This window comes from Vulcaniibacterium gelatinicum (genome assembly GCF_008033445.1).
Classification (GTDB): Bacteria; Pseudomonadota; Gammaproteobacteria; order Xanthomonadales; family Xanthomonadaceae; genus Vulcaniibacterium_B; species Vulcaniibacterium_B gelatinicum.
In genome coordinates this window covers 55895-112776 of record NZ_VNKO01000008.1, presented here as the reverse complement: position 1 = coordinate 112776, position 56882 = coordinate 55895, and the positions used below count along the sequence as shown (strand labels likewise).

Genomic DNA, 56882 nt, shown 5'->3' with positions numbered 1-56882 from the left:
TCAAATCAACGCCATGTTGCGGTGCGTGAACGGATGCGACCGATGCGCGAAGGGCGAGCCGCGGGAACGATGATCTTCCCCAAACGCGCTGTTGCGCTTTCAGCCGCCTAACACACTGAGTTAAGCCGTGCCGCGAAGCGGCATCGGCTTGAACGAATAGTTAGGCGGCGGAACCTGCACCCTCCACCCAACTCCCCGGAGGAGGATAAGCACCCCACCCTGGCCGCGCCAGCACTTGTCCGGGCCAGGCTGGCGGGCGAGGAACCCACTGCCCGAGGCCCCGCCCCCGGCCGACCAGCAAAACGGTCACTTGTCCAAGCCCAGCGGGCCGACCAGCAAAACGGTCACTTGTCCAAGCCCAGCGGGCCGACCAGCGACCCCCTACACGGTGCTGTGATTTGCTCTTGCCCCGAGCCTCGATGCCGAGGCCGGTGCACGTTGCTGCGGTGCAGCGCTTATGACCTGGTACGGCGTAAGTGCATGGAGCGCTCAAACAGCGTGCTGCCAAAGCACACGAGCCGCTGTCTCAAGAAACAAGCCGCCTAACACCTGAGTTAAGCCGTGCCGCGTAGTGGAGGCGAGGCAGTGGCAAGCTTTCTCTGCCACTGCCTTGCCGGAACGAAGCGGCATCGGCTTGAACGAATAGTTAGGCGGCGGAACCTGCACCCTCCGCCCAACTCCCCGGAGGAGGATAAGCACCCCTGGCCTAGCCACGCCAGCACTTGTCCAAGCCAAGCTGGCAGGCGAGGAACCCACTGCCCGAGGCCCCGCCCCCGGCCGGCCAGCAAAACGGTCACTTGTCCGAGCCCAGCGGGCCGACCAGTGACCCCCTACACGGCGCTGTGATTCGCTTTTGCCCAGGGCTCGGTGCCGGGGCCGGTGCACGTTGCTGCGGTGCAGCGTTCTGCTACGGGTGAGGCAAGCGGACAACACAAGCGACCTGTTGCCAGAACGCACGAGCCGCTCCCTCAAGAAGCAAGCCGCCTAACACACTGAGTTAAGCCGCGCCGCGAAGCGGCGTCGGCTTGGACGAATAGTTAGGCGGCGGAACCTGCACCCTCCACCCAACTCCCCGGAGGAGGATAAGCACCTCTAGCCCGGCTGTGCCAGCACTTGTCCAAGCCAGGCTGGCAGGCGAGGAACCCACTGCCCGAGGCCCCGCCCCCGGCCGACCAGCAAAACGGCCACTTGTCCGAGCCCAGCGGGCCGACCAGCGACCCCCTACACGGTGCTGTGATTTGCTCTTGCCCCGAGCCTCGATGCCGAGGTCGGTACACGTTGCTGCGGTGCAGCGCTTATGACCTGGTATGGCGTAAGTGCAAGGAGCGCTCAAACGAGGTGCCGCCAAAGCGCACGAGCCACTGTCTCAAGAAACAAGCCGCCTAACACCTGAGTTAAGCCGCGCTGCGTAGTGGAGGCAAAAGGGTGGCACGCTCTTCAGTGCCGCCCTTTTGCCGGAACGAAGCGGCGTCGGCTTGAACGAACAGTTAGGCGGCTCTGATCTCTCATCACCGCCTTTCCCCGGCCGAGCATAAACAGACCCGGCCCGAGGATGCCAGCACTTGTCCAGGCCAAGCTGCCAGGCCGGCGACCCCAGCCCCCGACCTACCAATTGCCCCTGCCCAAAGCCCCGTCCCCGGCCTTTGCCCCTGCCCAAGGCGCAAAAACCCATGACCAGATCAACGCCATGTTGCGGTGCGAAAACGAATGCAGCCGATGCGCAAGGGGCGAGCCGCGAGAGCGATGGTCCGCGCTCAAGGGCGCTGTTGCACTTTCAGCCGCCTAACACCTAATCGACCCCACGGATGGGGTGTCGTGGGGAGTATGCAGCGGGGGGATGGGGGTGGGCAATGGTAGAAATCTGACTGTCGATCAATGCTTTATCTGACGGCATGAGGCCGGGGTGGGGAGCATCGTGTCCGTGTTATCCCGCAAGGATGGGGTGTCATGGATGTATGCAAGGGCAAGCGTGGGGTTTCGCACAATCCACCGCGGGTGCCGGAGCTGCTGGAGAAGGTACGGGCGCGGTGTCGGGTGCGGCATTACAGCCTGCGGACGGAGCGGGCGTATGTGGCATGGGTCTGGCGTTTTGTCCGTGCCTGCGGAGGGCGGCATCCGCGAGGGCTGGGCAAGACGGAGGTGGAGGGGTTCCTGACCCGGTTGGCGACCGAGGGCAAGGTGGCGCCGGCGACCCAGAACCAGGCGCTGGCGGCGTTGCTGTTCCTGTACAAGGAGGTGCTGGGGGTCGAGTTGCCATGGATGGAAAACCTCGTGCGGGCGAAGCGGCCGCGACGGGTGCCGGTGGTGCTGTCACGAGAGGAAGTGGCGCGGTTGCTGGCGATGCTGGAGGGGCAGGCCTGGTTGATGGCAGCCTTGCTGTACGGCACCGGGATGCGCCTGATGGAGTGTCTGCGGTTGCGGATCAAGGATGTGGATTTCGAGCGCCACGAGATCGTGGTTCGCGCGGGCAAGGGCGGCAAGGATCGGCACGTGCCCCTGCCGCAACGGTTGCAGGAGCCGCTGCGCCGCGCGGTGGAGCGGGCGCGGATCGTGCACGCGCAGGACTGTGCTGCGGGCATGGCAGGGGTGTGGCTGCCGCACGCGCTGGAGCGCAAGTATCCGAACGCGGGGCGCGAGCTGGGCTGGCAGTACCTGTTCCCGGCGGCGGCGCCGTCGGTGGATCCGCGCAGCGGGATCGTGCGGCGGCACCATGTGGACGAGGCGGTGCTGCAGCGGGCGATCAAGACGGCGCGGGTGAAGGCGGGGATCGCCAAGCCGGCGACCTGCCACACGCTGCGGCATTCGTTCGCCACCCACCTGCTCGAGGCCGGGCACGACATCCGCACGGTGCAGGAGCTGCTCGGGCACAAGGACCTGTCCACCACCCAGATCTACACGCACGTGCTCGGGCGCGGGGCGGGGGCGGTGCTCAGTCCGCTCGATCGCGAGTTCTGAGGCCGGCGCGCGCCGAGCGAGGCGTGGCGTTCATTTCTCCTTGCGCCAGTTGAGGGTGGCGCGGTTGCCGAGCGTGCTCGATTCGATCTCGACGTCGAAGCCGCGGCCGAGCAGGTAGCGCAGGGTCAGCACCTGGCCGGTGCCGAGCAGGGACACGCCGTAGCCGACGTACAGGCGCGGGGACAGGTACTTGCCGATGCCGAGCACGCTGCCGCCGAGGGTGCGGCTTTCGCTCACGCCGGCATCGTCCAGGCCCAGGCGCGCGCCGAGTTCGGAGGCGAGCAGGTTGCCGCCGGCAGTGAGCGCGGCGTGGGCGGCACCGATGCGCTGCGCTTCCTCGCGGCTGGCGCTGGCGAGCGGGCGGCCGAGGGCGAGGTAGGCCAGCGCTTCGGAGGTCGGGCGCGCGGGATCGGACCAGACCGTGGCGCGCGGGGCGCTGGCGCGGCCGCGCACGTCGAGGCCGGCGGTGACCTCGCCGACGCGGCGCTGCGCGCGCAGGTCCAGGCGCGGATCGGCGAACGGCGCGTCGTCCCAGGCCAGGCGGCCACGGGTGATCTGGAGCTTCTGGCCGTAGGCGATGTAGTGGCCGGCCACGTCGAGCTGGCCGGTGGCGAGCGGCGCGCGGCCGGGCGTCTGCCGCACGCGCAGGCGGCCGCGCAGGGTGCCGTCGAGGCCGAAGCCGCGCAGGGACACGTCGTCGCCGACGCGCAGCACCAGGTCGAGCGCGAGCGGCGGCGGCGCGCGCGCGGGGTCGGCCGGATCGAGCACGACCACGTCGGGCGAGGCCGGCACGCCGCTGTCCAGGCGCTCCAGATCGAGCCGGGCCGAGGTCACGGCGACCTCGCCGCTGACCTCGACCGGCAGGCCGACGGCGTAGCGCAGCTGCACGTCGGGCGCGGCCACGGCGCGCAGGGCGCGGGTGTCGGCGAGCAGCACGCGCTCGCCGCGCAGGGAAAGGCGCAGCGGCGTGGCGGCGTCCTGCCAGCCGAGCGTGCCCTCGATCCGCAGCACGCCTTCGCCCGAGCGCAGCTGGCCGTTCAGGCGTGCGCTGCCGTCGGGTTGCGCGTCCAGGCGCAGCTGGCCGTCGCGCGGGGCGATGCCGAGCGCGGGCAGTTCGGTGGCGAAATCGTCGAGCGTGGCGTGCCCGCCCAGCCGCGGGCGCGCACGGGTGCCGGACACGGCCAGGCGCGCATCGAGCCGGCCCCGCGGAGCGACGATGTCGGGCGAGAACAGTTCGAGCCAGGCGACGTCGTCGGTGCGCAGGGTCAGTTCGCCGGCGAGCGGCGCGGCCGCGTCCCAGCCGGTGCGCAGGCGCGCGGCGAGATCGCCGCTGTCGTTCACGCGCGCCTGCAGGCGCGCGTCGAGTGCGGCGGCGTCGAAGCGGGCGTGCAGCGCGAGCGCGGCGTAGCGCAGCGGTTCGCGGCGGTCGCGGGGGTCGAACTTCAGGCCGCCGCTCGCCGAGTCCACGCGCACCTCGCCGCGCCAGCCGCGGCCGGCCGGACGCACGTCGCCGGCGAACGCGATCTCGCCGCGCAGCCCCCACGGGCGTCCGTCGACGCGCGGCGGCAGCCAGGGTGCGAGCAGCGACAGCGGCAGGGCGTGGCCGTCGAAGGCGAGTTCGCGTTGCGGCCAGTCGGCGCGGACGCACACACGGCCGCCGTCGCGCGTGCCCAGGCAGGCGGGCGAGAGCCGGAAGCGGCGCGCCTCCCAGGTGGACGTCGCCGGCGCGTCGAGCCGCCACGCACTGCCGCGTGCGGGTGTGAGCGCGAGCGCATCGAGGCGGCCGCGCCAGGCGCGGCCGTGCCGGCCGATGTCGCCGGCGAAGGTGAGGCGGTGGCCGGCGTTGTGCGCCTGCGCGTCCACGTGCAGCGCCTGCCAGGTGCCGTGCGCGTCGAGGCGCAAGGCGTCGAGCGGCAGGCCGAGTTCGAGCGCGCGCCCCTCGATGCGCAGCGTGCCCGGCACGGCGCCGGCGGCCGGCAGCGTGCCATGGGCGCGCAGCCGGCCCGCGCGCAGCCCGAAGGCGCGCAGGCCGTCGCCGTCGAGGTCGGCGCGGATCGCCGGTGTGCGCGGATCGCCGCGCAGCGCGAGCGTGCCGCGCACCGTGCCGGTCGCGTCGGGCAGCACGTCGGCGAGCTGCAGCGGGGCGAAGCGGGCATCGAGGGTGAGCGTGCGCGCATGGGTGCCGCGCGCCTCGAGCCGGCTGGCGCCGAGGCCGAGCGTGAGTTCGCCGCGCCAGGTGTCGCCCGCGACGGCGAGCGCGCCGTGCCCGCGCAGCGTCCGGCCGCGCAGCTGGCCGCCGAGCGCGGTGGCGGCGAGGCGTGCGTGCAGGCCGTCCCGGGCGCGGTGGCCGGTGCCGTGCAGCCGCGCGTGCACCGCGCCGCGCCAGCCCGGCACGAAGTAGCCGGGGTCGAAGCCGGCGAGTTGCGCGCTCAGGTCCCAGGCCGGCGCCGGCGCCCAGGCGATGCGGCCGCGTGCGTCGAGACGGCCCTGCGGCATGCGCACCTGCAGCGCGCGCAGCTGCACCGCGCTGCGGTCGCCGGTGCCGTCGAGCCGCCATTGCGCGCGCTGCGTGCCGCGCGTCAGCCGGCCGTCGCCGCGCGCGGTCCAGCGGGCGGGCGTGCCGTGCACGCGCAGGTCGGCGTCGGCGTGCACCGCGTCCGCACCCGCGCCCCAGCGCAGCGACCGCGCGCGCAGGTCGAAGCGGAACGGTTCGCGCGCGCCGGCCGCGAAGTCGCCGCGGCCGCGCAGCACGAGTTCGCCGTCGAGCACCCGCAGCGCGAGCGGACGCGCCAGCAGCACCTGATCCTCGAGCGCGAGCGTCGAAGGCAGCACGGTCACGACGACCGTGCCCGCGCGCAGGGCGCCGGAGAGCCGTGCGACGCCGCCCACGCCGTCGGCCTGCAGCCGCAGCACCAGCGGCGTGGCGCCCGGTGCGTCGCGCAGCAGGCCCGGATCGAAACCGTCGGCGTGCACGCGCAGGCGCCAGTGCGGACGCGTGTCGCCGCGCAGGCGCAGGGTCGCGCGCAGCGGGCGCGGCGCGCGGCCGGCCAGGCCGAGGGCGAGCTGGGTGCGGGTGCCGCGCGCGACGAACCCGAGGCGCGCGGGCGTGGCGGGGCCGTCGCCGGGCAGGACCGCGGTGGCGACGAGCTCGGTGCGGTAGTCCTCGGCCGGCACGTAGTCGCCGTGCAGCGCGTAACGCCCGCGGTCGCTGTGGACCACGAGCCGTGCGACGTGCAGGCGCCCGGACTCGGCGCGCACGCCGCCGCGCGCGCGGTGCACGTGCAGCCAGGCCTGGCCGTCGCGGGTGATGCGCAGGTCGTCCACGGCCAGCGCGTCGGCCTGCAGCGCGAGCGGCAGCACGATGTCCGGCAGCGCCTCCGGCCAGCGCGGCAATTCGAACGGCGCATCCGGCGTCGGCCATTCGAGCGTGGCGTCCTGCACCTGCAGCGCATCCAGGCGCAGGCGCCGGCCGAGCAGCGGCCACAGCGCCGGATCCAGGTGCAGGCGCCGCGCGCCGAACACGAGCGGACGGCGCACGCAGCGCGGGCGCGTGTCCGGGCACGGTGGCTGCCATTGCAGGCGCACGCCGTGCAGGGTCAGCGGCCCGCGCGCCGGGCCTTCGGCGCGCGCCCAGGTCAGGGTGGCGTCGTCGGGCAGGCGTGCCACCAGCTCGGCCAGCAGCGCGTCGCGGCCGGCGACGGTCTGCACCAGCCACCACAGGCCCACGCCCGCGGCCAGCGTCAGCACGCCGGCGAGCAGCACCGCGCGCAGCGCCAGCCAGCGCAGGCGCGCGCGACGCCGGGCGCGCAGTTCGGCGATGCGCGCCTCGCGTGCCTGCGGCGCCGGCGTCGCGCTCACAGGTCGGCTCCGATGTTCAGGTGCAGCTGGAACGCGGCGTCGGGCGCGTCGAGCCCATGGGCGACGTCCACCCGCACCGGGCCCACCGGCGAGCGCCAGCGCAGGCCGATGCCGACGCCGGTGTGCCAGTCGGGACGATCGTCGAACGCGCTGCCGCGGTCCACGAACACCGCCGCGCCCCAGCGGTCGTCGAAGTAACGCTCGTACTCGAGCGACGCGGTGATCACGTTGCGCGCGCCGAGCGCGAGGTCGAACAGGCGCGGCCCGACCTCGCGCCAGGCGTAGCCGCGGATGCTGCGGTCGCCGCCGGCGAAGAAGCGCAGGCTCGGCGGCATGTCCACCAGTTCCCCGGTCCAGGTCAGGCCGACCTCGCCGCGCGCGATCAGGCGGCTGCGCGGATCCAGGCCGCGGAACCAGCTGCCGGTCGCGTGCAGTTGCAGGAAGTTCGCGTCCGAGCCCGCGGCCTGCAGGCCGCCGCGCAGCAGCGCGCTGGCGCCGAAGCCGGCGCGCGGCGCGAGCCGGTCGTCCACCGCGATGTACTCGGCGCGCAGCGAGGGATACACGAAACTCGCGTAGCGGTCGGGGTCGAGCGGGAGCGTCGTGCGCTGCCGGGCCAGCCGCCAGCGTTCGCGCAGCAGGTGCAGCGAGACCGCCGCGCTCAAACGCCGGTTGATCTGCCCGCTGCGGCTGGCGACGAGCTCGAGCCGGCGCGCGTCGGTGAACTCGGTCTGCTCGTCGGCGTACTGCAGGCTGCCGCTGTACCAGCCGTCCACCCAGGCGAACGCGGGCACGCGGTATTGCAGGATCAGCGCCTGGCGGCGTTCGGCGTAGTCGAGCTGGGCCAGCGCCTTGTGCCCGCGGTCGTTGACGTAACGGCGTTCCAGCCCGAGCCGCACGCCGGTGCCGAGGTCGGTGCCGTAGCTCAGGCCGGCGCTGTAGATGCTGCGCGGCGCGGGGACCAGGGCGACCTCCACCGGCAGCACGTGCCCGGACGAGGCCTGTGCCGGCTGCGGCGCGATCTCGATCGCGGAAAAGTAGTCGAGCCGTTGCAGCGACTCGCGCAGCGCGTCCACGCGTGCCTCGTCGTAGGGCGTGCCCGGGGTCCAGCGCACCAGCCGTTCGAGCAGGTCGTCGCGCAGGATCCTCGGCTGCTGCACGAAGCGCACCGCGCCCAGCGCATGACGCGGGCCGCTGTCCCAGGCCAGGAAGATGTCGGCGGCGTGCGCGGCGCGGGTGACCTCGACCCGGCGCTGGACGAAGTCGGCGTCGAAATAGCCGCGCCGGGCGAAGGTGCGCAGCACCGCGGCCTTGCTCGCCTCGTAGCGCGCGTGCTCGAACGGCTCGCCCGGGCGCGGGCGGAACGCGGCCAGCGCCGCTTCCAGTTCCGGATCGCGCGCGCCCTCGCCGGCGATCGTGATCCGCGCCTGGCGCACCACCACCGGACGCCCCGGCGTCACCGCGATCGTGACCGTCACCGGATCGCCGGCGCTGTGCTCGATGCGGATCTCCGGCGTGTAGTAGCCGAACGGTTCCAGCGCGGTGCGCGTCTCGGCCTCGGCCTCGCGCAGCAGGTACTCCAGGCGCTGCGGCGGCAGCGTGCGGCCGAGCGCGTCGTCGAGCGACAACGCCTCGCGCACGTTGCGGGCCATCGCCTCGTCGAGGCCGACGATCTCCACCCGCGCCAGCGTCTGCGCCGCGGCCGGCGCGGCCGCAGCCAGCGCGAGCGCGAAGGCGGAGAGGAGACGGGGCAGCGACGGCATCGCGCGAGCATAGCCGGCGCGCGCGCCGCGCAGGCGCACGCGGCGTTCACGCACCGGAACGGCTCAGACCGAGAGGTGTTCGATCGCGGCCACGCTGCCGAGCCGGTCGGCCAGGCGCGCGAGCAGGGCCAGGCGGTTGCCGCGCACGCGCGCGGCCTCGACGTTGACCATCACCTGGTCGAAGAACGCGTCCACCTGCGGCCGCAGCTGCGCCAGGCGCGCCAGCGCGGCGACGTAGTCGCGCGCGGCGAGCAGCGGGTCGGTCTCGGCGATCGCGGCGTCCACCGCCGCGGCCAGGGCGCGTTCGGCCGGTTCGCTGAGCAGCGCCGGATCCACCTGCGCCGGGATCGTGTCCTCGGACTTGCGCAGGATGTTGCGGATGCGCTTGTTGGCCGCGGCCAGCGCCTCGGCCTCGGGCAGGCGCGCGAACTCGCCGATCGCCTGCAGGCGCCGGTCGAAGTCGAGCAGCGACGCGGGCCGCAGCGCGGCCACCGCCTCGAACCGCTGCGGCGGCACGCCCTGCTCGGCGTAGTAGCCGCGCAGGCGGTCGAGGATGAAGTCGTACAGCTCGTCCGCCGACGCGCGCGTCTCCGGCGCGTAGTCGGCCTGGCGCAGCTCGTGGCGCAGCGCCTCGCGGCTGGCGGGCGTGGCGGCGGTGGCGGCCTTGATGTCGGCGTGCACCAGGTGCGCGGCCTGCAGCAGCGCCTCGCCCGTGTCCAGTTCGAGGCTGCCCTCGAGCAGCGTGCGCGCCAGCCCGAGCGCGTTGCGGCGCAGCGCGAACGGGTCCTTGTTGCCGGTCGGCTTCAGCCCCGCCGCGAACCCGCCGGCGAGCGTGTCCAGGCGCTCGGCGATGGCGAGCACGCGGCCCAGCGGCGAAGGCGCGATCGCATCGCCCGCGTAGCGCGGCATGTAGGCCTCGTCGAGCGCGGCCGCGACCGCGGCGCGCGGTTCGTGCGCCAGGTCGGCGAGGCTGGCGTCGGCCATCGCGTAGTACCGCCCGGCGACGCCCTGCAGTTCGGGGAACTCGCCCACCAGGCGCGACTGCAGGTCGGCCTTGGACAGCCCGGCGGCGCGGCGCGCCAGCACCGGATCGGCGCCCACCGCGCGTGCGATGGTTTCGGCGAGCAGCGCCACGCGCGCGACCTTGTCGGCGACGGTGCCGAGCCGGGCCTGGTAGGTGACGCCGGCCAGGCCCGCGTTCATCGCCGCCAGGCCCTGCTTGAGGTCCTCGACGAAGAAGAACTTGGCGTCGGCGAAACGCGGCCGGATCACCCGCTCGTAGCCCTTGCGCACCTCGGCGACTTCGCGCGACTCGAGGTTGGCGATGCCGACGAAGTGCGCGGTCAGGCGGCCCTGCGCGTCCAGCACCGGGAAGAACTTCTGGTTCGCCTCCATGGTGGCGATCAACGCTTCCTGCGGCACCGCCAGGAACTCCGGCTCGAACGCGCAGCGCACCGCGCTCGGCCACTCGGTCAGGCAGTTGACCTGCTCCAGCGTGTCGGGGGCGATCCGCGCGCGGCCGCCGGCGTCGCGGGCCGCGGCCTCGACCTCGGCGACGATGCGCGCGCGGCGCTCGTCCGGGTCGGCCAGCACCCTGGCCGCACGCAGCGCCTCGACGTAGTCGTCCGGGGCGCCGATCCACACCGGCTTGTCGTGCAGGAAGCGGTGGCCACGGCTCATGCGGTCGCTGCGCCGGCCGAGCACCTCGCCCTCGACCACGGCATCGCCGAGCAGCATCACCAGCCAGTGCACCGGGCGGGCGAAGGCGTGTTCGTGCGCGCCCCAGCGCATCGGCTTGGGGATCGGCATGGCCGCGATCGCCTCGCGCAGGATCTCCGGCAGCAGCGTCGCGGTCGGCGCGCCGGGGCGCAGCGCGCGGTGCACGAAGCGCTCGCCCTTGTGGTCGGTGGTGCGCGCCAGCGCGGTCCATTCCACCCCCGCCTTCTGCGCGAAGCCGAGCAGGGCGCGGGTCGGCTGGCCGTCGGCGTCGAGCGCGACGTTGAGATAGGGGCCGGGCACCTCGCTGCGCTGCTCGGGCTGCTCGGTGGCCACGCCGGGCAGCCGCACCGCGAGCCGGCGCGGGGTGTACAGCGGTTTGGCGTCGCCGCGTTCGACCGCGATGCCGCGGCGGGCCAGGCCGTCGAGCACGCCGTCGAACAGCGCCTGGGCCAGGCCCGGCAGGGCCTTGACCGGCAGCTCGTCGGTGCCCAGTTCGATCAGCAGCGGTTGCATCGTCGCGCCCATCACGCCGCCTCCGTGCCGCGCTTGAGGCCGGGGAAGCCGAGCTTCTCGCGCTGTGCGTAATAGCTCTCGGCCACCGCCTGCGCCAGCCGGCGCACGCGCAGGATGTAGCGCTGGCGCTCGGTGACCGAGATCGCGCGGCGCGCGTCGAGCAGGTTGAAGCTGTGGCTGGCCTTGCACACCTGGTCGTAGGCCGGCAGCGGCAGGCCGAGCCCGACCAGCTTCAGCGCCTCGGCCTCGCAGGCGTCGAAGCGGTGGAACAGCTCGGCCACGTCGGCATGCTCGAAGTTGTACGCGCTCTGCTCGACCTCGTTCTGGTGGTACACGTCGCGGTAGGTCACCGGGCTGCCGTCGGGGCCGTGGGTCCAGACGATGTCGAACACGTTGTCCACGTTCTGCAGGTACATCGCCAGGCGCTCGAGGCCGTAGGTGATCTCGCCCAGCACCGGCCGGCACTCCAGGCCGCCGGCCTGCTGGAACCAGGTGAACTGGGTGATCTCCATGCCGTTGAGCCAGACCTCCCAGCCCAGGCCCCAGGCGCCGAGGGTGGGCGACTCCCAGTTGTCCTCGACCAGGCGCAGGTCGTGCACCAGCGGATCGATGCCGAGCGCGGTGAGCGAGCCGAAGTAGCGCTCGACGATGTCGTCGGGGCTCGGCTTCATCACCACCTGGTACTGGTAGTAGCGCTGCAGGCGGTTGGGGTTCTCGCCGTAGCGGCCGTCGGTGGGGCGGCGGCAGGGCTGCACGTAGGCCGCGTTCCACGGCTCGGGGCCGAGCGCACGCAGGAAGGTGGCGGGGTGGAAGGTGCCGGCGCCGACCTCCAGGTCGAGCGGCTGGATCAGCACGCAGCCCTGTCCGGCCCAGTAGCCGTTGAGCCTGGCGATGAGGTCCTGGAAGGTGGGGCCGGGCATCGTGATCGGGATCCGGAAGGGCGCGGAAAAGCGGGCTAGTATAGCGGCGGCCCCCGCGCCGGCCGGCGCGCGCGTCCGTCTTCCGAAGCCTTTCCGCGAGCCGATGCACCCCCCGTTCCTGATCCTCGAAACCGGCCGCCCGGTCGAACCGATGCGCCGCCACGGCGACTTCGCCCACTGGATCCGGGTCGCCGCCGGGCTGGCCCGCGACGAGGCGGCGGTGGTGCGGGTCGAGCGCGGCGACCCGCTGCCGCGCCGCGCGGGCTACGCCGGGGTGCTGGTCACCGGCTCGGCGGCAATGGTCACCGACCGCCACGACTGGAGCGAGCGCACCGCCGACTGGCTGCGCGAGGCGGTGCACGCCGGCCTGCCGGTGTTCGGCATCTGCTACGGCCACCAGCTGCTGGCGCACGCGCTCGGCGGCGAGGTCGGATACAACCCGACCGGGCGCGAGATGGGCACGGTGCAGATCGAGCTGCATCCGCACGCGCACGCCGATCCCCTGTTCGCCGGGCTGCCGCCCCGCTTCCCCGCCCAGGCCACCCACCTGCAGAGCGTGCTGCGCGCGCCGGAGGGCGCCACCGTGCTGGCGCGCTCGGCGCAGGACGACTGTCACGCGTTCCGCTGGCGCGACCATGCCTGGGGCGTGCAGTTCCACCCTGAGTTCAGCGGCACCCACATGCGCGGCTACCTGCACGCGCGCCACGACGCGCTCGCGCGCGAGGGCCGCTGCGCCAAGCAGCTGGCGCGCGCGGTCAGCGCCGCCCCGTACGCGCGCAAGGTCCTGCGGCGTTTCGTGCGCCACGCGCGCGGGCTGCGGCCGCGCTGAAAACGCCCCCGTTCTGGCTTACGATGCGGCCGGCATGCCGCCGCAGCCGCGGCGCGAGGTGGGGAGAACGTTCATGACGACACGGACACTCGGGCCGGCGGCCGGCATCGGCTGGCTGAAGCAGGCCTTGAACCTGGGCCGGCACAATCCGGCCGCGATCTTCGGCGGCGCCGCGCTGCTGCTGGCCACGCTGCTGGCGGCGGTGCTCGCGCTCGGCCTGCTGACGGGCGGAGTGCAGTTGGCGCTCAAGCCCGGCCCCGGCCTGGCGCTGGCGATGATGCTGGTGACGGTGCTGGCCCTGCTGCTGGTGCTGGCGGCGCTGATGGTCGGCTACATGCGCCTGCTGGACGCGGTCGAGAGCGGACGCGCGGCGCGCGCCACCGACGTGTTCGGCGGGTTCCGCGACGCCGGCGCCAGCGCGCGCGCGATCGGCTTCGTGCTCCTGCTCGCGCTGGTGCAGAACCTGCTGATCGCGGGCCTGGTGGGCTGGCTGGCGCCGGACTTCCTGGCCTGGTACGCGGAGAACCTGCGCGCCTCGATGCAGGGCGTCAGCCAGCCGCCGCCGACGAGCCTGCCTGCGGGCTTCGGCCTGGCGTTCGCGGTGGTGCTGGTGATCGGCCTGTTCGGCTTCGCGGTGCAGGCGGTCGGGCTGGGCCAGATCGCGCTGCGCGGACGCGGCCTGGGCGGCGCGCTCGCCGACGGCGTGGCCGGCGCGGCCAAGAACCTGCTGCCGCTGCTGGTGTTCCTGGTGGTGATGGTGGCGGCGTTGCTGGTGCTGTCGGTGGCGCTGGTGCTGGTGATGCTGGTGATCGGCTTGCTGGCCAAGGCGGCCGGCGCCTGGCTCGGGATCGTGCTCGGCCTGCCGCTGTACCTGGCCGCCATGCTGGTGGCCTACGTGGTGATGTTCGGGGTGATGTACTTCCTCTGGCGCGACGTCTGCGGCCAGGCCGCGCCGCCGTCGGGCGGGAACGACGCGGTCGCGGTCTGAAGCGCCGGCTCAGAGCGGCGCGCGCAGCAGCGCCGCCTCGAGCGCCGCCGACAGCCGCTCCGCGGCCCAGCCCAGCGCGAGCAGGCCGAGCAGCGCCTGCAGCGCGAGCCAGGCCCAGGCCCAGCGCGGCAGCGGCGTCTCCGGGCCGAGCACCTGGGTGCCGGCGAGCCGGTCGTGCAGGGCGCGGTGCGCGGGCGGCAGCGCCGCGAGCAGGTGGCCGAGGTTGAGACTCAGCCACGACAGCGCCCCGGCCAGATTGCGCAGCAGGCTGCGCGCCGGGCCCGGCGCGCGGCCGTCGGCGCCGGCCACCGTGAGCCCGAGCGCGCGCTTGCCGGGCGTGGCGTGCCAGCGGCTGCATTCGCCGAGCACGTGCCAGGCGCAGGTCAGCGCCGCGAACCACAGCAGGGTCGGCGTCAGTCCGGCGAGCAGGGCATGGGTGAGCGCGCGGGCGGAGGCGAGCAGCGCAGGGTCGCGCCACAGCCCCATCAGTGCGAGCAGGCCCGTGGCGCCTGGCTCGAGCGCGCGCAGCAGCGCCTGGGCCAGCGTGTCGGCCAGCGCCTGGCTGGCGTGGGCCAGCGCCACCGGCAGGGCGCGCAGCGAGGGCAGGCTCAGCAGCACGGCCAGGGCGAACGTCGGCACGGCATCGAGCGTCCATGCCGCGGCGCGCACCCAGAACCCCGCCGGCTTCATCGTGCGGACGTGTCCGTCTCGGTCGCCGGCTTCGGCGCCAGCAGGCGCGCGGCGACGATGCCCAGCTCGTACAGCAGGCACATCGGGATCGCCAGCAGCAGCTGCGAGACCACGTCGGGCGGGGTGACGATCGCCGCGATCACGAAGATGCCGACGATCGCGTAGCCGCGCGCCTCGCGCAGCTGCGCCGGCGTCACCCAGCCGAGCAGGCTCAGGATCACCAGCGCCACCGGCAGCTCGAAGCTCAGGCCGAAGGCGAGGAAGATCACCAGCACGAAATCGAGGTAGGCGTGGATGTCGGTCATCATCGCCACGCCTTCCGGGGTGACCGCGGTGAGGAAGCCGAACACCGCCGGCAGCACCAGGAAGTAGGCGAACGCGCAGCCGGCGTAGAACAGCGTCAGTGCCGACGCCAGCAGCGGCAGCGCCAGCCGCTTCTCGCGCGCGTACAGGCCGGGGGCGACGAAGGCCCAGGCCTGGTACAGCAGCCACGGCATCGCCAGCACCAGGGCGACGAAGAAGGCGAGCTTGAGCGGGGCGAAGAACGGCGAGGCGACCTCGACCGCGATCAGCTGGCCGCCGGCCGGCAGCTTGGCCAGCAGCGGCCGCGCCAGCCAGGCGTAGAGCGTGTTGGCGAACGGCAGCAGGGCCACGAACGCGAGCAGCAGCCCGGCCACCGCGCGCATCAGGCGCGCGCGCAGTTCCAGCAGATGGTCCACCAGGCGGGTGGGCGGGGCGGGGTCAGCGGCGGACATCGTCGTCGGCGGGCGGTGGCGCGGGCGGGACCGCGTCCTGCGCGGCGGCGTCGAGCTCGCGGCGCGCGGCGGCGCCGGCCTCGCGCAGCTCGCCTTCGGTGCGGCGCAGCGCGTCCTGGGTCTCGCGCAGGCTGCGCTGCAGTTCCTCGGCGGCGAGGTCGCGTTCGAGCTCGGCCTTGACCGCATACCAGTGGGCGCGCGCGCGCCGCACCCACAGCCCGGCGAAGCGCGCGGCCTTGGGCAGGCGCTCGGGGCCGAGCACGAGCAGCGCGACCACCGCGATCACCAGCAGTTCGAAGAAGCCGATGTCGAACATCGCGGCGGGGCGTCAGGCCGCGGCGGGGTCAGCGGGCGGCGTCGTCGCGCTCGCGTTCGCGCTCGCCGTCCTTGCGCGCGGACTCGTCGTGACCCAGGCGCGCGGGCGGCGTGTCCTCGTCCTGCATGCCTTTCTTGAAGCCCTTGATGGCCTCGCCGAGATCCTGGCCGACGTTCTTCAGGCGCTTGGTGCCGAAGAGCAGCAGCACGATCAGCAGCACGATCAGCCAGTGCCAGATGCTGAATGAGCCCATGGACGTCGCCTAGCGGGAGGGGAGAAGGCAAGAATACCGCAGCGGCTCCGGCACCGCCCCGGCGATTGGTCACGGCGTCTCGGGCAGGGGCTCGACCTTGGCCGGGGTGTCCCGGACCGGCTCGAAGCCCGCGCCGACCGGCCCGGTGCTGGCCGGCGCGGGCGCGGTGGTTGCGGCCGGGGTCGCGGCCCGGGCCGGCGCGGCGGTGCCGCGGTTGGCGCGGGCGGCGGCACTGGCTTCCTCCAGCTGGTCGCGGAAGGCGACCACCGCCGGCGACGGCGGCTGCGGCGCGCGGCCCTCGAAGATCATGCGCGGGGTGGTGTCGCGGCCGTACACGGCCTGGTTGGCCGCATCGTCGATCGCCAGCACCGCGCCGTCGAGGGCGACCCCGGCGAACAGGCCGCGGGCGCGCGACCAGGACCAGATCTCGGCCTGCATCTCGCCGTCGGTGGCGGCGCTGGCGTTGCGCCCGACCGGACCGGCGGCGATGCCGGCATCCGCGCCGAGGGTGAACTTGCCGTTGACCAGCGACTCCACCCCGCGCTGGCTGCGGAACACCAGCACCACGTCGGCCGACTGCACTCCGGCCTGGAAGCCGATGCTGGCGCCGGTGAGCTTGACGAAGCTCGGATTCGACCAGGTGCCGTCGGGCGTCTTCACCGCCATCAGGCCGTGACCGCGGCGGCCGCCGAGCACCAGGCCGGCCTTGATCGTGTCCGGCACGACCACGATCGCGTGCGCCTCGTCGAGCAGCTTGTCCGGGATCGCGTTCTCGGGGATGGCCTGGATCTCGGTCAGCACCCGCACCGCGTTGCGCGCGCGCTCGTCCTCGCGCGGGCCGGCGACGGCGGCGCTGGCGGCGGTGGCGACGATCAGGGCGACGGACAGCACGACGGAACGCAGCGTGGCAGGCATGGTCTTCGCTCCCGGACGAGGTGTGCAGCGGGCAGGCTAGTGAGGCGGGGATGAACCGGCAAGGAACCGCGGACGGTGCCGCGCCGCGTGTCATCCTATGCCGATGCGCCCCGATGCCGACATTCCCGCCGACACCGCGCTGGTCCTGGTCAACCTCGGCACGCCGGATGCACCGACCGCGCCGGCGGTGCGGCGCTACCTGGCCGAGTTCCTGTCCGATCCGCGCGTGGTGCAACTCCCGCGCTGGCTGTGGCAGCCGCTGCTGCGCGGGCTGATCCTGCCGCTGCGCGCGCCGAAGGTGGCGGAGAAATACGCGCAGATCTGGCTCGACGGCGGCTCGCCGCTGACGGTGTACACGCGCGGCCTGGCCGACGCGGTGCAGGCCGTGCTGCCGGCGCTGCGGGTGGTGCCCGCGATGCGCTACGGCATGCCGGCGCTGGCGGGCACCCTGGCGCGGCTGCGCGGCGAAGGCGTGCGCCGCGCGCTGCTGCTGCCGCTGTATCCGCAGTACTCGACCACCACCACGGCTTCGGTGGAGGACGTGGCGCGGGCGCAGGCCGGGGCCGGGTTCGCGGTGCGCGTGGTCGGCGACTACCACCTCGCGCCGGAATGGATCGCCGCGCTCGCCGCCAGTGTGCGCGCGCACTGGGCCGCGCACGGGCGCGGCGAGCATCTGCTGCTGTCGTTCCACGGCATCCCGCAGCGGCTGGTGGACGCGGGCGATCCGTACGCGGCGCAGTGCGCAGCCGGCGCGCGTGCGCTGGCGGCGGCGCTGGGCCTGGCGCCGGAGGCGTACACGGTCGCGTTCCAGTCGCGGTTCGGCCGCGAACGCTGGCTGCAGCCGTACACCGTCGAGGTGCTGCAGGCGCTGCCCGCGCGCGGGGTGCGCCGGCTCGACGTACTGTGTCCGGGCTTCGCGGTGGATTGCCTGGAGACGCTGGAGGAGATCGCGCTGGGCGGGGCGGAGACGTTCCGCGCCGCCGGCGGCGAGGCGCTGCGCTACATCCCGTGCCTGAATGCGTCGCCGGCGCACGCGCAGGCGCTGGCGGCGGTGGCGCGGCGGGCGCTGGAGGCGTGGCCGTGAGCGTGCTCAGCGAGACCGTGGTGCCGACGCCGTTCGGGCCGCTGGCGGCCTTGCGCGGCGGCGAGGGCGGCGTGCCGGTGCTGGCGCTGCACGGCTGGCTGGACAATGCGGCCAGCTTCGTGCCGCTGGCGCCGTATCTGCGCGGCGTGGAGTTGGTGGCGCTGGATCTGCCGGGGCACGGGCGCAGCCCGCATCTGCCGGCGGCGGCGGAGTATTCGCTGCCGGGCACGGTGCACACGCTGCTGGATGCGGCCGACGCGCTGGGCTGGGCGCGGTTCGCGGTGCTCGGGCATTCGATGGGAGCGGCGATCGGCAGCATCCTGTGCGCGGCGGCGCCGGAGCGGGTGACGCGGTTCGTGGCGATCGAGGCGCTGGGGGCGCTCTCGGACACGGCCGAGCACACCACGGCGCGGTTGCGCGAGGCGGTGGCGGCGCGGCGGGCGTTGCGGGACAAGGCGTTGCGGGTGTTCCCGGACGTGGCGACGGCGGTGCGGGCGCGGATGCAGGCCAACGGGTTGTCGGAGCCGGTGGCGCGGTTGCTGGTCGAGCGCGGGGTGCGGCCGGTGGAGGACGGGTGGGTGTGGAGCACGGACCAGCGCCTGACGATCACCACGGCGGTGCGCATGCTCGAGGCGCAGGTGCGGGATCTGCTGGCGAACATCGTCTGTCCGGTGCGGGTGATCTATGCCGATCCGCCGCAGCCGTATTTCCCGGAGCCGTTGCGGCGGGAGCGGGCGGGGTTGCTGGCGCGCGGGGAGACGGTGGTGCTGGCGGGCGGGCACCATCTGCACATGGAGCAGCCGGACGCGGTGGCGGCGGCGATCGGGGAGTTTTTCCTGGGCGGGTGAGTGCTCGCGTGCGCCTGTGCGGTTGTGGGGCTGCCATGCATTGCTGGGGGCATCCCATGTATCCGGTGTCCGCGCGGGACACGCCGTGAATCCATCCATGGAGGCTCGTCGGCGGCATCCATGCCGCCGACGGTCCCGCGCGGACACCGGGCACACGGGACGCCCGCGTTGTCACGCAGCCGGCGTCAGCCGCCGAGCAGGGCGTGCAGGGTGGCCTTCAGACGCCGGCCTTCGGCGTGCAGGTAGTCGCGTTCGTCGCGCCAGGCGGGGAAGCGGTGTTCGACCTCGCGCCAGAAGGCGCGCGAGTGGTCGGCGCGGATCAGGTGGCAGAGTTCGTGCACCAGCACGTACTCGAACGCCGTCGGGCGGGCGAGGGCGAGGGCGAGGTCGAGGGCGACGGTGCCGTCGGGGGCGAGCGAGCCCCATTGCGAGCGCATCGGCTTGAACAGCACGCGGCGCGGCGGGCGCGGCAGGGTCGGAAGGTACTTCGGCAGCCAGCGGCCGAGGTCGGCGCGGGCCTCGCCTTCGTAGAAGTCGCGCAGGGCGCGGCGCAGGGTGGCGTCGCCGGCGCGCGCGGACAGATCGAAGTGCAGTGCCCCTTCCCCGCTGCGCAGGCGCACGCAGCGCGCCTGCTGCCAGTGCAGCGGCAGGTCGGCGCCGCGCAGCGGCAGGCGGGCGGTGGCCCAGCGCTGCAGCGCCGGCAGCGGCGCCTGGGCGAAACGGTCGAGCTGGCGCAGCAGCCAGTCGCGGTGGTCGTGCACGAAGCGCTCGCCGGCGCTCAGGCTGACCCGCGGCGGCAGGGTCAGGCGTGCGCCGCGGTCGTCCACCGACAGTTTCAGCCGGCGCGCGCGCGGGTGGCGCACGCGCGTGATCTCGACCTCGCGGCCGTCCGGGAGGCGCAGCGCGAAGGCGTCACGTTCGATGACGCGCGCCGGCGGCGCGAGCAGGCGACGGAGCGGATGGGGCATGCGCGCAGTGTAGGGCGCCGGGGCGCTCAGGCCTCGGCCTTCGACAGCTTCAGCGCGGCCTCGAGCACCGCGAACAGGCGCTCGAACTCGCCGGCCATCAGCGCGAAGCGGGCGTCGAGCTCGGCGCGCAGGTCCTCACGCTCGCTCGATTCGAGCTGGTCCACCGCGCCGTCGAGCAGCTTGAACTTGCGCACCACCAGGTCCTCGCCGAGCACGAACGAGACGTGGTCGTCGAGGGTCAGGGCCAGGCGCGCGACCTGCTTGCCGGCCTCGAGGTGGCGCGCGATCTCGTCCGACTGCAGCTCCATGCGCTGCACCTTGACCACCGCGCCCTGGTCGGCCGGGTCGCGCAGTTCGCACTCGTCGCCGAGGGCGAGCCCGGCCGGCAGCGGATCGCCGGCGAGCCAGCCGGTGAGCACGCCGCGCGGCGCGACCTCGGCGTTGAGCGGCAGCGCCGGGAAGCTGCCGAGCGCGCGCCGGATCTCGGACACCACCGCCTCGCCGGTCTTGCGCGAGGCGGTGTCCACCACGCACACGCCGTGGCCGAGGTCGAGCAGGGCGTCGGTGCGGGTGGGGCGCACGAACGCGCGCGGCAGCAGCTCCTGCACCAGCTCCTCCTTCAGGCGCTTGCGCGCGCGGCCGCCGGGCTTGCGGCCTTCCCGCTCTTCGAGCGCGGCCAGCTTCTTCGCCAGCTGGTCGTTGACCACCGCCGCCGGCAGCAGGCGGTCCTCGCCGCCGACGCTGAGCCAGACCGCGTTGCCGACCCGGTGCGCGTAGGCCTCGGCGTCGCGGCCGAACGGCGGAACGAAGCCGCGCGAGGACGGCTCCAGCGGCCCGACCGGCTTGAGCGCGCAGTCGGCGAGGCGGGATTCGAGGTCGGCGAGGTCGAGCGAGGCGGGGAAGCGGAAGCAGGTCAGGTTGCGGAAGAACATCGAAGGTCCGGCAAAGGGAAAAGAGCCCCCGCGCACGGGGGAAGGAGACGGGTCAGTCGTCGGTCTCGTCCGTCGCCGCGTGCGGCTCTCCGGCCAGCCACGCGTGCGCGTCCGGCAGCGCGCCGCCGCGCGCGCCGAGGGCGAGGAAGTCGAACAGCTTCGGGTCGGCGAGCTGGGACGGGCGCACGTCGCCGAGCGCGCGGGCGATGGTCTCGATCCGCCCGGGGTGTTCCTGCTCCCACGCCTCGAGCATGCGCTTGACCTGCTTGCGCTGCAGGTTCTCCTGCGAGCCGCACAGGTTGCAGGGGATGATCGGGAACCGGCGCAGCTCGGCGTAGCGCGCGATGTCGTCCTCGCGCACGTAGGCCAGCGGCCGGATCACCACGTGCCGGCCGTCGTCGGACAGCAGCTTCGGCGGCATGCCCGAGAGCTTGGCGTGGAAGAACAGGTTGAGGAAGAACGTGGCCACCATGTCGTCGCGGTGGTGGCCGAGCGCGATCTTGGTGTAGCCGTGCTCGGCCGCGAACGAGTACAGCGCGCCGCGGCGCAGGCGCGAACACAGCGAGCACAGGGTCTTGCCTTCCGGCACCACGCGCTTGACCACCGAGTAGGTGTCCTGCTCGAGGATGTGGAAGTCCACCCCCAGCGTGCGCAGGTAGTCCGGCAGCACGTGTCCGGGGAAGCCCGGCTGCTTCTGGTCGAGGTTGACCGCGGTGATCGAGAACCGCACCGGGGCCTTGCGCTGCAACTGCAGCAGGATGTCGAGCAGGGTGTAGCTGTCCTTGCCGCCCGACAGGCAGACCATCACCCGGTCGCCGTCCTCGATCATGCCGAAGTCGGCGATCGCGCGCCCGACCTGGTGGCGCAGGCGCTTGGCGAGGCGGTTGGCCTCGTGCGCGGCGCGGCGCGCGCGCGGCGCGGGTTCGGCGAGGGGCAGCGGGATGCTCATGCGGCGGGCGTTGCAGCGGGCCGTCCATTCTACCCGCGGCCCGCCGGCGCGACCGGGCGCGCAGGTGTCATGACGGCGTCCCGGGCGCGGGGTAAGCTCGCCGCGTGAACCAGCCCACCGATCCCGCGGAGCTCTCGCGCCTGGCGCGGCGCCTGGTCGAGCTCCGGCTCGAGCACCGCGACCTCGACGCCGCGATCGAGCGCCTGCAGCGCGACCGCAACGCCGACGAGCTCACGGTCAAGCGGCTGAAGAAGCGCCGGCTGCAGCTCCGGGACTGCATCGCCCGGCTGGAGTCCATGCTGATCCCGGACGAGCCGGCGTAGGCATTCGCCCATGCATTGCCCGAAGAGGCGGAAAAGCTTGACAGGCGCCACAGCCTGCATTTAGCCTGCGCCGCGCTGTAGGGGACGACACAAGGACGATGTCGGGCGATTTGTTTCGCAGGGAAGTGTTCGAGGCCAGGCGCAACACCTGGCTGGGTGCGATCTCCCTTGCACAACCGCTGTCGTTGTGGACGCTGGCCGGCTTCGCCGTGCTGGCTGCGCTTGCGGTCGCCCTGTTCCTGATCTTCGGGACCTATACCCGGCGGACGCGCGTGATCGGGCAGCTGGTGCCGGTGCAGGGCCTGGCCACCGTGGTCGCCCCTGCGGCCGGCGTGCTGAGCCGGCTCGCAGTCGAGGAGGGGCGGGCCGTGCGCGCCGGGGAGCTGCTGGCCGTGGTCACGGTGCCGCGCGCCACGCTGGCGGCCGGCGACACGGCCTCCGCACTGGAGGCGCGTCTGGACCGGCGCCGGCAAGTCCTGTTGCAGGCGCAGTCGGCACAGTCGGCGCTGCTGTCCGCCCAGGAGCTCGGATTGTCCCGGCAGCTGGAGGCCGCCCGGCGCCAGCGCGCGCAGATCGTGGCGGAAATCGCCACCCGCCAGAACCAGGTCCGGATCGCGCAAGACACCCTGGAGCGCCTGCGGCAGCTGCATGCGCAGCGCTACGCCAGCGAACTGCAGCTGCGGCAGCAGGAGAACCTGGTCCTCGAGCAGACCTCCGCGGTGCAGGCGCTGCAACGCCAGGCGGTGGATGTCCGGCGCCAGATCGCGCAGCTGCAACAGGCGATCGGCGAGCTGCCCGCCCAACGCCAACTCGCCATCGCCGCGCATCAGCGCGAGCTGGCGCTGCTGGAGCAGGAGCAGGTGGAGACGCGCGCGCGCGGCGAACTGGCCGTCACCGCGCCGATCGCCGGCGTGGTGGCCACGCAGGTGCTCAAGCCGGGCCAGGCGGTGCAGGCCGGACAGCCGGTGCTCACGCTGATTCCCGGCGACGGCCGGCTCGAGGCGGAACTGCTCGTGCCCAGCCGCGCGATCGGTTTCATCGAACCCGGCGACCGCGTGCTGCTGCGCTACCAGGCCTACCCGCACCAGAAGTTCGGCCACCACGCCGGGCGCGTGGCGCGCATCAGCCGCAGCGCACTGAGCCCGGGCGAACTGGGCGCATTGATCGGCAACGCCCAGGCCGGCGAACCGTTCTACCGCGTCACCGTCGCGCTCGCGCGCCAGGCCGTCACCGCCTACGGCAAGCCCGAGCCGCTCAAGCCGGGAATGCTGCTGGAGGCCGACATCCTCGGCGAGCGCCGCCGCCTGTTCGAGTGGGTGTTCGAGCCGCTGTATTCGCTCACGGGGAGGCTGGCGGAATGAACGTCATCCAGCCGGGGCAAGGAATTGCCGGGTGTGTTCCCGGCCCCATGGCGCAGGGGGACTGCGCCATTACTCAAGGAGAAGTAGAAATGCGTGAATTGACATTGAGTGAGCTTGAGGCAGTTGACGGCGGGATTAATGTCGGCGTTTTGTTGGCTGCCATCGGCGCAGCCGCTTTAATCTACGATTTCACTAAAGGCTTCGTTGATGGCTATCAGCAGGCCACCTGAGGTTCAAATCATGCGCGAACTGAATATTACAGAAATTGAAGTTGTTGACGGCGGTATGGTTTACGACATGGGTCGCGCTGCAGGCTTTGCTTTCGGCAGTGCAGTGTCTGCGATTGGTAGCGCCATAGGCAGCGCGCTCGCGGATGCTACGAATTACTGCAAACAGCAAGCGTATGCTAACGCCACGCTTGCAATTTAAGTAAGTGAGCAATTTCAGCGGGCCATGGCCCACCTGGCATGGCCCGCTGATTGAATATCAGTAGGTTTTCTGAGGCTCTATGATGTGTGAGTTGAATATTACGGAAAATCGATGCTGTTAGAGCCGTACACGCTTCGCGTTGGCGCGCGTCCTTACCAGCACTTTCTACAGGGTGCATACTCATGACTGTCCCGGCACGGTGGATTCAGCGAGCTGTTTTGATACTTGGCGTATATTACGTCGCTGACTTTTTTTATACTTATTTCCGCTATGGAAGGTGGTCTTGGTTCGCGATAGTCTTAGGAGTTAGTCTCTTGCTCAGCTGGGGCTATGAGCAGATTAACTCGCGCAAGACGAGATCCAAGGCAACCCCCTTCAAGTAATGGCACGGGGTAGAGCGGTCATCCAATCCGAAGCCACCGAATGCGGCCTCGCCTGTCTGGCGATGGTGGCGGAGGCACACGATCTGCGCATCGGGCTGCCGGAGCTGCGGCAGCGGTTCCCGCTCTCGCTCAAGGGCGCCCGGCTCAACCAGTTGATCCACATCGCCCAGCAGCTGGGGTTTGCGACGCGGCCGTTGCGGCTCGAGCTCGAAGATCTGCCCAAGCTGAAGGTGCCGTGCATCCTGCATTGGGACCTGAACCATTTCGTGGTGCTGGCCAAGGCCGGTGCGTCGAAGGTCACGATCCTGGATCCTGCGTTCGGCGAGCGCAGGCTCGGGTATGACGAGGTGTCGAAGCATTTCACCGGCGTTGCGCTGGAGCTGACGCCGGGTGCGGATTTCCGGCCGCGCCGGGCGGCGCCGGCGGTCACGGTGCGGCAATTGACCGGGCCGGTGTCGGGGCTGTGGCGGTCGCTGGCGCTGATCGGGCTGCTGTCGGTGGCGCTGCAGGCCTTCGTGCTGCTGGCGCCGTTCTACGTGCAGTGGGTGGTGGACCAGGTGCTGGTCTCGGCCGACCGCGACCTGCTGGTGGTGCTGGGGCTGGGGTTCGGGCTCGCGCTGCTGCTGCAGGTCGGGATTGGCCTGCTGCGCGGCTGGTCGGTGGTGTACCTGTCCTCGCGGCTGGGATTGCAGTGGATGGGCAATGTCTTCGCCCACCTCCTGAAGCTGCCGCTGGACTTTTTCGAGAAGCGGCACCTGGGCGACATCACCTCGCGGATGGCGTCGGTGCAGGCGATCCAGAAGACCCTGACCACGAGCTTCGTCGAGGCGCTCATTGACGGGCTGATGGCGGTGGTGACGCTGGTGATGATGCTGATCTACAGCTGGAAGCTGGCGCTGGTCACGCTGGGGGCGGTGGCGCTGTACCTGGGGCTGCGTGCGCTGGCCTACCGGCCGGTGCGCGACCGCACCGAACAGCAACTGGTCGCCTCCGCCAGGCAGCAAAGCCATCTGCTCGAGACCCTGCGTGGCATGCAGAGCCTGAAGGTGGCAGGCGGCGAGCCCCTGCGCCAGGCCGGCTACGCGAACCTGATGGCCGACACGGTCAACCAGGAGGTGCGGCTGGCGCGGATGGGCCTCGGCTTCAACACGGCGAGCCAGCTGGTGTTCGGCGTCGAGCGCATCGCGGTGATCTGGATCGGCGCGGTGCTGGCACTGTCCAACGTGTTCTCGGTGGGCATGCTGATCGCGTACCTGGCCTACAAGGACCAGTTCGCGCAGCGGGTCGGGGCGTTGATCGACAAGTGGATCGAGTTCCGGATGCTGCGCCTGCATGGCGAGCGGCTGGCCGACATCGTCCTGACCCCGCCCGAGCCGACGCTGGCGCTGCCCGACCTGCCGCCGCCGGCCGACACCCGGATCGAGGTGAGCGGCCTGTCGTTCCGTTACGGCGAGGGCGAGCCATGGGTGCTGAAGGAGTGCAGCTTCACCGTCGAGCCGGGCGAGTCGGTGGCGATCGTGGGCGCCTCCGGTTGCGGCAAGACCACGCTGGTGAAGCTGATGTTGGGCCTGATGGAGCCCACCGAGGGGCGCATCACCGTGGGCGGGCAGGATCTGCGCAGGGTCGGCCCGCGCAACATCCGCCGGATCGTCGGCGCGGTGATGCAGGACGACCAGTTGTTCGCCGGCAGCATCGCCGACAACATCAGTTTCTTCGACCCCGAGGCGGATCAGGCACGGATCGAGCGCGCGGCGCGATTGGCGGCGGTGCACGAGGAGATCGCGGCGATGCCGATGGGCTACCACAGCCTGATCGGCGACATGGGCAGTTCGCTGTCGGGCGGGCAGAAGCAGCGGGTGATCCTGGCCCGGGCGTTGTACCGCGAGCCGAGGATCCTGTTCCTGGACGAGGCCACCAGCCACCTGGACGTGATGCGGGAGCGGCTGGTCAACGAGGCGGTGCGCAACCTCGCCCTGACCAAGGTGATCGTGGCGCATCGGCCGGAAACGATCGCCAGCGCGGACCGGGCGCTGATCCTGGAAGGCGGGCGGATCGTGCAGGAGCTGCGGCCGCAGAGGCCGGCGGCCACGTCCCGCGAGGCGTGCGAGACGGCACCGGCGTGAGGCTGTGCCAGACGCTTCCTGCTGGCACCTGCCTATGCGTTACCTGCCCGCCGGCCGCGCCGCTTCCGGGCTCACCTTCTCGATCGTGTGCCGCAGTTCGCGGCCGAGGATCACGCGCGCGTCCCGGGCCCAGCCGTTGAGGCGTTCGTCGAAGGCCAGGCGGCCGGTCTGATCCGGCCACACCAGCTTCAGCTCGCGCAGCTTCTGGATGAAGCCGCGGAACAGGGTGCGGTCGAAGAACTCGGGTGCGGCCGGGGCGTACAGCAGCGACAGGCGCTGCGCAGCGAGCTGGCACAGGGTCTCGAGCTCGCCGGTGGTGAGGGTGCCGGGGCCGTTCTTCACCAGCACCGAGATCGCGATGTAGTAGCGCTCGAACGCCTGCTGCAGCGAGTGGCCGATGGCGCGCAGGCGGAACACCTCGTCGCTCTGGCCGGCGTTGCGCTGCAGGATGCCGCCTTCCTCGTCGCCGACCTGCTGCAGCAGGCCCTCGCGGACGAACACCTCGATGGTGCGCTCGATGCGCGCGGCGAAGCCGTCCTCGTCCCAGGGCAGGAACAGCTCGGCCTGCAGGAACGGGTACAGGGCGCGGCCCAGGCGCAGCAGTTGCTCGCGGCCCATGCGCCGGTTGTGCTGGAAGCACTGCGCGATCCAGGCCGCGGCCACGAACAGGTGCAGGACGTTGTTGCGGTAGTACGACAGCAGCACCGCGGTGTCGCCGCCCACGCTGAGCACGTCGCCGAGCGGGTGCGGGGTGCGGGTGAGCATGCCGATCTCCTCGCCGTGCGCCACGATCTGCTCGGGCGTGTGCGGGGTGACCGTGACGTGCTCGGAATAGGGCAGCTCGGTGAGCAGCTTCTGCGACAGCGCGATCTGCGCCAGCAGGTCGGCCTCGCCCATCGCGTGCTTGGGCGTGGACAGCAGCGCCAGCGCCAGCAGGTTGACCGGGTTGACGTCGGCGGCGCGGTTGACGTTGACCTGGATGCGCTGGGCGAGCGTGTCCACGGTGCGCGCCAGCCATTCGGGCCGGTCCTCGTCGCGCAGCGGCTGGCCGTCCCAGTCGGGCGCACATTCGGCCAGCACCGTGTCGAGCCGGATCGGCTCGCCGAAGTTCACCACCACCTGGCCGTAGTTGCTGCGCAGGATCCTGGGGATGTTGGCCAGCAGCGCCCACACCGATTCCTTCTCCTTGGGCTTGCCGGACAGCTCCTCCAGGTAGCTGCGCCCCTCCATCAGCTTCTCGTAGCCGATGTACACCGGCTGGAACAGCACCGGCCGGGTGGGCTGGCGCAGGTAGGCGCGCACGGTCATCGCGATCATGCCGCCCTTGGGCGGGAGCAGGCGGCCGGTGCGCGAGCGGCCGCCCTCGATGAAGTACTCGATCGAGTAGCCGCCGGCGACCAGTTGCGCCACGTATTCGGTGAACACCGCCGAGTACAGCGCGTTGCCGCGGAAACTGCGGCGGATGAAGAACGCGCCGCCGCGGCGCAGGATCGGGCCGATCACCGGCAGGTTGAGGTTGATGCCGGCGGCGATGTGCGGCGGCACGATGCCGCGCGTGTACAGCAGGTAGCTCAGCAGCAGGTAGTCCATGTGGCTGCGGTGGCAGGGCACATAGACGATCTCGTGGCCGGGCGCGTTCTGCTTGAGCTGGTCGAGGTGGTGCACCAGCACGCCGCGGTAGATCCGGTTCCAGACCGGGGTGAGCAGGAAGCTGAGCGAGCGCACCACCGGGTGCGAGTAGTCGGCGGCGATCTCCCAGGCGTAGGCGTGGGCCTTCTTCCAGGCCTCGGCCGGCTTGCTGCCGTCGCGCCGGGCCTGGTCGGCGATCGCCTCCTTGACGGTGGGCGCGTCCAGCACCTTGTCCACCAGCAGCCGGCGCGTGGACAGGTCCGGCCCGATCACCGTGGCGCGGATCAGGCGGAAGTGGGTGCGCAGCACGCGCGAGAGCTTGCGCACGGTGCGCTCGGGGTCGAGCCCCTCGGCGATCACCTCGCGCACCGACACCGGCGCGGCGAACTGCACCTGGGTGTCGCGGCCGTTGAGCAGGATCGCCATCAGCCGGCGGAAGCGGCCGACCAGGGTCCAGTTCTCCGAGAACAGCACCTTGAACCAGCCGCTCTGCTTGTCGGGCGCGCGGCCGACGAAGATCGAGACCGGGATCAGCTGCACGTCCAGGGCCGGATCGGCGCGGTGCGCCTGGAGCAGGCGGGCGAGCGAGCCGGAGTGGGTCTTGTGCTCGGGGCCGGGGGTGAGGCCGAGCGCCTTGAGGGTGTTGGCGTGGCGGCGCGAGAGCGCGACGTAGGCGCGCTTGCGGCCGAGCGGATCGCCCGGCATCGGCTGCAGCGGCGAGGGCAGGCCGGCCTCGCGGCAGGCGCGCTCGAGGATCAGGGCGTTGGACAGGCCGTAGTCCTCGAGCACGTAGCAGACCGGGCGGCCGTCGGTCAGGCGGGCCGGTTCGGCCGGTTCGAGCTCGAGCCGGATCCAGGGATCGAGCAGGCGGCCGAGCAGGCGCGCCCACAACGGCCGGCGCTGGCGGGACGCGGCCGGCGGCGGGGCGGCGGGTGCCGGCGGGGGCAGCGGCAGTTCGGGGGCTTCGGGCACGGCTTGGCCGCCGGCGGCGGCCTGCGCCTCGGGCCCGGCCCGGTCCGCGGCGGGGCGTGCGGCGGCCTCGGCCGGGTGCTCGGGCAGCGGCTCGGGGCCGAACAGGGTGGGCTGCGCGGGCGGACGGGGTGAAGTCGGCATCGGGGCATTATGGCCGAGGGCCGGGGACGGCCGGCGGCCGCTCAAGGGGCGGCGGCGCGGGCGGGCGGGGCCGGGCGCGGCCGCAGCGAGGCCTCGGCGTTGCGCAGGTGGTCGCGCAGATACCAGCGGCCGTCCACCCGCTGCACCGCGACCAGGGTGTCGATGGGGGTGCCGGCCAGGGTGTAGCGCAGGCGCACCTCGGCCAGGTCGCCGGTCTGCCGCTGCAGGCTGGCCTGCACGCTCGACAGGCTGGCGTCGAGATCCAGGCCGTAGCGCGCCAGGCCGTCCTTGGACGCCCGCCAGACCGGGCCGAGCCGGCGCAGGCTGGCGTCCATGCCGTGGCGGGCGAGGTCGGCCTGGCCGCGCAGGCCGCTGCGGCGGACGGCACTGGCCAGGCCGGCGACCGCGGCCCGGGCGCGCGCGGGGTCGGCCAGCGGCGCCTGCGCACCCCAGCGGCTCAGGGCCCGGATCTGCTGGGCGTAGTGGTCGCGTTCCTCGGCGCTGAAGGCCGGCTCGCGCGCCACGTATTCGAGCCCGAACACGCCCAGGCTCACCGCAGCGGCGGACAGCTCCTTGCCGGCGCCGGCGAACTGGCGGCGGAACTGCGCCTGCAGCCGGGCCTCGGCGCCGGGCGCGGCGAGCGTGGCGAGCAGCGCCGGCAGGTGCTCGTCGAGCGGCAGTTCCTCCAGCGGCCAGCGGGTCTGGCCGGCGCGCCAGCCGGCTTCCAGCCGGGCGTGCAGGTCCGGGGGCACCGCGGCCACGGCGAAGCCGGCCAGGTCGTCCGCGCGCAGCAGCCGGGCCAGTCCGGTGACCGCCTCGGCCGGCGTGGCGGCCCCGGCCGGCGGCGCGGCGGGCGGCGGGGAGCAGGCGGCGAGCGCCAGCAGCCCGGCCACGGCGGCCAGGTGCAGGGCGGAACGCAGGCGGCGCGGGCGGGCGGGTCCGGGCATCGGCCCCCGAGTGTCGCGGCGCCCGCGGGGGCCGGGCAAGCGACCGCGGTCGCAAGCCCGACGGCGTGCGCTCAGGGCGCGGTGTCGAGCGCGGCGCGCTTGCGCTCGCGGCGCTGCGCGCGCGGCAGGTCGCGGGCGTTGTCGAACAGCGCCGCCTCCCAGCCGCCGTAGCTCGGGTTCGGCAGCACCCACCAGCGCTCGCCGAACCAGGCACCATGGCGCGCCAGCAGCGCCTCGCGCGCGGCCGGGGTGTTCTCGGGCACCTGCACGAAGTCGCCGAGCTGGTCGCCGACCTGGAGCAGCACCCGGTAGTGGCGGCCGACCCACTGCCGGCGGCAGGTCTTGTCGCTGCCGCGGGCGGCGCAGCCGGGCACCTCCGTGCCCAGGCCGAGGAACACCTCGCCCTCCGCCACCGGCAGCCCGGCCGCGCGCAGGTTGGCCAGGGTGTCGGCCTGCTGCGCCTCGTCGCGGTTGCTCAGGTAGATCACGGTGATCCCGCGCGCGTGCGCGGCCTGCGCGAACGCGACCGCGCCGGGGATCGCCTGCGCGCGGCGCTCGGCCACCCAGCGCGCCCAGCCGGCGTCGTCGAACTCGATCCCGTCGCGGATCAGGCGTGCCTGGTAGGGCGAGTTGTCGAGCATGGTCTCGTCCACGTCCACGATCACCGCCGGCGGCAGGCCGGCGGCGGGCGTGTCGCGTTCGGCCGGCGCCAGCGCGTCCCAGGCCGGATCGGCCAGCGCGCGTTCGAGCTGCGCGGCGGCGGCGCGGTACAGCGCCTGGGTGACCGCGCGGTACTCGACCGAACGCTGCATCCACAGCACGGCGTTGAGGTTGTCGTCGGCCGCGACCGCGGCCGCGGGGGCCGGCGGCGGCGCGGAGGCGGCGGGCGTGGCGTGGCGGCAGGCGCCGACGAGGAGCGCCGCGCACAGCGCGGCGAGCGGCAGGATTCGGGACATGGGGCGGACGCAAGCGAAGGTGGCGGCATCTTGGCCGCGCGCGCCGGTGGCGGCAAGCCTGGGGAAACCACGCCATGTCGCCGTTCGAAGGGCTTCACGCCCTGGACGCCCCGCGTTCGGCTGCCTGGCGCGGGCGCGCGGCGGTCAGTCGCCGAGCAGCGCCGCGATCGCGGCGAAGCCGGCCTGGGCGCGGGCCTGTCTGTGCGCGGCGTCGGCCACCGGGTCGGCGCCGTCGCGCTGCAGCTCCGCGGCGGGCAGCTCGTCGAGGAAGCGGCTCGGCAACAGGCGCACGCGTTCGCCCCAGCGCTGCGCTTCCTTCGCGTACGACAGCCACAACTGCTCCTTGGCCCGGGTGATGCCGACGTAGAGCAGGCGCCGTTCCTCGTCGAGCCGGCCTTCCTCGAGCGAGGCCTCGTGCGGCAGGTTGCCGTCCTCCATGCCGACGATGAACACGTAACGGAACTCCAGGCCCTTGGCCGCGTGCAGGCTCATCAGCCGCACCTGGTTGCCGGCCTCGCCCTTGTCGGCGTGCGCGAGCAGCGCGAGCGCGGCGGCGAGTTCGCCGGGGCCGGCGGTCTTCGGCCCGTCGAACCAGTCGGCGAGCTCGTCGAGGTTGGCGCGGCGGCGCTGGAACGCGGCCTCGTCCCGGCACTGCGCGCGCAGCATCGCCAGCAGCCCCGAGCGCTCGTTGAGCCGGCGCACCAGTTCGGCCGGCGGCAGGCGCGCGGCGTCGGCGCGCAGGCCGCGCACCAGGTCGGAGAACGCCTGCAGCGCGCCGGCGGCGCGCGCCGGCAGCTGCTTGAGCAGGGAGATGGACTCGGCCGCGCGCGCCAGCGGCAGCTGCGCCTGCTGCGCCAGCTCGGCCAGGCGCGCCAGCGTGGTCGCGCCCACGTCGCGCCGCGGCGACTGCACCGCGCGCAGGAACGCCGCATCGTCCTCGGGGTTGGCGACCAGGCGCAGCCAGGCGAGCGCGTCCTTGACCTCGCCGCGGTCGAGGAACGCGGTACCGCCGGTGAGGTGGTAGGGGATGCGCAGCAGCTGCAGCGCCTTCTCCAGCGGCCGCGACTGGTGGTTGCCGCGGAACAGCACGCAGAAGTCGCTCCATGGCGCCTGCCGCGCCTGTGCCAGGAACTGGATCTCGGCGGCGACCTTCTCCGCCTCGTGCGCGGCGTCGCGGCACTCCCAGACCCGGATCCGCTCGCCGTCGGGGTTGTCGCTCCACAGGGTCTTGGGATGCTCGTGCGGGTTGTGCGCGATCAGCGCGTTGGCCGCGCGCAGCACGCGCCGGGAGCAGCGGTAGTTCTGCTCGAGCTTGATCACGGTGAGCGCGGGGTAGTCGCGCCCGAGCTGGAGCAGGTTGTCGGGGTTGGCGCCGCGCCAGGCGTAGATGGACTGGTCGTCGTCGCCGACGCAGGTGAAGTCGCCCTTCGGCCCGGCGATCGCCTTGAGCAGCCGGTACTGGGCGTCGTTGGTGTCCTGGCACTCGTCCACCAGCAGGTAGCCGATGCGCTCGCGCCAGGCGGCCACGCACTCGGGGTCGGATTCGAGCAGTTGTACCGGCAGCCGGATCAGGTCGTCGAAGTCCACCGCGTTGAACGCGGCCAGGCGCTGCTGGTAGCGCGCGTACAGCGCCGCCGCCTCGCGCTCGCGCGGGCTTTGCGCGGCGGCCTCGGCCTGTTCGGGCGAGAGTCCGGTGTTCTTCGCGCGCGAGACCAGCGCGCGCATCGCCTCCAGCGCATCGGGCTTGGTCCCCGGCGGCAGCAGGTCCTTGAGCTGGGCGGCGGTGTCGTCGGCGTCGAACACCGAGAAGCCGCGGCGCAGGCCCAGGCGCGCGTGTTCGATCTGCAGCAGGCGCAGGCCGAGGGCGTGGAAGGTGCACAGGGTCAGGCCCTCGGCGGCGTCGCCCTTGAGCCGCCGGCCCACGCGCTCCTTCATCTCGCGCGCGGCCTTGTTGGTGAAGGTGATCGCCGCGATGCGCCGCGCCGGCATCCGCCCGGAGCCGACCAGGTGCGCGATCTTCTCCACGATCACCCGGGTCTTGCCCGAGCCCGCGCCCGCCAGCACCAGCAACGGCCCCTCGGTGTGCAGCACGGCGGCGCGTTGCGGCGGGTTGAGTCCTTGCATGCGGGCAGGGGAACGGCGGCGGGCCGCGCATTGTAGGGCGGCCCGCCGCGGCCGCCGGCGGGAGGGGGATCGGGTGCGGCGCGACGACGGAGTGCGTCGGTTGCGTTGCGCGGTCAGCGCGCCGCGACCCAATCCCTGGGGGACGGCGTGGCCTGCAGGCGCAGGCGGGTGGCGGGCACGCTGCCGAGCACCGGCTGCGCCCACAGCCGCACTTCGCCCGCGGCGCCGCGCCACTGTGCGACCAGGCCGGCGGGGCCCTCGTGCCGGGCCACCAACTGGTAGCCCTGGCGGCTCAGCGCGGCTTCGTAGAGGGCCACGGCGGCCGCGGGGCTGCCGGGCTGCAGATAGAGGCGGTCGTAACGACCGCCGGCCAGCGGCTGGGCGGCGGTCGGCAGCGGCAGCGCGTCGAGCAGGGCGGCCTCGGCGCGCCGGTCCACGACCCGCACGCTGACGCCGAACTGCGCGGTCTCGGCCCGGGCCGGGGACAGGGCCGGGCCGAGCGCAGCGGCGAGCAGCAGAATGAGGGGGAAGAAACGGGTCATGGGGGCAACCTCCGGCCGCCAGTGGGCCCGTATTTGCGCGGAAGCTGCGTGACCGGCATCGCCGAACCGCAAAAAACCCTGAAAAACAATGGGTTTCTGCAATCGGCATCACCGCGGCGCACGGCGCCGGGTCACGTCGTCAACAACAACTGCGTCGCAGCTGTCAAGAGGAGATGCGCGGCCCGCGCTCGCCTGCGGATGCCGCCCCTGCCGGCCTTTGGTGCGGACGGGCACGGAACAGCAGTGATGGCGACCCGAACCGAGCGGAAACCCCGTCTCAGTGCCAAGTCTGCCCACGTCTCTTTCGTTCTGTGACTTGCGGCACAGAAACTGCGCGACCGAGTCGGTATCAATGCCAACCCTCGGGGGATGTCGAAGATCACCTGCCTGCGGCCAGTGGAGCGGCCCGCCGCATCGCCCTGCCTGTGCTGCACCACGCCTCGGAGTCCGTTTCATGCGTAACCGCCTCGTCCTCGCCATCGCCGGCCTGCTGGCTTCCTCGACCGCCCTGGCGGGTCCCTCGCCGCAGACCGGCAGCTTCAACGTGACCGCCAACGTCGCCAACAGCTGCCGCATCACCGCCACGCCGGACCTCGCCTTCGGCGCCTACGACCCGGCCGACGCCAACTTCAGCACCGCGCTCGACGCCGCCAGCTCGATCAGCGTGCGCTGCACCAAGGGCACCAACGCCGCCGTCGCCCTGGGCCAGGGCGGCAACCCCGCCAGCGGCTCCACCTGCGCCGCGCCGCTGCGTCAGATGGCCGCCGGTGCCGAGCGCCTGCGCTACGACCTGTACCAGGACAGCGGCCGGACCCAGGTCTGGGGTTGCGATGCCAGCAACGATCGCGACTTCACCTCCACCTCGTCGGTCACCGCCACGACCCTGAACACGTACGGCCGGATCCCGGCCGGCCAGGACGTCGCCGCGGGCAACTACACCGATACGGTGACGGTCACCGTCACGTTCTGAGCCTCGTCCCGTCTCGGGGGTGCGGCCTGGCCCCAGGCCGCGATCGCAGGCACACTGGAAGCAGCCTCGACGGCGTCCGCACAGGGCGCCGTCGTCGCATCCGGCCACCGGCGACTGACTGATCTGGTCACTCGCTGACCCGGTTCGTGTCCCTCGTGTCCGCCCCCGTCTCCGGAGCCGTCCCATGCCCGCCGTCGCCCCAAGGATCTGGTTGGCCCTGCTGGCCCTCGCACTGCCGGCGACCGCGGCCGAGTTCAACGTCAACCCGACCCGGGTCGAACTCGGCCCGCGCCAGGCGGCCGAAACGCTGGTGATCGGCAACGGCGAGGACCGGCCGATCAGTTTCGAGGTCGAGGTCAAGCGCTGGACCCAGGGAGTGGATGGCGCCTGGCAGCTGACCCCCAGCGACGAACTGGTGGTGCACCCGCTGCTGGTCACGGTGCCGGCCCAGGGCAAGGCCCGGCTGCGGGTCGGCACCCTGCAGCGCCGCGACGAACCGCGCGCCTGGCGGGTGGAGCTGCAGCAGCTGCCGGAGGCCCGCGCCGCGGAGGGAGCGAGCGTGCAGATCCTGACCCGGCTGAGCATCCCGGTGTTCGCGCAGCCGGCGAGGGCGGTGCCACGCCCGCAGTTGCAGATGCCCGAGGTCGAGGCCGGGGCGGTGCGGGTGCGCCTGGCCAATGCCGGCAACGCCTACCTGCCGCCGCAGGACGCGCATCTGCGCCTGCTGGATGCGGCCGGACGGGTCGTGCACGAGACGCCGATCGCCCCCGGCTACGTGCTGGCCGGCGCGCAATTGCCGCTGGCGCGGCCCTTGCCGGCCGGCGTCTGCTCCCGCGCGGCGCGGCTCGAGCTGCGCCTCACCATGCCGGCCACGACCCTCGCGGCGGAGATCCCCGCCGCTGCGCGCCGATGCGGCGGCTGAAGCGGCCGGCCCTGGCCCTGGCCCTGGCCGGGGTGCTGGCGGCGATGCCGGTGGCGGCGCAGCCCGGCGACGAGGTCTTGCTGCTCGACCTGTGCGTGGACGCCCGCTGCGTGGGCGTGGCCGCGGTGGTGGTCCGCGACGGCCGCGTGCTGGTGGATCGCGAGGCGCTGCTGGCCGCCGGCCTGGATCCGACCGGGCTGGCGGCCGAGCGCATCGGCGAGCGCGACTTCGTGGATCCCTCCGCCCTCGGCGGCGTGACCGTACGCGTGGATCGCGAGGCCCTGCGCGTGGACATCGAGCGGCCGCTGCAGGCGCGTCCGGTGCAGCAGGCCGACCTGCGCACCCGGGTGGCGGCCGACCCGCTGCCGCAGCCGTGGACCGCGTTCGTCAACTACGCCCTCACCGTCGGCGAGCGCCGCGAGCAGCACAGCGCCTATTTCGACGCCGCCCTCGGTCGTGGCCATGCTGCGCTGCGCAGCACCGGCTTCTGGAACCAGCCCCAAGGCTGGCGCCGCGGCCTGACCCGGTTCGAATTCGACCAGCCGCAGCACCTGCGGCGCTGGACGGTGGGCGACCAGTTCGCCGTCGCGCGCGATGCGCTCGGCGGCGGGCTGCTGCTCGGCGGCGTGGGCATGGAGCGCGCGTTCGAGCAGGATCCCTATCTCGTCACGTTCCCGCAGGCGTTCTACCAGGGTGTGCTGGAAACCCCGGGCACGGTGGAGGTATATGCCAACGGCGTACTGGTCGGCCGGCGCGAGCTGGGGCCTGGGCCGTTCACCCTGCAGAACCTGGGCCTGCCGCCGGGACGCAGCGACCTGCAGGTGGTGGTGCGCGATCCGTTCGGCAACCGCTTCACCCTGCCCGGCCAGGTTTATTACGGCGCCAGCCAGTTGCTGGCCCCGGGCCTGACCGACTACGCCGTGCGCATGGGCGTGCCGCGCAGCGGCGTGGGCCTGGACGACCGCTACACCGGCGGCGTGGCCTGGCAGGCCTGGTGGCGGCACGGGTTCACCGATCGGCTGACCGTCGGTGCGCGCGGCGAGGGCGACCGCGACCTGCGCAACCTCGGCGCGGACCTGGCCCTGCGCAGCGGCTTCGGCGAATTCGGGTTCTCGTTCGCCGCCAGCGACCATGCCCAGGCCGGCTCCGGACAGGCCTGGGCTGCCAGTTACAGCTATGGCGACCGCCGCTACGGTCTGGCGCTCGGCACCCGCCGCTTCAGTGCCGGCTATCGCAACCTGGGCGAACCGCTCGCGTTCGTCACGGGGCGCCTGCGCGAGGATGACTACGCCACGGTCAGTTGGGCGCCGTGGTCGCCGTTCGCGTTGCAGCTCGGCTACGGCCGGCAGCGGCGCGAGGGCGAGGCCGCCGAGCGCAACGCGAGCCTGGTGGCGACCTGGCGCCTGTCCGGGCGCGCGCAACTGCAGCTGGCCGTACAACACCGGCAGGGCCTGCGCGAGGACACCAGCGCCCTGCTCGGCTTCACCTACGCCTTCGATCGCGAGAGCCTGAGCCTGAGCGCGCGCCGCGACGAGGCCGGCGAGAGCCTGGGGCTGGACCTGCGCCGCTCGCGCCCGCCCGGGGTGGGCTGGGGCTATGAACTGAGCGCGCAGCGCCTGGAGGATACGCAGACCGGGATCGGCCAAGTCGAATACCAGGGCCGGCACGGGCGCTACGCCGCGCGGGTGGAACGCTTCGCGGGCGCGACCCAGGCCTATGCGCTGGCGAGCGGCGCGCTGGTGGCGATCGGCGGCCGCATGTTCGCCACGCCGCCGCTGGAGACCGGCTTCGCCCTGGTGCGCGCGCCGGGCCTGGCGGACGCGCCGGTGCTGCGCGAGAACGTGGAGGTCGGCCGCACCGACGCGCGCGGCGACCTGCTGGTGCGCGACCTGGTGCCGTACTACCCGAACCTGATCGCGCTCGATGCCGCGGCGGTGCCGATCCGCTACGACATCCGCCGGGGAGCGTGGCGGGTGGCGGTGCCGCGCAACGCAGGCGCGCTGGTGCCGATGGACGTGCAGGTGGTGCAGGCGGTGACCGGGCAGGTGCGGGTGCGGGCCGCGGGCGTGACGCGCGCGGCCGAGTACGGCCGCCTGCGGGTGCGTGCGGCCGACACCGGCGCGGAGCTGGCCGAGACGCCGCTGGGCGGCAGTGGTCGCTATTACCTGGACGGGCTCGCGCCCGGCCGCTACCGCGCCGAGGTGCTGGACGACGCGGGGGCGGTGGCCGCAGTCTGCCTCCTGAGCGTGCCCACCCCCGGCGCCACGCCGGTGGCCGAGCTGGGCGAGCTGATCTGTGACGCAGTGGGGGAAACGCCATGAACGCCCGGGGGACGCCCGCGTCCGGAGCCGGCCGCCGGGGGCATACTGCCGGGGTCATGGGCCGGCAGTTCCCGCCCACCGCCAACGGCATGCGCCGGGCGCGGGTCGCGCTCGCGGCGCTGCTGTGCGCGGGCGCCGGCATCGCCCGGGCGGCCGAGTGCAGCCTGAGCACGCAACCGATCAATTTCGGCACCTATGACCCGATCGAGCTGTTCGCGCCCATCGATAGTTTCGGCGCGGTGAGGGTGGGCTGCACCCTGACCACCTTCGGCGAGTTGTTCTTCGGGGTCGTGGTCCAGGTTCGGCTCGGCACCGGCAGTTCCGGTACCTACGCCGCGCGCACCCTGCGCCAGCCGCCCGCGTCGGTGCTGCAGTACAACCTGTACACCAGCGCCGCGCGCACCACGGTGTGGGGCGACGGCACCGGCGGCACTGCGGCCGTGAGCGGCACGGTCGGGGGATTCTTCGGCGGCCCCAACCCGCGCACCTTCACCGTCTACGCGCGGCTGCCGCCGGGACAGGATCCCAGCGTCGGCCCGCACAGCGACACGGTCACGGTCGAGGTCTGGTTCTGAAGCGTGTAATTGCTGGGGATCGAAGATGGGCGGGGCCCATTCGGCATGATTCGACCATTACAGGAGGTGATGAAATGATTGCGGATGCGCGATGGATGCGGATGAAGAACATCCTGATTAGTAATTTTCTTCTCGTTGCGCTGGCTTTTGTGCTTGACTCCACGCTTGGAGGTTCGGCTCACGCGGGGCAGATGGTGAGCTTGGGAGCGCTGCCAGGAGGGACAAACAGTTTTGCTGCTGATGTGTCTGCAGATGGCACAGTGGTGGTTGGCAGTTCAGACAGTGAAGGGGAGATGGTAGGAACAGCATTCCGCTGGACGGTCGCAGAAGGCATGAGGAGCCTGGGGACACTTCCAGGCGATGATTACAGTTTTGCAGATGCAGTCTCTGCAGATGGTCGTGTTGTGGTAGGAAGTAGTGGGGCTATTGCCGATTAGCCCCGCCTGCGCGCGTTTCGTTGGACTGAAGAAAGCGGGATGACAGATCTGGGGGCGTTGCCTGGGCACATCTATTGCCGCGCAACCGGGGCATCCAGTGATGGATCCGTGATTGTTGGCTATTGCCGTGAAGATGGTTGGCCAACCAATGAGCTTGCATTTCGTTGGACTGCAGCGGATGGAATGCGCAGTCTTGGCACTTTGCCTGGAGGAAGGCAGAGCCGCGCCAACGCGGTTTCTGGCGACGGCCAGATCGTGGTTGGTTATGCAGAAGATGCAAGTGGTGCGCCAAGGGCATTCATATGGACAGAAACGGAAGGCATGGTGAGTCTGGGGACTATCGCAGGGGGCGTGTATAGCGCTGCCAATGGCATATCGCTTGATGGCACTGTGGTTGTGGGCCATGGCAGTGGTAGTAACGGGAGCGGGAACTACGCATTGCGTTGGACGCCAGCGGAGGGCATGGTCAGTCTTGGGGCTCTGCCTGGCGACGTTGGTAATGCGGCCCTTGATGCATCAGATGATGGGTCTGTTGTGGTGGGTTACGGCGACAAAGACGACTTCACCAACGAGGCTTTTATCTGGACTGCTGCGGAAGGGATGGCTGGCCTTGGCACTATTCCAGGTGGTGTCGACAGCGCGGCGTACGCAGTGTCTGCCGATGGCAGCGTGGTGGTTGGAAATGCTCTAGGAAACGATGGAAATTTTTATGCGTTCCGTTGGACTAGGGATCCTTGAGTCGTTGCAGCCCTCAATTGGCCTTTGTTGACCAAGCGTTCAAAAAAATGAAAGCATGACTCAGGCAGCTCTCATGCGGGCACACAGCCGACGTCGAGGGCCGATCAGAGCCCATGGCCGCCTGAGTCATGCAAATCAAGACAAGACAAGGTTGGAGTCAACGGCAACGTGGTCATATGGCTTGCAATGACGGGCACGAGGTAGATATGTGTGCCGCACTAGATGAACGATATGTGGGGCTGCTGCCGCGAGGGGGTGTTTTGCTGCCCCTGTTTTTCTGCTTTGCGGGCCTGGCACAGGCGCAGGACTGCCGGCTCACCACCAACCCGCTTGCGTTCGGCACCTACGATCCGGTCGAGACCGTGGCGCCGTTGGATGCAAGCACGCAGTTCCTGGTGGATTGCCGCGACCCGAGCCGGGTCACATTCACCGCGACCCTGAGCCCGGGCAATTCCGGCACCTATACGCCGCGCGAGCTGCGCCTGGGCACCAGCCGGTTGCCGTACAACCTGTACCGCGACGCCGCGCGCACGATCGTGTTCGGCGACGGTACCGGCGGCACCCAGGCTGCGGTCTGCAGGACGGGCACCACCGGCAACGGCTGCACCGGCAGCAATCCGCCGGGGCCCGACCGGCGCGCCACGGTGCCGGTGTACGGGCGGATCCCGCTGGGTGCGGACCCGGCGGCCGGGCCGCACAGCGATACCATCATCGTCACGGTCACGTTCTAGCCCGCGTGACACGCCGCAGGGCGCCGCTTGCGGCGATAATCGCCGCAATGGCCAAGCTCTACTTCTACTACTCGGCGATGAACGCCGGGAAGACCACCACGCTGCTGCAGAGCGCGCACAACTACCGCGAGCGCGGGATGCGGGTGCTGATCCTGACGCCGGCGCTCGACCGGCGCGCGGGAGAGGGCGTGGTGGCCTCGCGGATCGGGCTGCGCGCGGAGGGGTGCGCGTTCGCGCGCGAGGAGGACCTGCAGCGCCTGGTCGAGGCCGACATCGCGGCCCACGGGCCGCTGCACTGCGTGCTGGTGGACGAGGCGCAGTTCCTGTCCCGGGCGCAGGCGTGGCAGCTGACCGAGGTGGTGGACGCGCTGCGCATTCCGGTGCTGTGCTACGGCCTGCGCACCGACTTCCGCGGCGAGCTGTTCGAAGGCAGCCAGTACCTGCTGGCCTGGGCCGACGAACTCAGCGAGATCAAGACCATCTGCCACAGCGGCCGCAAGGCGACCATGACCGTGCGCGTGGACGAGCATGGGCGCGCGGTGCAGGCCGGCCCGCAGGTGGAGATCGGCGGCAACGAGCGCTATGTCTCGGTTTCGCGCGCGGAATTCAAGAAGGTGATGCGCGGCGAGGGCGCGATCGCGCCGCTGCAGGTGCCGCTGCCGCTGTAGCGCCTCAGCGCCGGGCGAGCGCGTCGCAGCGCGCCCGGATCGTTGCCGCCTCGCGCACCAGCGCGCCGCCCTCCGGCATCTGGTCCTGCAGCTCGCGCAGCAGGGCGTCGAGTTCGGCACGTCCCTGCGCGGGCTGGGCGCCGTCGCAGCGCAATTCCGCGCGGTAGGCGCGCGCGCGCCATTGCAGGCGGCGTGCTTCGCTGTCGTGGCCGGACAGGGCGGCGAGGGTGTCGAGCTGCGCCAGGGCGCGCACATCGCCGGCCTGCGCTTGCGCGCGGGCCAGCGCCAGCACGGCCCTGCGTGCCTGCGGGTGGTCGGCGCCGTAGCCGGCCATGGTCAGCGTCCGCGCCCGGCGCAGGTGTTCGAGGGCCTCGTCGTGGCGGCCGAGCGCAAGCAGCACCTCGCCCAGCAGGCGGTCGGTGTCGCCGACCAGGGGGTGTTTTGCGCCATGTTGGCGTTCGCGCAGGGTGCGCGCCTCGCGCAGTGCTGCGAGCGCGGCCAGGTCGCGGCCGGCCTCGTGCTGCACCAGCGCCAGGTTGAACAGCCCGCCGGCGAGCCGGCTCTGGCCGGCCGGCTGGCGCCAGTTGGCCACCGCCAGCGACAGCAGGCGCTCGGCCTCGGTGAGGTTGCCGCGTTCCCAGGCGACGATGCCCAGGCTGTTGTAGCTGCCGCCGACCTCGACGTGGTCCTCGCCCAGGCGCTCGACCAGCAGTTCGTGGGTGGCGCGCAGCTCGCGCGCGGCCTCGTCCAGGCGGCCCTGGTCCACGTACACCGCGGCCAGCTGGCGGCGCACCGAGAGCGTGATCGGGTGGCGCTCGCCGTGCAGTTCGCGCGCCAGCGCCAGGGCCTGGCGGTAGGCCGCTTCGGCCAGGGCGACGTGGCCGCGTTCGCGCTGCAGCGCGGCGAGGCTGCGATGGATGCTGACCGCGAGCGGGTGGCGGGTGCCGACGTCGCGCTGCAAGCGGCGCAGCGCGTCCTCCAGGCCGCGCATCGCGGCCGGCGCGTCGCCGGCGTCGGCGTGCAGCGCCGCCAGATCCACCAGGTTCTCGACCGTGCCGGCCGCGTCGTGGAGTTGGTCACGGCGCAATGCCAGCGAGCGTTCGAGCAGCAGCCGTGCCGCCTGCGGCTCACCGTTGGCGCGGTGGCAGCGACCGAGCTGTGAGTAGAACTCGGCGGCCTGGGTCGGCAGTTGCGCCTGCTGCCGCCGCGCCTGGTCGAGCCACGGCTGCATGGTGCGGATGCATTCCACGTTCATGCCGAGCTGGCGCTGTGCCTGGCCACGCAGGGTGGCGGCCTCCAGGCGCAGGCTCGGCGGTGCGTCCTCGACGTTGTCCAGGATCGCGGCCTGGCGCTGCAGCAGGGCCAGGGCTTCCTCGTAATCGCCCAGGCCCAGGCGCAGGCGCGCGGCCACGCCCAGCAGCTCGGCGCGTGCGCGCGGCTGCCGCGCGAGCGCGCGGTTGCCGCGGTCAATGCCGGTCTCGAGCAGCGTGCGCAGGTCCACCGGGCGGTCGCGAGGGGCGTTGCCGGCGCCTTCGAACAGGCCGATCACGAAGTCCTGCAGGGCCTGCGCGCGCGCGGCCTCGGCCAGCGCCTCGCGCGCCTGCCAGGCCACGATCGCGAACGCCGCGGACATCACCGCCAGCACCAGCGCGGCACTCGCCAGCGCCCAGCGGTGGCGCTTGACGTACTTGCCGAAGCGGTAGCGCACGCTCTGCGCGCGCGCCTGCACCGGCCGTCCCATCTGGTAGCGCTGCAGGTCCTGGGCCAGGGCCTCGACCGAGGGATAGCGCTGCTCGGGCTTCTTCGCCAGCGCCTTGAGCACGATGTTGTCGAGGTCGCCGGCGACCACCCGCGCGCGCCGGCGCAGCATCGCGGCGCTCTCGGCGAGCGCGGCGTCGGCCGCGCGCTGCAGGGCGAGCGAGGGCCGCAGCGGGTCGGTCAGCAGGATCGCCTCCTCCCATGCCGCGTCGGTCTGGCGCTCGAGCGGATACGGCCGCGCGTCGGTGAGCAGCTCGTACAGCACCACGCCCAGCGCGTACACGTCGGTCATGGTCGTGACCGGCTCGCCGCGCACCTGCTCCGGCGCGGCGTAGTGCAGGGTGAAGGCGCGCACGCCGGTGCGGGTGTGCTCCTCCTGCGGCAGCGGCTCGCTGTCGAGCAGCTTGGCGATGCCGAAGTCGAGCAGCCGCACCTCGCCGGCCGGGGTGACCAGGATGTTCGAGGGCTTGAGGTCGCGGTGCACGATCAGGTTGGCGTGCGCGTGGCTGACCGCGGCGCAGACCTGGGCGAACAGGCGCAGGCGGGTGTCGAGGGCGACGTTGCGCGCGCGGCACCAGTCGGTGATCGGCTCGCCCTCGACATACTCGAGGGCGAGGAAGGGCTGGTGGTCGGCGCTGATGCCGGCGTCGAGCAGGCGCGCGATGTGCGGATGCGCGAGCCGGGCCAGGATCTGCCGCTCGCGGGTGAAGCGCAGGCGCAGGTTCGGGTCGGCCAGGCCCGGGCGCAGCAGCTTGAGCGCGACCCGGCGCTGGTACAGCCCGTCCGAGCGCGAGGCCAGCCAGACCTGGCCCATGCCGCCCTCGCCGAGCAGGCGCTCGAGCCGGTACGGGCCCACCTCCAGGCCCGGGCGCAGGCCCGGGAGCGGGGCGACCAGCGGCTCGGCCAGGAAGTCCTCGCGCTCGCCCTCCAGTTCCAGCAGGGCCTCGAGTTCGGCCGCGGTGCGCGGATCCTCCTCGCGCATCAGGCGCAGGCTGTGCGCGCGCTCCTCCGGGCCGAGCTCGAACAGCGCGTCGAGCAGCGGGGACAGGCGTTGCCAGCGTTCGGCATCCATCTCGGCTCACCCGGTCGTGCGCGACGTGCGTTTCCCCCGTTTCCGCCCCCGCGCGGCGGCCGGCTCAGGGTTCCTGCAGCGACGCCAACAGGAACACCCGCGCCTTCTGCCAGTCGCGGCGGATGCTGCGCTCGGAGCGCTTGAGCAGCGCGGCGATCTCCAGTTCCGACAGGCCGGCGAAATAGCGCAGTTCCACCACCTGCGCCAGGCGCGGATCCACCGCCGCCAGGCGGGTCAGCGCGGTGTCCAGGCCGAGCATCTCCTCGTCCAGGCGCAGCCCGCCCTCGACTTCCTCCGGCAGCTCGGTGACGCGGTGCAGGTCGCCGCCGCGCTTCTGCGCCAGGCGCTGGCGCGCGTAGTCCACCACCACGCTGCGCATCGCCGAGGCGGCGTAGGCGAAGAAGTGGGCGCGGTCGTCGAAGCGCGCGGTGTTGCGCGTGGCCAGCTTGAGATAGGCCTCGTGCACCAGTGCGGTGGCGTCGAGGGTGTGGCCGTGCTGGCCGGCGAGCTGGCGCCGGGCCATCGCGTGCAGTTCCTGGTACAGGGTGGCGAGGACGCGGTCGAGCGCGGAGCGGTCGCCGTCTCTGGCCGCGTCCAGCAGTTCCGTGATGTCGGCGGTATCGGCCATCGTGCCCCCCGAGGCGCCTGCACTATAGCCCGAATGAGTGAGACTGGCGTCACGGCGGCCGGTCGGCGGGCGCGTTCACGTTGTTCCCGCCCCGTTGAGGGGGCACCCTCAGCGCTGGCAGTGCCCGCACCAGACCGTGGTCCGCTGCCCGATCGCGGCCACCTTCAGGGCGCGGCCGCAGCGCGGGCAGGGTTCGCCGCCGCGGCCGTAGGCGGCCAGTTCCTGCTCGAAATAGCCCGGCGCCCCGTCCGGGGCCAGGAAGTCGCGCAGGGTGGTGCCGCCGCGCGCGATCGCGTGCCCGAGGATGCGCTTGACCGCCGCGGCGAGCAGGACGTAGCGCTCGCGCGAGACCCGGCCGGCGGCGCGCAGCGGCGAGATCCCGGCCTCGAACAGGGCCTCGGCGGCGTAGATGTTGCCCACCCCGACCACGATCCGCTGGTCCATCAGGAAGGTCTTCACCGGCGCGCGGCGGCCGCGGCTGCGCGCGAACAGATAGTCGCCGTCGAAGTCCTCCGACAGCGGCTCCGGGCCGAGGCCGCGCAACAGCGGATGGGTCTGCCCGGGCGCCTGCCATAGCAGGCAGCCGAAGCGGCGCGGATCGTTGAAGCGCAGCACCCGGCCCGAGTCGAGCGCCAGGTCCGCGTGGTCGTGCGCGCGCGGCGGGGTGCGCGCCGGCAGCACGCGCAGGCTGCCGGACATGCCCAGGTGCAGCAGCACGCTGCCGGCGGCGGTGTCGAGCAGCAGGTACTTGGCGCGGCGGCGCACCGCGAGGATGCGCTGGCCGGGCAGCTGCGCGCGCAGCGCGTCCGGGATCGGCCAGCGCAGGTCCGGCCGGCGCAGCACCACCGCGCGCACGGTGCGGCCCTCGACGTGCGGCGCCAGGCCGCGGCGGGTGGTCTCGACTTCGGGCAGTTCGGGCATGGGCGCAGTGTGGCAGAGCTGAACGAACCGGGGGCCCGGTCACGGTCCTTGGCGCGCGCGCGGCGGACGATGCTGGCATGATGGCCGCGGGGCGTGGACAAACGCGCGTCCCGTTCATTTTCCGGAGTCCGCAATGCCCGCTCTGCTCGATTTCCTCGCCGGTGGCCTGCTGCAGGCCGGTTGGGGGACGCTGGCCCTGTACCTGCTGGTGGTCACGCAGCTGACCATCTTCACCGTCACCCTGTACCTGCACCGCAGCCAGGCGCACCGCGGCGTGGACTTCCATCCCGCGCTCGCGCACGCCTTCCGCTTCTGGTCGTGGCTGACCACCGGCATGGTGACCAGGGAATGGGCCGCGATCCATCGCAAGCACCACGCCAAGTGCGAGACCGAGGAAGACCCGCACAGCCCGATGCACAAGGGCATCGGCAAGGTGTTCTGGAACGGCGTGGAGCTGTACCGCGAGGCGCGGCGCGACCGCGACTCGATCGAGAAGTACGGCAAGGGCTGCCCCGACGACTGGATCGAACGCCATCTCTACACGCGCTGGTCCTCGCTCGGCCCGACCCTGCTGCTGCTGGTCAGCTTCGCCCTGTTCGGCTTCAAGGGCGTGGCGGTGTGGGCGGTGCAGATGCTGTGGATCCCGTTCTGGGCCGCGGGCGTGGTCAACGGCCTGGGCCACTGGTGGGGCTACCGCAACTTCGAGACCACCGACACCGCCACCAACCTCTCGCCGTGGGGCGTGTGGATCGGCGGCGAGGAGCTGCACAACAACCACCACGCGTTCCCGTCCTCGGCCAAGTTCGCCCTGCGCAAGTGGGAGTTCGACATCGGCTGGGCGGCGATCCGCGGCCTGCAGGCGCTCGGCCTGGCCAAGGTGTTGCGCGTGGCGCCCACGCTCAACGTGCGCCCGAACATCGCCATGCCCGACGCCGAGACGATCAAGGCCCTGCTCGCGCACCGCTTCCACGCCATGACCGACTACCAGCGCCACGTGCTGATGCCGGCGCTGCGCGAGGAGGCCGCCGCCGCGGGCGCGAAGCTGCGCGCGCTGCTGCCGCGCAAGCTGCGCAAGGGCCTGGCCGACGACGGCCGCTGGCTCAAGCCGGAAGCGCGCGCGCAATTGCAGGACTGGGTCGCGCAACGGCCGCGGATCCGCGCCGTGCTCGAGTACCGCGCGCGGCTGGCGGCGGTGCTGGAGGCGCGCGGCCACGACGTCGCCGCGCACGTGCAGGCACTGCAGGCCTGGTGCCGCGAGGCCGAGGCCAGCGGCATCCGCGCGCTGCAGGAATACTCGATGCGCCTGAAGGGGTATTCCCTGCAGGGCATGCCTGCCTAGGCGGGCCGGGGCCCGCCCGACGCCATGCGTCCCCCCACGCCACGGCCCGCCCGGCGACGCGCGGGCCCGGGCGTGTCCGCGCTGGCGGCGCTGGTGCTGCCGGCGCTCGCCGCCGCCCAGGTGCACACCACCGCCGACTACCTCGCGCGCATGGACGCCGACCGCGACGGCCGCGTCTCGCTGGCCGAATACCAGGACTGGATGAGCTACGCCTTCGACGCGATGGACCGCGACCGCGACGGCACCCTCGCGCCGGCCGAACTCCCCGGCGGCCGCGGCCGCCCGCTGACCCGTGCCGAGCACCGCGCGCGCCTGGCGCAGACGTTCGCCCGGCAGGACCGCGACGGCGACGGCCACCTCGACGCCCGCGAACTGGCCGCCCCGCCCCGCTGAACGCGCGCCGGCTTGATCCAGGTCAGGGCCGGGCCGTACGGCCGTGGCGACGATGCGGCCTGGACGCGCGGCGCACGTCACTCCGACGGACGGGCGCCCCAGGGATTCCCGGCGTCCAGCCACTTTCCCCCACGACGCGGCGCGGCGCCCGCGCCGCGCGCTTGCGGCACACTGACGCTCCCCACGTCCTGCGGAGCCGTCCATGTCCGTCCACCGCCCCGCCGCCGGCCACGACCCTGCCGCCAAGGCCGTCTATCCCGTCCAGCCCGAATTCGCCGCCCGCGCCCGGGTCACGCGCGAGGACTACGCGCGCCTGTGCGAGCAGGCGCAGCGCGACCCGGATGCGTTCTGGGCCCAGGTCGCGCGGCGCGTGGACTGGATGCGGTTCCCGACCCGGATCCGCGACGTCAGCTTCCGCGCCGAGGACTTCCGCATCCGCTGGTTCGAGGACGGCGAGCTCAACGCCAGCGTCAACTGCCTCGACCGCCACCTGGCCGCGCGCGGCGACAAGACCGCGCTGATCTTCGAGCCCGACGATCCCGCGGAGCCGGCGCAGCACATCAGCTACCGCGAGCTGCACGCGCGCGTGTGCCGGCTCGGCAACGCGTTGCGCCGCCTCGGCGTGCGCAAGGGCGACCGGGTCACGATCTACCTGCCGATGATCCCCGACGCGGTGGTGGCGATGCTCGCCTGCGCCCGCATCGGCGCGATCCACTCGGTGGTGTTCGGCGGTTTCGCCCCGCACTCGATCGCCGACCGCATCGCCGACTGCGGCAGCAGGCTCGTCATCACCGCCGACGAGGGCGTGCGCGGCGGCCGCCGCATCCCGCTCAAGGCCAACGTGGACGCGGCGCTGAAGCTGCCGGGCACCGACAGCGTCGAGACCGTGCTGGTGGTGCGCCACACCGGCGCCGCGGTGCCGATGCAGATGCCGCGCGACCGCTGGTACGACGCGGTGGTGGACGGCCAGGCCGACACCTGCGAGCCCGAGCGCATGAACGCGGAGGACCCGCTGTTCATCCTCTACACCTCCGGCAGCACCGGCAAGCCGAAGGGCGTGCTGCACACCACCGGCGGCTACCTCGTGTACGCGAGCTGGACCCACGAGATCGTGTTCGACCTGCGCGAGGACGACGTCTGGTGGTGCACCGCCGACGTCGGCTGGATCACCGGCCACAGCTACCTGGTGTACGGCCCGCTCGCCAACGGCGCCAGCTGCGTGGTGTTCGAGGGCATTCCCACGTACCCCACCGTCTCGCGCTTCTGGGAAGTGGTGGACAGGCACCGGGTCACGCTGTTCTACACCGCCCCGACCGCGATCCGCGCCCTGATGCGCGAGGGCGAGGCGCCGGTGCAGCGGACGTCGCGCGCCTCGCTGCGCCTGCTCGGCACGGTCGGCGAGCCGATCAATCCGGAAGCCTGGCGCTGGTACCACGAGGTGGTCGGCGACGGCCGCTGCCCGGTGGTGGACACCTGGTGGCAGACCGAGACCGGCGGGATCCTGATCGCCCCCCTGCCCGGCGCCACCGACCTCAAGCCCGGCTCGGCCACGCGGCCGCTGCCCGGGGTGCGGCCGGCGCTGGTGGATGCGGACGGCCGCGTGCTCGAGGGCCCCGCCGAGGGCAACCTGGTGCTGCTCGATTCCTGGCCCGGGCAGATGCGCACCGTGTACGGCGACCACGCGCGCTTCGTGGACACCTACTTCAAGACCTACCCCGGCATGTACTTCACCGGCGACGGCTGCCGCCGCGATGCCGACGGCGACTACTGGATCACCGGCCGGGTGGACGACGTGATCAACGTCAGCGGCCACCGCATCGGCACCGCCGAGATCGAGAGCGCGCTGGTCGCGCACCCGAAGGTGGCCGAGGCCGCGGTGGTCGGCTTCCCGCACGACATCAAGGGCCAGGGCATCTACGCCTACGTCACGCTCAAGGCCGGCGAGACGGGCAGCGAGGCGCTACGCCGCGAGCTGATCGAATGGGTGCGCAAGGAGATCGGCCCGATCGCCACCCCCGACCACTTGCAATGGGCCCCGGGCCTGCCCAAGACCCGCAGCGGCAAGATCATGCGCCGGATCCTGCGCAAGATCGCCGAGGACGCACCGGACCAGCTCGGCGACACCAGCACCCTGGCCGATCCGGCGGTGGTGGAGGTGCTGGTACGGGAGCGGCGCGGGGCGATTCAATGACTGATTCTCGCCGAAAGTGGCGGAGTTGTTCAGACCTTTCCTAAAGAGATCGGGTCGCGCGGCACAAGCGGTCGTGTATGGCCGCCCACGCCGGTTCGTCCGGCGGCAGCGCAATCAGCAATGTCTCGCAACCGCTGTCATCGGCCTCGTGCAACGCCGCGTAAAGCGCGCGCGCATAGTCTTCTGGCTGCGAGGGCATCAACCAGAACTTCGCCACCGGCCAATTTGCGGGGCGCTGCGCAAGCAGCCCGGTACGCCGGCCTGGAAACGGTGCCTCGGTCAGCCCGGCTGGGATCCGGTAGCACGGTGTGCGCGGCGCGTAATGCGAGGCCAGGGCGCCTGGCACGCGAGGCGCTGCCGCAGTAACGGTGCCCGCAAGAAACAGGTGGTGCGCGAGCATATCGGAGGTGATGGCGCCGGGACGCAGAATGCGCGGATGTTCACGACTGAGATCGACGATGGTCGACTCGATGCCGACCAGGCAGGGGCCGCCATCGACCACCGCTGCGATCTTTCCGGCCAGGTGTCGCCGCACATGCGCCGCCGTGGTCGGACTGATTTGACCAAAAGGATTCGCGGATGGCGCGGCCAGGCCCCGACCGAACTGTCGCAAGACGGCCTGCGGTACCGGATGTGCCGGCACGCGTAGCGCGACGGTCGTTTGGCCGCCGGTCACCAGCGGCGAAACCGTTCGCGCGGCAGGCAGCACCAGGGTGAGCGGGCCTGGCCAAAAGGCCGAAGCCAGCCGCCAGACGACCTCCGGTACCTCGGTGACCCAGTCCGACAGTTGTTCAGCGGCGGCGAGATGCACGATCAGCGGGTGATCGGCCGGGCGGCCTTTGGCGCGAAAGATCGCGCGCAAGGCATCGGGGTTGGTCGCATCGGCGGCCAACCCGTAAACGGTCTCGAAAGGCAGCGCCACGAGCTCGCCCGCCCGCAGCAGGTTCACGGCGGTGGACAGATCGTCCGGGTGGGAAGTGAGTTGCAACATGATCAGGACTCCGATCCTTACCGCGCCATTTGGCCGTCGCCCTGCGCAACGAAGACCGCGCCGCGGGCGGCTTCCAGGACGGCACGGACCTCCGGATGCTGGATGCGCCGTTCCGTGCTGATCAGCCAGAATGCCTCGCGCACCTCCTCCAGCCGTCCCACCTCGCTGACGCCATAGCGCGCGCAGATCTCGTCCGAGAGGATCGCGGGCGCGGGGAAATAGCCTTCACCCGCCTGGGCGAAGACCTTCATCAGGGCGCTGTCATCGAACTCCCCGACGACCCGTGGGTACAGGCGCGATTCGCCCAGCCACAGGTCGATCTCGCCCCGTACCGCCGCGTTTGGTCCGGGCAGCAACAGTGGCGCCCCGTTCAGACAGGCTGGAAAGGCCACGTCCCGCCGCGCCAGCTCGGGCGCGGCAAAAAAGGCGACGGCGCTTTCGCCCAGCTTGCGGCTGTGGCCGCGTATCGCCAAGCCGGCCGGCATGGGGCGGTCCGCCAGCACCATCTCCAGCCGGTGCAGCGCCAATTCCCCAAGCAACCAGTCGATCGTGCCCTCGCGGCAAACCAGCCGTAGTGGCTTGTCCACACGCTTCAGCGAAGCCAGCAGACGGTGCGTCAGCGACTTGGGGATCATGTCGAAAACGCCGACGCGAAACGTAGTCATCGTCTGCTCCGGGATTGCGTTTGCCCGCAGCGAGGAGACCATCTCATGACCGAGCGCAAAGATCTCGTCGGCGTAGGACAGCGCGACGCGCCCCGCCTCGGTGAGTTCGAGGCCGCGTCCGGCGGGCTTGAACAAGGCCGTTCCGAGGTCGTCCTCGAGCAGCTTGATCTGGGCGCTGACGGTTTGCGGCGTCAGATGCAACTGATTGGCGGCCGCCGCCACACTCCCGGTATGGGCCACCGCCCAGAAGTAGCGCAGGTGTTTGAGATTCATCATCAACCTGCTATTCGCAATTTTTTACGAAATGTCGGTGAATTATATTCGACTTTATATGGTTCATCCAGGCCGTCTAAATTCAGCGGGTTGCCTTCTGAGCGACGACAGGGCAGATCCTGCACGGTCTTTCGCGCCTCAGGCGCTCGTGGCGAGAAGCGTCCAGTGCCCGCCACCTACGCAGGGGATAAAGATATGCCGACCGAGTCCAGAAGCGCCTTCTTGCTGGTGCGCAGTAATGGGGATCTGGAGCGTGCCAGCGAAGAGTTGGTCGCTTACCTGACGATCCAGCGCCGCCATTCGCCCGTCAGCGACTTTGAAGCTCTGAAGGGCATCTGGATCGACGAAGAAGGCGTAGCGAACTTGCCGTGCGCGCTGGGTCTGCCCGATGCGGCCGGCGCGCGGCGAACCGTCCGTATCCTCGAGGCAACGGGGATCAACGGGATCTGGATGCTGTGCTGGCTCGAGGCGGCGGCAAGCACCGTCTCCCGCGTCGATCTGGTGGCGGCGTTGCTGGCGTGCTTCGGCCATGAAGACACGGCCACGCTCGCCGCACGCTTCATCCCGGTCTTCGCGGGCGCTGCGCCGAATTCCAGCGTGAGCGCCGAGCTGCAGATGCTCGAAGCACGCTACCCCGGACTCGTGCTGCCGGCGATCTACCAGGACGCCAGCGGCAGCCTGGTCCTGCCGTCGGCGCAGCCACACGACAAAGGAAGATGATCTTGAGCGCCATTGACCCCGTCCTGCTGTTCTTCCTGCTCGGCTTGGCCGCTGGCCTGCTGCGCTCGGAGCTGCGCCTGCCCGCGGCCGTCTATGAACTGGTGAGCATGCTGCTGCTGCTCTCCATCGGCCTCAAGGGCGGCATCGAACTCGCCAAGCAACCCTTCGGTGACCTCGCGCTGCAAGCCCTCGCGGTCATGGCGATGGGCGTACTGTTGCCGCTGGTCGCCTTTCCGGTGCTGCGGTTCATGGGGCGTTTACCCCGTGCGGACGCGGCATCCGTTGCCGCCCACTATGGATCGGTGAGCGTCGGCACCTATGCCGTCGCCACCAGCTATTTCGCCAGCCGGCAGATCGACTTCGAGTCGCACATGCCGTTCCTGCTCGCCGTGCTGGAGATCCCGGCCATCCTGGTGGGGATCCTGCTGGCTCGCGGATTCTCCCGCGGCATGCGGATCGGCACGGTCGCGCACGAGGTGTTTCTGGGCAAGGGCATCGTGCTGCTTGTCGGCGGGCTGCTGATCGGCTGGGCCGCCGGCCCAGAGGGGCTGACTTCGGTCAAGCCGCTCTTCTTCGATCTGTTCAAGGGAATCCTTGCCCTGTTCCTCCTGGAAATGGGGCTGATCACGGCCGCCCAGTTCGGCAGCCTGCGGCGGTACGGCCTGTTCCTCGTGCTGTTCGGCATCGGCATGCCGCTGTTCTCCTCCGTGGTGGGCATCGCGCTGGGTTACGGACTCGGACTGTCGCTGGGGGGCACGGCCATGTTGGCCATCTTGGCAGCGAGTGCGTCCTACATCGCCGTGCCCGCCGCCATGCGCATTTCGGTGCCAGAGGCCAACCCGACGCTGTCGTTTGCCGCTTCCCTGGGCGTCACTTTCCCGTTCAACGTCCTGGTCGGCATCCCGCTCTATCACGCCATGGCGATGCAAGCATTCGCCCTGACCGGAGGCTAGGTCCATGAACGGTTCGATGCGCAAACTGCTGACCATCATCACCGAGGCCGCCCTGGAGAGTGTCTTGATCAAGGACCTCGAACACCTCGGAGGCCGGGGCTACACCATTACCGACGCCCGCGGCAAGGGCAGCCGGGGGACACGCAACGCCGCCTGGGACGAAAGCAGCAACATCCGCATCGAGGTCGTATGCGATGCGGCGACCGTCGAGGCCATCGTCGCACATCTGCAGGCCTGCTACTACGAGAACTACGCCATGATCCTGTTCGTGTCCGACGTCGCGGTGCTGCGGCCGGAGAAGTTCTGATGGCAAGAAGAAGGTAATGCCTGAGCATTCCGGGCCAAGATGGGGTTGAGTTCCTGGATGCTTTTGGACTGCATCAAGCGCAGCAGCAACGGCCGGAGGTCGGTTCCGTCTGCCATGAATGGTGATTCCAGCGGCGCCGCGGGCATGCCGGATCGGCAACCGTGGCACGCACTGCGCGTGGACGAGACGATCGCCCGTATGGAGACGCGTCCGGATGGCCTCACCGACGCGGAAGCCGCGCAGCGTCTGAAGATCCACGGGCCCAATGTCATTCCCCGCGGAAAAGGGGACACCGCCCTCGACCTGATCTGGCGGCAGATCAACAACCCCTTCATCTGGGTGTTGGTCGTGTCGGCGCTGGTGGCGATGGCCGTCGACCCCACCGGCGGGGTCAAGAACGGGCTGGTGATCCTGGCGGTGGTGGTGCTCAACACGATCATCGGCTTCGTGCAGGAGTTCAAGGCCGGCAAGGCGATCGAGGCCCTCACGCGCATGGTGCCGGAGAATGTCTCGGTCTTGCGCGAGGGCCGCAAGCTCACTCTGGCGACGGCGGATCTCGTGCCCGGCGACGTGGTCCTGCTCGCCAGCGGGGACAAGGTGCCCGCGGACATGCGCCTGATCCAGCTGCGCAGCCTCCAGGTCGAGGAGGCCGCGCTCACCGGCGAGTCGGTGCCGACGGAGAAGCGGCTCGCGCCCGTGGCGCCCGCCGCGGGCATCGGCGACCGGACTTGCATGGTTTTCGGCGGGACGCTGGTCACCCATGGGACGGGGACCGCGGTGGTGGTCGAGACCGGCGCCAGGACCGAGCTCGGCCGCATCTCCACCATGCTCAGGGAAACGACCGAACTGCGGACGCCGCTCACCGAGGCCCTCACGAAAATCGGCTGGTACATCACCATCGCGATCGTCGTCATCGCGCTGGCGGTGCTCGTACTCGGAACCTGGCGAACCATGGCCGAGACCGGGGTCGAATGGATCCCGGCCCTGCGCGAGACGGTCATCTTCGCCATCGCGCTGGCGGTGGGCGCCATCCCCGAGGGGCTGCCGGCGATCGTCACCATCGCGCTGGCGATCGGCGTGCAGCGCATGGCGGCGCGCCGTGCCGTGGTGCGCAAGCTCCCCGCCGTCGAGACCCTCGGCTCCACTACCGTCATCTGCTCTGACAAGACCGGCACGCTCACCCGCAACGAGATGACCGTGCAGGAGATCTGGACGCCCGCCTCCGGCGCCTTTGCCGTGTCGGGTGTCGGCTACGCGCCCAGGGGGGAACTGCAGCGCGAGGGAATGCTCGTCAGGACGGCGCCCGCGGACCTGACCGATCTGCTGCTTGCCGGGGTACTGTGCAACGACGCCTCGCTCGTGAACGAGGAGGGGCAGTGGAAGATTCATGGCGATCCGACGGAGGGCGCGCTCGTTGTCGCCGCGGAAAAGGTCGGGCTGGACGTGGAGAAAGCGCGGGCGCAACACAAGCGCCTGGACGCGATTCCGTTCGAGTCCGAGAACCAGTTCATGGCCACGCTCCACGCGCAGGACGGCGGACGCATCCTGCTCAAGGGTGCGCCGGAGGCGGTGCTCAGGCGCTGCACCTCGACGCCGGGTGGCGGCACGCTCGATGCAGCGCTTGTGCTGCGCGAGGTCGAAGCGCTGGCCGCCCGGGGGATGCGGGTTTTGGCGTTCGCCGCCAGGTCCGCGCCCGGCCAGACCAGCATCCAGATGAGCGATACGCAGGCCGGGTTCACGCTGCTCGGGCTCCAGGGCATGATAGACCCGCCGCGCCCCGAGGTGATCGCGGCGATCGAGCTCTGTCATCAGGCCGGGATCAACGTGAAGATGATCACCGGCGACCACCAGGCCACGGCGCAGGCGATCGCGGCTCAGCTCAACATCCTCCCCAAGGATCCCGCGGCGCCCAGAGCGATCGCCGGGACCGAGTTCGCGCAGATGTCGGCTTCCGAGCTGCGCGAGGCGGCGCACGCGTGCAACGTCTTTGCGCGCTTCGCGCCGGAGCACAAGCTCACCCTGGTGCGTGCCCTGCAGGGCCGCAACGAAGTGGTCGCGATGACCGGCGACGGCGTCAACGATGCGCCCGCGCTCAAGCAGGCGAATATCGGTGTGGCGATGGGGATCACCGGGACCAGCGTCGCCAAGGAGGCGGCGGGGATTGTGCTTGCCGACGACAACTTCGCTTCCATCGCCGCTGCGGTCGAGGAAGGGCGGCGCGTCTACGACAACCTCATCAAGGCGCTCGCCTTCGTGCTGCCGACCAACCTCGGGCTGGCGCTGATCCTGGTGTGGGCCGTGGCGTTCTTCCCGTTCGCCGAGGTCACGCACGTCATCGGCGGCGTCACGCAGACGGTGCGCGAGCTCCTGCTGCCCATAGCGCCGGCGCAACTGCTGTGGATCAACCTGGTCGCGGCAGTGACGCTGGCGCTGCCATTGGCGTTCGAGGCAAAGGAGCCGGACGTGATGAACCGCCCGCCCCGCGACCCGGGCGCACCGGTGCTGAGCAGGTTCATCGTCATGCGCACTTTCGTGGTGGCGATCCTGATGACCGCCGGGGCGATCGGGCTCTTCCTCTACGAGTTCCGAGCGGCGGGAGACAGCGGATCCGCAGCGCTGTCCAAGGCGCAGACGATGGCCGTCACCACCGTGATCATGTTCCAGATCTTCTACCTGCTCAACTGCCGCTCGCTGCGTGACTCGATGCTGAAGATCGGGGTGTTCAGCAACCAGAGCGTGTTCGTCGGGATCGCGGCGATCCTCGTGCTGCAGGCGCTGTTCATCTACGCCCCGTTCATGCACGCGATCTTCGCGTCCGCGCCCCTCTCCGCCGGCGACGTGCTTTTGAGCATCGTTGTCGGCGCCCTCATCCTGCCGGTGATCGGTCTCGAGAAGTGGTGGCGAAATCGTGGCTGAAATCAAGCACGGGCGCGCCTGGCCGACGCGCTCGAACGGGGCGAACGCTTTGAAATCCGGGTCGGGGGAAATTGAATTCCAGATAAAATGGGAGAACCCGCAATGAATCCCGAACAGCAGAAATCCACCCTCGCCATCGCCCTGCTTGCCGCCTTCGCCGATGGCGCCAAGCACGACCGCGAGCGCGAGGAAGTTCGTCGCATCGCCGAGTCCCTGGGTAGCGAAGCGGGTGCGCCCGATCTCGCGCGCCTCTATCAGGACGTGCTGCTCAAGCGCGTCACCCTGGAAGCGGCCGCCGCCGCGCTGGTTGAACCCGGCGAGCGCCAGCTGGCGTATGAAATGGCGGTGTGCGTGTGCGACGCCGACGGTCGCCAAAGCGAGGCCGAGCAGCGCTTCCTGACCGAGCTGAAGGCCTTGCTCAAGCTCGATGCCGGGCAAGCCGAAGCCTTCGAGCGTGAGGCCGACGTCATCGTCGAGCTCGGCGAGGCCGCCGCACCCGCCGTGGCGGCAGGCGCGGTTGCCGCCGCGCCTGGGCCGGTGGTGGCGGCGCAGCCGAACGTATCCGAGGCGGAGCTGGACAAGTCCATCCTCAACTACGCCCTGATGAACGGCGCGCTGGAACTGCTGCCGCAGTCCTGGGCATCGATGGCCATCATCCCGCTGCAGATCAAGATGGTCTACGGCATCGGCCGCGCCCACGGCGTCCAGCTCGACCAGGGCCACATCAAGGAATTCATCGCCGCCGCCGGGGTCGGCCTTACCTCGCAATACCTCGAACAGTTCGGCCGCAAGCTGCTGGGCGGGCTGCTCGGCAAGGCGGCGGGCAAGACCTTCGGCAATATCGGCAGCGCCGCCACCGGCATGGCCTTCTCCTTCGCCACCACCTACGCGCTTGGCCAACTGGCCAAGCGTTATTACGCCGGCGGCCGGGTGATGAGTACGCAGGTGCTGCGCGACAGCTTCCAGAACCTGCTCGGCCCCGCCAAGCAGATGCAGGCGCAGTACCTGCCGCAGATCCGGCAGCAGGCGGGCACGCTCGACATGGACCGGGTCATGGCCATGGTGCGCGGGCGGTGATCGGCGATGCGGATTTTCCCCACAGTGCGCGCATCTTTTGGTCAGACTTTTTGAGGCTTTTGATTTCATGACGCTTCCGGCTGTTGTTTTTCTGGTGCTGGGCTTGGCGCTGCTTGCAGCCGGCGCCGAGTTGC

The 56882-nt window shown here is 71.7% G+C and carries 49 protein-coding genes and 1 pseudogene (1 of these 50 cut by a window edge); 28 read left to right on the top strand and 22 right to left on the bottom strand.

All coding sequences use genetic code 11. The annotated features are described in order from the left end of the window. The first annotated feature begins 1947 nt into the window (after positions 1-1947). Positions 1948-2955 (top strand): integron integrase, encoded by a 1008-nt coding sequence (locus tag FPV26_RS06825; protein ID WP_147653007.1) that lies wholly within the window; start codon positions 1948-1950, stop codon positions 2953-2955. Between the two features lie 30 nt (positions 2956-2985). Here FPV26_RS06825 and FPV26_RS06820 read toward each other — a convergent pair whose 3' ends face one another. The 4 genes from FPV26_RS06820 to glyQ form a co-directional block, all read right to left on the bottom strand. Beyond that, positions 2986-6813 carry a translocation/assembly module TamB domain-containing protein gene (locus FPV26_RS06820; protein ID WP_147653005.1) on the bottom strand — a complete coding sequence of 1276 codons (3828 nt, stop codon included), beginning with the start codon at positions 6811-6813 and terminating at the stop codon, positions 2986-2988. Further along, positions 6810-8573, bottom strand: a complete 1764-nt coding sequence (locus FPV26_RS06815) for an autotransporter assembly complex protein TamA (RefSeq protein WP_147653025.1) — start codon at positions 8571-8573, stop codon at positions 6810-6812. Before FPV26_RS06815 ends, FPV26_RS06820 begins: the two co-directional genes overlap by 4 nt. A gap of 63 nt (positions 8574-8636) precedes the next feature. Further along, complete coding sequence (gene glyS / locus FPV26_RS06810) at positions 8637-10805, bottom strand: glycine--tRNA ligase subunit beta (RefSeq protein WP_425473066.1); 2169 nt, start codon at positions 10803-10805, stop codon at positions 8637-8639. Positions 10806-10816: 11 nt separating this feature from the next. Further along, positions 10817-11725 carry a glycine--tRNA ligase subunit alpha gene (gene glyQ, locus FPV26_RS06805; RefSeq protein ID WP_147653001.1) on the bottom strand — a complete coding sequence of 303 codons (909 nt, stop codon included), beginning with the start codon at positions 11723-11725 and terminating at the stop codon, positions 10817-10819. A gap of 103 nt (positions 11726-11828) precedes the next feature. Between glyQ and FPV26_RS06800 the strand changes: the two genes are divergently transcribed. Further along, on the top strand, positions 11829-12554 hold the full coding sequence (locus FPV26_RS06800; protein ID WP_147652999.1) for a glutamine amidotransferase: 726 nt from the start codon (positions 11829-11831) through the stop codon (positions 12552-12554). 73 nt (positions 12555-12627) lie between these two features. Continuing rightward, positions 12628-13542 (top strand): hypothetical protein, encoded by a 915-nt coding sequence (locus FPV26_RS06795; RefSeq protein ID WP_147652997.1) that lies wholly within the window; start codon positions 12628-12630, stop codon positions 13540-13542. A gap of 9 nt (positions 13543-13551) precedes the next feature. Here FPV26_RS06795 and FPV26_RS06790 read toward each other — a convergent pair whose 3' ends face one another. The 5 genes and pseudogenes from FPV26_RS06790 to FPV26_RS06770 all read right to left on the bottom strand — a co-directional run bounded on the left by FPV26_RS06790 (position 13552) and on the right by FPV26_RS06770 (position 16471). After that, positions 13552-14232, bottom strand: a complete 681-nt coding sequence (locus FPV26_RS06790) for an RDD family protein (RefSeq protein WP_147652995.1) — start codon at positions 14230-14232, stop codon at positions 13552-13554. Continuing rightward, positions 14229-14987, bottom strand: a complete 759-nt coding sequence (gene tatC / locus FPV26_RS06785) for a twin-arginine translocase subunit TatC (RefSeq protein ID WP_147652993.1) — start codon at positions 14985-14987, stop codon at positions 14229-14231. The genes FPV26_RS06790 and tatC overlap by 4 nt, the downstream gene beginning before the upstream one ends. A gap of 4 nt (positions 14988-14991) precedes the next feature. Beyond that, a pseudogene (gene tatB / locus FPV26_RS06780) lies at positions 14992-15303 on the bottom strand (Sec-independent protein translocase protein TatB); the annotation flags it as partial. Between the two features lie 28 nt (positions 15304-15331). Further along, complete coding sequence (gene tatA / locus FPV26_RS06775) at positions 15332-15556, bottom strand: Sec-independent protein translocase subunit TatA (protein WP_147652989.1); 225 nt, start codon at positions 15554-15556, stop codon at positions 15332-15334. 69 nt (positions 15557-15625) lie between these two features. Then, positions 15626-16471, bottom strand: a complete 846-nt coding sequence (locus FPV26_RS06770; protein ID WP_147652987.1) for a lipid-binding SYLF domain-containing protein — start codon at positions 16469-16471, stop codon at positions 15626-15628. Between the two features lie 103 nt (positions 16472-16574). Between FPV26_RS06770 and hemH the strand changes: the two genes are divergently transcribed. Together hemH and FPV26_RS06760 are read left to right on the top strand one after the other, a co-directional pair. Next, on the top strand, positions 16575-17555 hold the full coding sequence (gene hemH / locus FPV26_RS06765) for a ferrochelatase (protein ID WP_147652984.1): 981 nt from the start codon (positions 16575-16577) through the stop codon (positions 17553-17555). Continuing rightward, entirely contained in the window at positions 17552-18403 is an 852-nt protein-coding gene (locus FPV26_RS06760) for an alpha/beta fold hydrolase (protein ID WP_246109229.1), read from the top strand. The genes hemH and FPV26_RS06760 overlap by 4 nt, the downstream gene beginning before the upstream one ends. 185 nt (positions 18404-18588) lie before the next feature. Here FPV26_RS06760 and FPV26_RS06755 read toward each other — a convergent pair whose 3' ends face one another. Genes FPV26_RS06755 through ttcA form a run of 3 tightly spaced genes read right to left on the bottom strand, consistent with a single transcriptional unit; the run spans position 18589 to position 21252 of the window. Further along, positions 18589-19371, bottom strand: a complete 783-nt coding sequence (locus FPV26_RS06755; protein WP_147652982.1) for a M48 family metallopeptidase — start codon at positions 19369-19371, stop codon at positions 18589-18591. 26 nt (positions 19372-19397) lie between these two features. Then, entirely contained in the window at positions 19398-20303 is a 906-nt protein-coding gene (locus tag FPV26_RS06750) for a recombination-associated protein RdgC (protein WP_147652980.1), read from the bottom strand. A 52-nt stretch (positions 20304-20355) separates the two neighbouring features. Then, on the bottom strand, positions 20356-21252 hold the full coding sequence (gene ttcA / locus FPV26_RS06745; protein WP_147652978.1) for a tRNA 2-thiocytidine(32) synthetase TtcA: 897 nt from the start codon (positions 21250-21252) through the stop codon (positions 20356-20358). 104 nt (positions 21253-21356) lie between these two features. Between ttcA and FPV26_RS06740 the strand changes: the two genes are divergently transcribed. The 5 genes from FPV26_RS06740 to FPV26_RS06720 all read left to right on the top strand — a co-directional run bounded on the left by FPV26_RS06740 (position 21357) and on the right by FPV26_RS06720 (position 25871). Then, positions 21357-21575: a YdcH family protein gene (locus tag FPV26_RS06740; RefSeq protein WP_147652975.1), complete on the top strand. Its 219-nt coding sequence runs from the start codon at positions 21357-21359 to the stop codon at positions 21573-21575. A gap of 98 nt (positions 21576-21673) precedes the next feature. Beyond that, positions 21674-22936, top strand: a complete 1263-nt coding sequence (locus tag FPV26_RS06735; RefSeq protein ID WP_147652973.1) for an HlyD family secretion protein — start codon at positions 21674-21676, stop codon at positions 22934-22936. Beyond that, positions 22933-23166 carry a hypothetical protein gene (locus FPV26_RS06730; protein ID WP_147652971.1) on the top strand — a complete coding sequence of 78 codons (234 nt, stop codon included), beginning with the start codon at positions 22933-22935 and terminating at the stop codon, positions 23164-23166. Before FPV26_RS06735 ends, FPV26_RS06730 begins: the two co-directional genes overlap by 4 nt. A 10-nt stretch (positions 23167-23176) precedes the next feature. Continuing rightward, positions 23177-23365, top strand: a complete 189-nt coding sequence (locus FPV26_RS06725) for a hypothetical protein (protein WP_147652970.1) — start codon at positions 23177-23179, stop codon at positions 23363-23365. 382 nt (positions 23366-23747) lie between these two features. Beyond that, positions 23748-25871 carry a peptidase domain-containing ABC transporter gene (locus FPV26_RS06720; protein ID WP_147652968.1) on the top strand — a complete coding sequence of 708 codons (2124 nt, stop codon included), beginning with the start codon at positions 23748-23750 and terminating at the stop codon, positions 25869-25871. A 39-nt stretch (positions 25872-25910) separates the two neighbouring features. On the opposite strand, the gene plsB is transcribed toward FPV26_RS06720, so the two are convergent. The 5 genes from plsB to FPV26_RS06695 form a co-directional block, all read right to left on the bottom strand. After that, positions 25911-28613, bottom strand: a complete 2703-nt coding sequence (plsB, locus tag FPV26_RS06715) for a glycerol-3-phosphate 1-O-acyltransferase PlsB (RefSeq protein ID WP_147652967.1) — start codon at positions 28611-28613, stop codon at positions 25911-25913. Between the two features lie 41 nt (positions 28614-28654). Beyond that, positions 28655-29560 carry a hypothetical protein gene (locus FPV26_RS06710; RefSeq protein WP_181952579.1) on the bottom strand — a complete coding sequence of 302 codons (906 nt, stop codon included), beginning with the start codon at positions 29558-29560 and terminating at the stop codon, positions 28655-28657. Between the two features lie 71 nt (positions 29561-29631). After that, complete coding sequence (locus FPV26_RS06705; RefSeq protein ID WP_147652953.1) at positions 29632-30516, bottom strand: 5'-nucleotidase, lipoprotein e(P4) family; 885 nt, start codon at positions 30514-30516, stop codon at positions 29632-29634. 144 nt (positions 30517-30660) lie between these two features. After that, complete coding sequence (locus FPV26_RS06700; RefSeq protein WP_147652951.1) at positions 30661-32640, bottom strand: UvrD-helicase domain-containing protein; 1980 nt, start codon at positions 32638-32640, stop codon at positions 30661-30663. A 113-nt stretch (positions 32641-32753) separates the two neighbouring features. Further along, on the bottom strand, positions 32754-33182 hold the full coding sequence (locus FPV26_RS06695) for a hypothetical protein (RefSeq protein WP_147652949.1): 429 nt from the start codon (positions 33180-33182) through the stop codon (positions 32754-32756). Positions 33183-33230: 48 nt separating this feature from the next. On the opposite strand from FPV26_RS06695, the gene FPV26_RS06690 reads away from it, so the two are divergent. The 9 genes from FPV26_RS06690 (at position 33231) to FPV26_RS06650 (ending at position 40544) form a co-directional block, all read left to right on the top strand. Continuing rightward, entirely contained in the window at positions 33231-33497 is a 267-nt protein-coding gene (locus FPV26_RS06690; RefSeq protein ID WP_147652947.1) for a hypothetical protein, read from the top strand. A 139-nt stretch (positions 33498-33636) separates the two neighbouring features. Beyond that, a complete protein-coding gene (locus FPV26_RS06685; protein WP_181952578.1) occupies positions 33637-34152 on the top strand; it encodes a Csu type fimbrial protein in 516 nt (171 codons plus the stop codon). Positions 34153-34336: 184 nt separating this feature from the next. After that, a complete protein-coding gene (locus FPV26_RS06680; protein WP_147652944.1) occupies positions 34337-35074 on the top strand; it encodes a fimbrial biogenesis chaperone in 738 nt (245 codons plus the stop codon). Then, on the top strand, positions 35062-37395 hold the full coding sequence (locus FPV26_RS06675; protein ID WP_147652942.1) for a fimbria/pilus outer membrane usher protein: 2334 nt from the start codon (positions 35062-35064) through the stop codon (positions 37393-37395). The genes FPV26_RS06680 and FPV26_RS06675 overlap by 13 nt, the downstream gene beginning before the upstream one ends. 56 nt (positions 37396-37451) lie before the next feature. Beyond that, the gene (locus tag FPV26_RS06670; protein WP_181952577.1) at positions 37452-37970 is read left to right on the top strand and encodes a Csu type fimbrial protein; all 519 of its coding nucleotides are present in this window, start codon (positions 37452-37454) and stop codon (positions 37968-37970) included. 101 nt (positions 37971-38071) lie between these two features. Next, on the top strand, positions 38072-38407 hold the full coding sequence (locus FPV26_RS06665; protein WP_181952576.1) for a hypothetical protein: 336 nt from the start codon (positions 38072-38074) through the stop codon (positions 38405-38407). Between the two features lie 108 nt (positions 38408-38515). Continuing rightward, entirely contained in the window at positions 38516-39145 is a 630-nt protein-coding gene (locus FPV26_RS06660) for a hypothetical protein (RefSeq protein WP_181952575.1), read from the top strand. Positions 39146-39405: 260 nt separating this feature from the next. Beyond that, positions 39406-39876 carry a Csu type fimbrial protein gene (locus tag FPV26_RS06655; RefSeq protein ID WP_181952574.1) on the top strand — a complete coding sequence of 157 codons (471 nt, stop codon included), beginning with the start codon at positions 39406-39408 and terminating at the stop codon, positions 39874-39876. 47 nt (positions 39877-39923) lie between these two features. Beyond that, the gene (locus tag FPV26_RS06650; RefSeq protein WP_147652936.1) at positions 39924-40544 is read left to right on the top strand and encodes a thymidine kinase; all 621 of its coding nucleotides are present in this window, start codon (positions 39924-39926) and stop codon (positions 40542-40544) included. Positions 40545-40548: 4 nt separating this feature from the next. Here FPV26_RS06650 and FPV26_RS06645 read toward each other — a convergent pair whose 3' ends face one another. From FPV26_RS06645 to mutM, 3 genes are all read right to left on the bottom strand, one after another. Further along, positions 40549-43374 (bottom strand): serine/threonine-protein kinase, encoded by a 2826-nt coding sequence (locus FPV26_RS06645; protein ID WP_147652935.1) that lies wholly within the window; start codon positions 43372-43374, stop codon positions 40549-40551. 64 nt (positions 43375-43438) lie between these two features. Further along, positions 43439-44002 (bottom strand): ECF-type sigma factor, encoded by a 564-nt coding sequence (locus FPV26_RS06640; RefSeq protein WP_147652934.1) that lies wholly within the window; start codon positions 44000-44002, stop codon positions 43439-43441. 108 nt (positions 44003-44110) lie between these two features. Next, the gene (mutM, locus tag FPV26_RS06635; protein ID WP_147652933.1) at positions 44111-44923 is read right to left on the bottom strand and encodes a bifunctional DNA-formamidopyrimidine glycosylase/DNA-(apurinic or apyrimidinic site) lyase; all 813 of its coding nucleotides are present in this window, start codon (positions 44921-44923) and stop codon (positions 44111-44113) included. 133 nt (positions 44924-45056) lie between these two features. On the opposite strand from mutM, the gene FPV26_RS06630 reads away from it, so the two are divergent. The 3 genes from FPV26_RS06630 (at position 45057) to acs (ending at position 48846) form a co-directional block, all read left to right on the top strand. Beyond that, entirely contained in the window at positions 45057-46262 is a 1206-nt protein-coding gene (locus FPV26_RS06630) for a DesA family fatty acid desaturase (RefSeq protein WP_147652932.1), read from the top strand. Between the two features lie 24 nt (positions 46263-46286). Next, positions 46287-46655, top strand: coding sequence for an EF-hand domain-containing protein (locus FPV26_RS06625; protein ID WP_147652931.1), 369 nt, complete (start codon positions 46287-46289; stop codon positions 46653-46655). A gap of 202 nt (positions 46656-46857) precedes the next feature. Then, entirely contained in the window at positions 46858-48846 is a 1989-nt protein-coding gene (gene acs, locus FPV26_RS06620; protein ID WP_147652930.1) for an acetate--CoA ligase, read from the top strand. A gap of 40 nt (positions 48847-48886) precedes the next feature. Here acs and FPV26_RS06615 read toward each other — a convergent pair whose 3' ends face one another. Together FPV26_RS06615 and nhaR are read right to left on the bottom strand one after the other, a co-directional pair. Continuing rightward, positions 48887-49837, bottom strand: coding sequence for an L-threonylcarbamoyladenylate synthase (locus tag FPV26_RS06615; protein WP_147652929.1), 951 nt, complete (start codon positions 49835-49837; stop codon positions 48887-48889). Between the two features lie 17 nt (positions 49838-49854). Beyond that, positions 49855-50775 carry a transcriptional activator NhaR gene (gene nhaR / locus FPV26_RS06610; RefSeq protein WP_147652928.1) on the bottom strand — a complete coding sequence of 307 codons (921 nt, stop codon included), beginning with the start codon at positions 50773-50775 and terminating at the stop codon, positions 49855-49857. Positions 50776-50970: 195 nt separating this feature from the next. Here nhaR and FPV26_RS06605 point away from each other — a divergent pair, with 195 nt between their 5' ends. The 6 genes from FPV26_RS06605 to FPV26_RS06580 all read left to right on the top strand — a co-directional run. Next, on the top strand, positions 50971-51495 hold the full coding sequence (locus FPV26_RS06605) for a hypothetical protein (RefSeq protein WP_147652927.1): 525 nt from the start codon (positions 50971-50973) through the stop codon (positions 51493-51495). Positions 51496-51497: 2 nt separating this feature from the next. Next, positions 51498-52448 carry a sodium-dependent bicarbonate transport family permease gene (locus FPV26_RS06600; protein ID WP_220429075.1) on the top strand — a complete coding sequence of 317 codons (951 nt, stop codon included), beginning with the start codon at positions 51498-51500 and terminating at the stop codon, positions 52446-52448. Between the two features lie 4 nt (positions 52449-52452). Then, positions 52453-52755, top strand: coding sequence for a P-II family nitrogen regulator (locus tag FPV26_RS06595; protein ID WP_147652925.1), 303 nt, complete (start codon positions 52453-52455; stop codon positions 52753-52755). A gap of 114 nt (positions 52756-52869) precedes the next feature. Further along, positions 52870-55671, top strand: coding sequence for a cation-translocating P-type ATPase (locus tag FPV26_RS06590; protein WP_147652924.1), 2802 nt, complete (start codon positions 52870-52872; stop codon positions 55669-55671). Between the two features lie 102 nt (positions 55672-55773). Continuing rightward, a complete protein-coding gene (locus FPV26_RS06585; RefSeq protein WP_147652923.1) occupies positions 55774-56748 on the top strand; it encodes a YcjF family protein in 975 nt (324 codons plus the stop codon). Between the two features lie 67 nt (positions 56749-56815). Next, positions 56816-56882 carry the 5' end (the start) of a calcium/sodium antiporter gene (locus tag FPV26_RS06580; RefSeq protein WP_147652922.1) on the top strand. 1028 nt of this gene lie beyond the right edge of the window, so the window shows 67 of its 1095 coding nt (coding positions 1-67); its start codon is at positions 56816-56818; its stop codon lies beyond the right edge, outside the window.

Coding starts and splice junctions, on each gene's coding strand:
- FPV26_RS06825 (WP_147653007.1), top strand. CDS start 1,948: ATGGATGTATGCAAGGGCAAGCGTGGGGTTTCGCACAATCCACCGCGG.
- FPV26_RS06815 (WP_147653025.1), bottom strand. CDS start 8,573: ATGCCGTCGCTGCCCCGTCTCCTCTCCGCCTTCGCGCTCGCGCTGGCT.
- glyS (WP_425473066.1), bottom strand. CDS start 10,805: ATGCAACCGCTGCTGATCGAACTGGGCACCGACGAGCTGCCGGTCAAG.
- glyQ (WP_147653001.1), bottom strand. CDS start 11,725: ATGCCCGGCCCCACCTTCCAGGACCTCATCGCCAGGCTCAACGGCTAC.
- FPV26_RS06800 (WP_147652999.1), top strand. CDS start 11,829: ATGCACCCCCCGTTCCTGATCCTCGAAACCGGCCGCCCGGTCGAACCG.
- FPV26_RS06795 (WP_147652997.1), top strand. CDS start 12,628: ATGACGACACGGACACTCGGGCCGGCGGCCGGCATCGGCTGGCTGAAG.
- FPV26_RS06790 (WP_147652995.1), bottom strand. CDS start 14,232: ATGAAGCCGGCGGGGTTCTGGGTGCGCGCCGCGGCATGGACGCTCGAT.
- tatC (WP_147652993.1), bottom strand. CDS start 14,987: ATGTCCGCCGCTGACCCCGCCCCGCCCACCCGCCTGGTGGACCATCTG.
- tatA (WP_147652989.1), bottom strand. CDS start 15,556: ATGGGCTCATTCAGCATCTGGCACTGGCTGATCGTGCTGCTGATCGTG.
- FPV26_RS06770 (WP_147652987.1), bottom strand. CDS start 16,471: ATGCCTGCCACGCTGCGTTCCGTCGTGCTGTCCGTCGCCCTGATCGTC.
- hemH (WP_147652984.1), top strand. CDS start 16,575: ATGCGCCCCGATGCCGACATTCCCGCCGACACCGCGCTGGTCCTGGTC.
- FPV26_RS06755 (WP_147652982.1), bottom strand. CDS start 19,371: ATGCCCCATCCGCTCCGTCGCCTGCTCGCGCCGCCGGCGCGCGTCATC.
- FPV26_RS06750 (WP_147652980.1), bottom strand. CDS start 20,303: ATGTTCTTCCGCAACCTGACCTGCTTCCGCTTCCCCGCCTCGCTCGAC.
- ttcA (WP_147652978.1), bottom strand. CDS start 21,252: ATGAGCATCCCGCTGCCCCTCGCCGAACCCGCGCCGCGCGCGCGCCGC.
- FPV26_RS06735 (WP_147652973.1), top strand. CDS start 21,674: ATGTCGGGCGATTTGTTTCGCAGGGAAGTGTTCGAGGCCAGGCGCAAC.
- FPV26_RS06730 (WP_147652971.1), top strand. CDS start 22,933: ATGAACGTCATCCAGCCGGGGCAAGGAATTGCCGGGTGTGTTCCCGGC.
- FPV26_RS06725 (WP_147652970.1), top strand. CDS start 23,177: ATGCGCGAACTGAATATTACAGAAATTGAAGTTGTTGACGGCGGTATG.
- FPV26_RS06720 (WP_147652968.1), top strand. CDS start 23,748: ATGGCACGGGGTAGAGCGGTCATCCAATCCGAAGCCACCGAATGCGGC.
- plsB (WP_147652967.1), bottom strand. CDS start 28,613: ATGCCGACTTCACCCCGTCCGCCCGCGCAGCCCACCCTGTTCGGCCCC.
- FPV26_RS06710 (WP_181952579.1), bottom strand. CDS start 29,560: ATGCCCGGACCCGCCCGCCCGCGCCGCCTGCGTTCCGCCCTGCACCTG.
- FPV26_RS06705 (WP_147652953.1), bottom strand. CDS start 30,516: ATGTCCCGAATCCTGCCGCTCGCCGCGCTGTGCGCGGCGCTCCTCGTC.
- FPV26_RS06700 (WP_147652951.1), bottom strand. CDS start 32,640: ATGCAAGGACTCAACCCGCCGCAACGCGCCGCCGTGCTGCACACCGAG.
- FPV26_RS06695 (WP_147652949.1), bottom strand. CDS start 33,182: ATGACCCGTTTCTTCCCCCTCATTCTGCTGCTCGCCGCTGCGCTCGGC.
- FPV26_RS06685 (WP_181952578.1), top strand. CDS start 33,637: ATGCGTAACCGCCTCGTCCTCGCCATCGCCGGCCTGCTGGCTTCCTCG.
- FPV26_RS06680 (WP_147652944.1), top strand. CDS start 34,337: ATGCCCGCCGTCGCCCCAAGGATCTGGTTGGCCCTGCTGGCCCTCGCA.
- FPV26_RS06675 (WP_147652942.1), top strand. CDS start 35,062: ATGCGGCGGCTGAAGCGGCCGGCCCTGGCCCTGGCCCTGGCCGGGGTG.
- FPV26_RS06670 (WP_181952577.1), top strand. CDS start 37,452: ATGGGCCGGCAGTTCCCGCCCACCGCCAACGGCATGCGCCGGGCGCGG.
- FPV26_RS06665 (WP_181952576.1), top strand. CDS start 38,072: ATGAAGAACATCCTGATTAGTAATTTTCTTCTCGTTGCGCTGGCTTTT.
- FPV26_RS06650 (WP_147652936.1), top strand. CDS start 39,924: ATGGCCAAGCTCTACTTCTACTACTCGGCGATGAACGCCGGGAAGACC.
- FPV26_RS06645 (WP_147652935.1), bottom strand. CDS start 43,374: ATGGATGCCGAACGCTGGCAACGCCTGTCCCCGCTGCTCGACGCGCTG.
- FPV26_RS06640 (WP_147652934.1), bottom strand. CDS start 44,002: ATGGCCGATACCGCCGACATCACGGAACTGCTGGACGCGGCCAGAGAC.
- mutM (WP_147652933.1), bottom strand. CDS start 44,923: ATGCCCGAACTGCCCGAAGTCGAGACCACCCGCCGCGGCCTGGCGCCG.
- FPV26_RS06630 (WP_147652932.1), top strand. CDS start 45,057: ATGCCCGCTCTGCTCGATTTCCTCGCCGGTGGCCTGCTGCAGGCCGGT.
- FPV26_RS06625 (WP_147652931.1), top strand. CDS start 46,287: ATGCGTCCCCCCACGCCACGGCCCGCCCGGCGACGCGCGGGCCCGGGC.
- acs (WP_147652930.1), top strand. CDS start 46,858: ATGTCCGTCCACCGCCCCGCCGCCGGCCACGACCCTGCCGCCAAGGCC.
- FPV26_RS06615 (WP_147652929.1), bottom strand. CDS start 49,837: ATGTTGCAACTCACTTCCCACCCGGACGATCTGTCCACCGCCGTGAAC.
- nhaR (WP_147652928.1), bottom strand. CDS start 50,775: ATGAATCTCAAACACCTGCGCTACTTCTGGGCGGTGGCCCATACCGGG.
- FPV26_RS06605 (WP_147652927.1), top strand. CDS start 50,971: ATGCCGACCGAGTCCAGAAGCGCCTTCTTGCTGGTGCGCAGTAATGGG.
- FPV26_RS06595 (WP_147652925.1), top strand. CDS start 52,453: ATGAACGGTTCGATGCGCAAACTGCTGACCATCATCACCGAGGCCGCC.
- FPV26_RS06590 (WP_147652924.1), top strand. CDS start 52,870: ATGAATGGTGATTCCAGCGGCGCCGCGGGCATGCCGGATCGGCAACCG.
- FPV26_RS06585 (WP_147652923.1), top strand. CDS start 55,774: ATGAATCCCGAACAGCAGAAATCCACCCTCGCCATCGCCCTGCTTGCC.